The sequence below is a fragment of the Sphingomonas cannabina genome, assembly GCF_021391395.1.
Lineage (GTDB): Bacteria > Pseudomonadota > Alphaproteobacteria > Sphingomonadales > Sphingomonadaceae > Sphingomonas > Sphingomonas cannabina.
Genome location: NZ_CP090059.1, coordinates 169,077 through 224,476, shown reverse-complemented (window position 1 = coordinate 224,476; position 55,400 = coordinate 169,077). Strand labels below are relative to the sequence as shown.

Genomic DNA, 55,400 nt, shown 5'->3' with positions numbered 1-55,400 from the left:
CCGACACTTTTTCGGTCTGAACCGGGCGGAACGCTAATCCGCCAGCACCTCATCCACCCACGTCGGCACCAGCACGCCCGCCGGTCCCATCCGGCTCTCCGCGAAGTAGACGCTGCCTTCGGACGGCTCGAGGTTGAGCTCCAGCGTGTCGGCACCGTGATAGCGCGCCGTCCGGACAAAACCGGCCGCGGGGTAGACGGCGCCGGAGGTGCCGATCGACACGAACAGGTCGGCGCGGGCGAGCGCGCGGTCGATCGCCTCCATCTCATAGGGCATCTCGCCAAAGAAGACGATGTCGGGCCGCAGCGCCGACCGCCCGCAGGCGTCGCAATCCGTGCCCGGCGGCAGCGATCCGCGCCACGCCTGCCGCTCGCCGCAGGCCGCGCACAGCGCCGAATTGAGCTCGCCGTGCATGTGCAGCAGCCGCTTGGCGCCGGCGCGCTCGTGGAGGTCGTCGACGTTCTGCGTGACGATCAGCAGCTCGCCCGGCCATTCGGCATCGAGCCGCGCCAAGGCCTCGTGCGCGGCATTGGGCTCGACCCGTTCCAGCGCCTCGCGCCTGAGATCGTAGAAACGATGTACCAGTGCCGGATCGCGCGCCAGCGCCTCCGGCGTGCACACGTCCTCGACGCGATGCCCTTCCCACAGCCCGCCCGGCCCCCGGAAGGTGGCGAGGCCGCTTTCCGCCGAGATGCCGGCGCCGGTGAGCACGACGATGTTGCGAAGCTCGGACATGGCCGCGGGCTTAGCGCCTCGCCGCCGCGCCCGCCATCGGCTTCAGCGGGCGAGCACTCGGTCGAGCTTGTCGAAGCTGCCGCCCCAGCCCTGCTGCATCGAATCATGCTGGCCGGCGAAATAGGCCGCCTCCGCGTCACTGGCGTCGATCGGCCACCAGCGCAGCTCGAGCCGGGTCGCCGCGCCCTCGTCGTGGAACTCGACCACGGTCATCAGCCTGAGCGGCCAATCGCCGTCGAAGGGCATTCGCACTACATTGCCGTCGGCATCGCCCGCCGAATGCTCGTAGGCGAGCAGCGCCGGCGGCTCGACGTCGCGCCAGCCGAGCCGCGCGCGCAGGGTCATCTCGCCCATCTCCATCCGGATCAGCGTATGGCCGCCGGTGCGCAGGTCGTGATGCTCGACCGTCGCCGCGCAGCCCGCCGGACCCATCCACCGGGCGAGCATCGCCGGGTCGGTCCAGGCGCGCCATACCAGCTCGCGCGGCGCGGCGAACCGCCGGACGAGGACGAAGTCGCTATCGGCTTCGGGCGCCGGGCTAGTCACGGTCAGCATGGTCGTCTCCCTTCATCTGGTTCCTGAGGAGCGCGTCGAGCCGGTCGAGCCGCTCCTCCCACATCCGCCGCACGCCATCGGCCCAGGCGACGGTCTCGGCCAGCGCCTGGGCGTTGAGCCGGCGCGGACGCGCCTGCGCCGCCTGGCCGGTCGCGATCAGCCCCGCCTCCTCGAGCACCTTGAGATGCTTCGAGATCGCCGGCTGGCTGATCACGAAGGGGCGGCTGAGCTCCGCCACGGTCGCCTCGCCCAACGCCAGCCGCGACAGGATCGCGCGTCGGGTGGGATCGGCGAGCGCGGCGAAACGACGGTCGAGCGCGTCTGTTTCTATCATAGATAGGTTATATAACTAACAGGTTATCGGACCGTCAATCACAAATTCCGCTGTCCTACACGGGTCGAGCTGTGCCAGAGGCGGGGCCATGCGCAGGCCATGCGGGTCGCGTCCCGCCGGGCCGGGCGCGATCATCGGGTGAGTCAATCTAGTCAATTTTTCTGGTCAACTTTCACCGAAGGGAGGGGCGTACAGTGACCGCGATCGGCATCTACGGCAGCCTCGGCCGCATGGGCCAGGCGATCGCTGCGGAGCTCGCCGGGATGGGTGCGCGCCATGCCGGCGGCGCCGACGCCACCGACGATCCGGCGCTGGTCGCCGAGGCGGCGGACGTGCTGGTCGACTTCTCCAGTGCCCGCGCGGTGGAGGCGCATCTCGCCGCCGCCCGCGCCGCCGGCAAGCCGATCGTGATCGGCACCACCGGCCTCACCGAGACGCACCACGCCGCGATCGACGAGGCGGCGCGGGAGATCGCGGTGCTGCAGACCGGCAACACCTCGCTCGGCGTTACCCTGCTCGCGCGGCTGGTGCGGGAGGCGGCGGCGCGGCTGGGCGCGGCCGACTGGGACATCGAGATCGCCGAGATGCATCACCGCCACAAGGTCGACGCGCCGTCCGGCACCGGGCTGCTGCTCGGCGCCGCGGCGGCGGAAGGGCGTGGCACTACGCTCGCCGAGGCGGCGGTCTACGACCGCTCCGGCATCACGGGCGCACGAAGCGAGGGCACGATCGGCTTCGCCTCCCTTCGCGGCGGATCGGTAATCGGCGACCACAGCGTCGTCTTCGCCGGGGAGGGCGAGCGGATCGAGCTCGTCCACCGTGCCGACAGCCGGGCGATCTTCGCTCGCGGCGCGATCGCCGCCGCGCTGTGGCTCGCGAGGCAGCCTGCGGGCCGCTACACCATGGCCGAGGTGCTCGGGCTTTGAACAAGGCGGACGTCGTCGAGTTCTTCGCGCGCCTTGCCGCCGACAATCCGCACCCGGAGACCGAACTCGAATACACCAATCCCTTCACCTTGCTGGTGGCAGTGGTGCTGTCGGCACAGATGACCGACGCCGGCGTCAATAAAGCGACGCGGCGGCTGTTCGCCGAGGCCGACACGCCGGAGAAGATGGCCGCACTCGGTGTCGACACGCTGCGCGAGCGCATTCGCACGATCAACTTCTACAACACCAAGGCGAAGAACGTGATCGCGCTCAGCGAGGCGCTGATCCGTGACCACGGCGGGAAGGTCCCCGCCGACCGCGAGGCGCTGGAGCAGCTGCCCGGAGTCGGGCGCAAGACCGCCAACGTGGTCCTGAACTCGGCCTACGGGCAGGAGACCTTCGCGGTCGACACCCACATCTTCCGCGTGTGCAACCGTACCCGCCTAGCCCCCGGCAAGGACCCGCTCGCGGTCGAGCACAAGCTCGAGAAGACCGTGCCGCAGCCGTTCCGCATCCACGCTCATCACTGGTTAATCCTGCACGGCCGATACACGTGCAAGGCCAGGGTGCCCGAGTGCTGGCGCTGCATCGTCGCCGACCTCTGCCCCTACCAGCCCAAGACCCCGCCGCCGACGGCCCGCAAGACATCATCCGCCGCGGCTAAAGGAGAGCCGTGATGAGAAGCGCCGTGTTCGCGCTCGCCATCCTTGCCATCGCCGGCCCCGCGCTCGGCCGCGACAAGCCGGTCCCCGCGGCCAAGCCCATCGGCAAGCCGGTCGACTGCATCCGGGTGAACGACATCCGCGAGAGCCGCGTCCAGAGCGACGAGGTGATCGACTTCGTGACCCGGAGCAACAAGGTCTACCGCACCACGCTCGACGGCGCCTGCCCGCAGCTCGGCTTCGAGCGGCGCTTCAGCTACCGGGTGTCGACCTCACAGCTCTGCTCGACGGACATCATCACCGTCCTCACCGGCCCCGGCATCACGCGCGGAGCAAGCTGCGGGCTCGGCCAGTTTCAGCCCGTCGAGCTGGTCAAGGCGACCCGCTGAACGCGAGGGGCTGGCGTACCCCGCGGGCGCCTGCTAGGTGAGCCTCCGCCGGCACCCGTAGCTCAGCTGGATAGAGCGCTGCCCTCCGAAGGCTCGCGTCCAACGCGAGAGCAGCGATTTTATACAGTATTTACGAGGGTTTAGGAGGACGGAAGAAAGGACGGACGAAAAAACTCACCAAATTCTCACCGCGCTCGGACTGTCGGATTCGATCGCGGATTGACCTACCCCGGCGCAAATCTTACGGCTCCAAGCCATACGCACCCATAGCTCAGCTGGATAGAGCGTCGCCCTCCGAAGGCGAAGGCCAGAGGTTCGAATCCTCTTGGGTGCGCCAAAACTCCCAATGAAATCAGTGAGTTAAGACTGTCGCAGCAGCCTTGGTGCGCCGCCTCTCGAAGTCCAAAACTCACCACGCTGGCGGCGGCGCGACGCGAAGCCCCTGCATTTCCGCGGAAAACTTGTCGAACCGAACTCACCACGCCCTTTCGCGGCTGTGATGATCCGATGGGGGCGTCCTAATTCCGGGCTGGATGAAACGCATGGTCATCGGCAATCGAGACCCCGCGGATTGCGGCCGGCCAAGCGGACCATCGACGCCGGCTAAATGCTGTGTTGGCGAAGGGCAGAGAGGGCAGTAACGACCCCTTGTACGAATTCGCGTTACACAGCGAATCACCGACGCTAGATTCCCGAAAAGTTCTCCAACCCGAGGCCGGAACATTGAACTGACCTATGACAACCGCGCGCCACATCGTTGCACTGCTGCAAAGCCATATAGACGGGGATGAGGACCGCTTCCTCTCCGTGGCGACGCAACTAGCCGCGCACGAGGCGAGGCAGGGTCATGGGAAGCTCGCGCAGGAACTGCGCGAGTTGGTCGATGCCGCCAAGGGCAAAAGCGCGACGGTGGCGCGGCGCGGAGCCGGCCCCGTGCCGTTGGCGCAGCCGAAGGGCGAACTCGCAGGGCTTCTGGAAGCCCGCTATTCCGATGTCCGGCTGTCCAGCATGGTGCTCAAGCCCGAACTTGATGAGCGGCTTGCGCGCGTCCTTCGGGAACAGCGCCAGCAGGAGCGGCTCCGCGCGCGGGGGCTCGCCCCGCGCCGCAAGCTCTTGCTTGTCGGCCCTCCTGGCGCAGGCAAGACAATGACCGCCGCCGCCTTGGCCGGTGAGTTGAAGCTGCCCCTTTTCACGGTTCTTTACGATGGATTGATCGGCAAGCTCATGGGCGAGACCGCCACACGGCTTCGGCTTGTCTTCGACGCCGTTGCCATGCAGCGCGGTGTATACTTCTTCGACGAGTTCGACGCGATCGGCGCGCAACGGGCCGGGCCGAACGACGTTGGGGAAATTCGCCGGGTGCTCAATTCCTTCCTCCAGTTTCTCGAAAATGACGATGGCCCGAGCCTCATCGTTGCCGCGACCAATCACCCCGAATTGCTCGACAAGGCGCTCTATCGACGGTTCGACGATGTCATCAGCTACGATCTTCCTGATCCCTCGGTTGTGCAGGGCATCCTCGAAGCCCGGCTCGCGACCTTCGATCTCAAGCCGATCGAATGGGCGCCTGTTCTCGAATCCGCCGCCCATCTCTCCCAAGCCGAAGTCGCCAGAGCTGCCGACGAGGCGGCAAAAGTCGCGGTGCTGGATGGCCACGATGGCGTGACGACCGCGACGCTGCTGACCGCTCTGACGGAGCGGCGCGCGGCCATCCTCTAAGCAACGAGGCCCGATGGCTGTACCTCCCCGCGACCGCCCCCATTTCCACGTCGAAGGCGGCGGCCAAAGCGAGGCGTACACGTCACCCCGCCTGGTCATCAGCGGCCTCCCTCCGGCGCGGGCGCGTGCCGCGCACGCTGCACGGTTGGAACAGGCAATCGGAACGGCGCTCGCCGCCGGCCGCCAACGGCTCGCAGAGCGGGAAGACGGCGTCGCCGAGGGCAAGCCAGGCTTCTATCTGGAGTTCGATATCCCCGTAGCCGAGCGCGCCGCAGTCGAAGCCTTGGAGAATAAGCCCAAGGCTATCGAGCTGGTAGCGGTTCGACCTACGGCGGAGGGCGACGAGATGGTCTCGGCCACTGTATTCGTTCCGGAAGCTGCTGCCGATTTCTTCGTCAAGAAGATCGAAGCCTATCGCGATGAGGAGACGCGCACCGGCAAGCCCAAGAACGAGGCCCTGATCGCTCGGATCGACGACATCAGGGTCGCGGTCGCACGCTCGCTATTTACCGATGAAGCGCAGCACTTTCCCGCCGACGGCCGTCAGGTGTGGTGGGAAGTCTGGCTTCGGGATGGCGGTCTCGCGATCTTCCAGTCTGTCGCCGCCAAGCTCGATGTCGCGATCAAGGAGCACGTCATCAGCTTTCCCGAGCGCGATGTCGCGTTGGCGCTCGCCGATGAAGCGACGATGGATCGGCTGATACGCAATTCCGACGCCGTGGCTGAACTGCGTCTCGCCAAGGACACTCCATCCCTCTTTCTCGAAATGCGCACGGTCGATCAGGCCGCTTGGGCGAACGACTTGGCTGATCGGATCGCACCGCCGCCCCCCTTGGCACCGGCAGTCTGCATACTGGACAGCGGAGCGACCCAGGCCCACCCCCTGCTCGCGCCGGGCCTCGATCCTGCCGATCAGCATAGCTACGACGGTGACTGGGGCGTCGGCGACAGCGCCTTCTGGAATGGTCACGGCACGTCGATGGCTGGCGTCGCGCTTTATGGCGATCTCGAAGCGGCGCTTTCCCACGGCGAGCCGGTCGCACTTGGTCATCGCCTCGAAACGGTGAAGATCCTGCCGCCAACCGGGCAGAACGAGCCGCGACTTTACGGAGCGATCACGGCCACCGGTATCGCTCGTGCCGAAGACCATGCTCCCCGTCGCCGGCGCGTGTTCTGCATGGCCGTGACCAGCGACGTCGGCTTGCGCCGGGGCCGGCCGTCCTCCTGGTCCTCGTCAATGGATCAGCTCTGCTATGGCGGCGGTGACAGGCGACGCCTGATGGTCCTAGCGGCGGGCAATCTTCGCGGCGACATCAATCCGGCCGACTATCCTGACCGCAACGACCTCGAAGAGGTCGAAAGCCCGGCGCAGGCTTGGAATCCGCTCGTCGTCGGGGCCAGCACCGACAAGATCACGATCACCCATCCCGACTATGACGGATGGACGCCCGTCGCCCCGGCCGGCGACCTCTCGCCGGCAAGCCGAACGTCGGCCATCTGGGATCGGCAATGGCCGATCCGTCCGGATGTCGTGTTCGAAGGCGGCAACTTCGCGCATGACGGTGCCAACCCGGCCTCGGCGATCGACGACCTCCAACTCCTCACGACCCACTATCGTCCCAACATGCGCCTGTTCGAAGCGTTCGGCGACACTAGCGGCGCTGCCGCGCTCGGCGCGAACCTCGCCGCCGGCGTTATCGCAGCCCGTCCGACACTCTGGCCGGAAACGGTGCGCGCGCTCATTGTCCATTCCGCCGAATGGACGCCGGCGATGCGCCAGCGCTTCGACGCGGCCGGCTCGCAAGCTCAGAAGCTGGCCATGCTACGCCGCTACGGCTGGGGCGTGCCTGACCTTGGCCGGGCGCTGATGAGCGCGTCCAACGACGCGACTTTGATGGTCGAGGACGCCCTGTTGCCATTCCGCAAGGACGGCTCGACGATCAAAACACGCGATATGAATCTGCATCGACTGCCCTGGCCGCGCGCCGAACTGGCTGCGCTTGGCGATCTCGATGTGGAGCTGCGGATCACCCTGTCCTATTTCGTTGAGCCCAATCCCGGTGAACGGGGCTGGACGCGGCGCCACCGCTACGCTTCGCACAATCTCCGCTTTGCGGTGAAGCGGTCGCTCGAAGGCTTGGAAGCGTTCCGGCAGCGGATCAACAAGGCGGCTCAGGACGAAGAGGCTGGCGCTGTCGGCGCTGCCGCGGGCGGTGACTCCTGGGTTCTGGGTACGATCCGTGACCGCGGTTCGATCCATAGCGACATTTGGCGTGGCAGCGCGGCCGCCCTCGCCGAGCGCGACGCGATCGGAGTCTTCCCCGTCAGCGGATGGTGGAAGGAGAAGCCTTCGCTCCAGCGCTGGGATCGTTCCGCCCGCTACGCATTGTGTGTGTCGATCCGCGCGCCCGAGGCCGACATCGACCTCTATACCGCCATCGCCAATCAGATCGCGGTCCCGATCCCGGCGGCTTAGCGGTCAGTCGAGCCAAGCGGCATAAGCGCCCACGTCGATCATCGGGACGGTCGCGCTCGCCTGAAGGCGGGAGATGAGGTCGAGCAGGAACCGCGTCGCCGCTCGCACGCCGACCTGCGCCTGCGAGCAACCGTCCGTGTCGCAGCCGAACACTCCGTGCGCTGCGACGCATCCGATATCGAGGCGGTGCTGCCCATCGAGCGCTGCGAGCGCATCGGTCAGCGGCTGGCCGAGCGGTGGATTCCATTCGCTCTCGAACGTGAGCAGTCCGCCGATAATGGCCGGCAATGGTCGCGGATCGTAGATGCCGCCCGCGTGCGGTATCGGCAGGCTCGTCCGATGGAGTGCGCGAACGCTGGCCACCTTGTCCGCCGCATAGGCGACATGCTGCGCATTGATCGCCTGCTTGGTCTCGAACACAGCATAGACGCTCTCTGCCGGTACGATGAACTGATCTTTGAAATTGAAGATAAAGGGCGAATATTGGCGATCGAAGATGACGATATCGATCTGGTGGCTGAAGGCGCCCTTGCTGTCGACCACATGTGCGCCGGCAGCGCGATACCGTTCGGGCAAATAGCCCTGCAATAGCTCCAGCCACACAGCTTCGCTGGCGTCACCCTTCGTTCCGCCGTGACCGAAGCTGCCGCGCGCGATGCCCAGCTTCGCTTCGATCTCGTCGTGCAGGCTTTGCAGCAAAGTTTTGAGGGACCATTCGGTCATTGCACGAAGCCGCTCCAATTGCCGCCCAGCGCAGCTTCCGCCAACCGCCGCACCGCTTGCTTCTCCGTGCCGGTGAGATCATCCGATATGACATTGTTTCCATTGGCGGGATCGATCACCCGTGCTGCAGTGAACTTGTCCCTGAGATACTCCAGCACCGTCACGACATTCTCCGCCAAGTCAGGCGATGTCCTCCCGCTCAAGGCTGCGATCACGGTCAGCTCAAGATAGAAAGATGGGAATTCGAGCCGCTTCTGGTTGCGCCACAGTTTCAGGAGCCGCGACTCGCGCTGATGGCCCGCCATGACGACGGTGTTGATATGTGTCGTCACATTTGTCTTCGTCCAGGTATCGGCCGTGCGCCGGTAGAGGCTGTGATCCGTCGTCCAGGCGGACTGCCGCTTGCCGGGGACGAGATCGACATCGAAGCCGCCGATCGTCGCGTTGATCGACGCATTCTGCCGCTTTGGCACATAGCCGGCGCCTGCAATGGCGTTGAAGAGCGAGCCGTAAATATCCTTCAAAGTCTCGGGCGTGTCTTCGTGCAGCGAAATGAAAAGGTCGATGTCAGTGCCGCTTCGGTTGGCCGTGCCTTTGGCAAACGAGCCGCTCGGAGAAATCGACAGTAAGAAACGGTTTGCCCATTGCTGAAGCACAGGCGCGATTATTGTCTGGACCTGCCGAACAGGTGAGAACGCGCTGGTATCAACGGCCTCCCTAGCCAGAATCGCGTTTAAGTAGGCGCTGCTCATCACATATGCCTAGCGCTGCAATCTTTCTCCCGGAAGCACCGATGCAACGGCAAGAATAGGTATGGCGTCGCTTGACGGGGTCCGTCGCGGCCAATCGGCTGCAATCCCATGACGCGGGCCGCGTGCTCCTCGATTTTTCCGCCAGGATCGACTACATGGAGCCCGTATCCCCCGGTGGTCCCTGCTTTGCATACCGCCGGGGCACTTTATTTCTAGCCACAGCCTGAAGCCTTCGCAACGCGCTTCCAGCGTGCGGATCGTGCTGTTTCCGTCTTCATCCCAAACGGTTTGAGGGGGAAAGCCTTCCCCTACCGTCGAGTCCCTGACAGGTCTCGCCGGACCCCTTCGAGCGGGGACACCCCGCAACGCCCCAGATAGCACGCGGGGATCTAGGGAGCGCACACTGGCGGCTGAAGCCGCGCAGGGGTCGCGCGTTTTTATCTGCCCGCGTTTGCACACTTGCTCTGGCCGGAGGGCGCGGCGACGGCTGGCCCCCAGGCCCGCGCGCACGCCGCCGCGCCGGCCGTCCGCCGCAAGGGTGCGTCGTTTGTGGCGCCGCGAGCGGCGCGGAGCTTGGGACTCCGCCCCTGGCGCACTTCGGAACGTCTTCCGCCCAGCTTCCTCCGCTTCGCTCCGTGCAGCCGGTTCCCCGCGAAGCCGTCCCTCCGTTTGCACCCCCGGTCTCGCCGACGGGCAGGGTTTCAGCGCGGCGCTTCCGCTGCGCGGAAACCTAAGCCCAAGGAGTAAGGAAATGACCAATACCATCGAAACCGTGGCGACCGAGCAGAGCGCGCAAGACGGTCAGACCGTGTTCGTCCCCCTGAACAAGCTCAAGAAGTCCCCGAAGAACGTCCGCAAGGTGCCGCATACCGACGAGTTCATTGCAGCGCTCGCCGCGTCCGTCGCGGCCAAGGGGCTTTATCAGAACCTCGTCGTCGAGCCGGAGGTGAAGAACGGCAAGCCGACCGGCTGCTATCTCGTCACCGCTGGCGAAGGGCGCAGGCTCGCCTATCTGCTGCGCGCCAAGCGCAAGGAGATCAGGAAGAACCACCTTGTCCGCTGCTGGCTCGACACCGAGAACGATCCGGCCGAGGTGAGCTTGGATGAGAACTACAATCGGGAGCAGCTTCATCCGGCCGATCAGTTCGAGCGCTTCCACGAGCTTTCCCGCGACAAGGGATGGGGCGCGGAGGAAATCGGCGCGCGGTTCGGCGTGTCGCCCGAGATCGTCAAGCGGCGGCTGCGGCTCGGCGCGGTCAGCCCGAAGCTGATGGACGTCTATCGGCAGGACGGGTTGACGCTCGACCAGTTGGCGGCGTTCGTCATCACCGACGACCATGCCCGTCAGGAGCAGGTTTTCGATAACCTGTCGTGGAACAAGGAGCCGTGGATCATCCGGCGCGACCTCACCGCGAGCAACGTGCCCGCGAGCGACCGGCGGGCCGTGTTCATCGGCGCCGATGCCTACGCCGAGGCCGGGGGCAATGTCATTCGCGACCTGTTCACCGAGGATGACGGCGGTTTCTTCGAGTATGCGGGCTTGCTCGACACGCTTGCCGTGGAGCGGTTGCGCGAGATCGCCGGGGAGATATTGGCCGAGGGCTGGAAATGGGCCGAGGCGAGTATCGACTATCCGCACGGTCATGGGATGCGGCGCTACTATCCGCAACCTGTTGGCCTGTCCGACGAGGACGAGGCGCGGCTGTCCGAGGCGGCGGCGGCACACGACGCCCTGATCGAAGGCTATGACTCCTACGAGGACATGCCCGAGGACGTGGCGGTGAAGGCGCAGGCGTTGAGCAACGAGATCGACGCGATCAGCGCCAAGCGCTCGGCCTACGATCCCGCCATCATCGAGCGTGGCGGCGTGTTCGTCTCCCTCGGCTCCAATGGCGAGGTGAAGATCGAGCGCGGCTATGTCCGCGCCGAGGACGAGCCGCAGCCCGAGGTTGCCACCGAGGACGAGGGCGATGACATCGCGGAGGACGGCGAAGCCGTGGAGGACGACGAGGACGCCGACGAGGAAGAAGAGGTGGACGAGGCCGACGCGGGCAAGCCCATTTCGGACAGCCTCGTTCGTGACCTCACGGCCCACCGGACGCTCGGCCTCCGTCTCGCGTTGGGCGCGCAGCCCGACATGGCGATGGTGGCCCTCACCCACGCGCTGGTGCTGGACCTGTTCTATCATGGGTTCGGCAAGTCCTGCCTCGCCATCACCGCCAAGAGCGAAGACATCGCCAGCCATGCCGAGGGCATCGCGGACAGCGGCGCGGGCGAAGCGCTCGCGGCGCGGCACGATCAATGGGGCGCGCAGCTTCCCGACGATACGGCGGACCTGTGGCCGTTTCTCGCGGCGCTGGACGGCGACAGCCGCACCGAGCTTCTGGCGCATTGCGTGTCGCTCACCGTCAATGCGGTGAAGGTGCCTTGGGAGCGTTCCACCGCCCGCATCGAGGCGGCGGACGGACTGGCCAAGGCCGTTGACCTCGACATGACCGCGACGTGGACCGCGACCGCCCGCAGCTATTTCGGGCGCGTCACCAAGGCCCATATCGGGCAGGCCGTCAGCGAGGCCGTTTCGGTCGAGGCAGCCGAGCGCATCCTGCCGATGAAGAAGGCGGACATGGCCGACGCGGCGGAGCAGCTTGTCGCCGGGACGGGCTGGCTTCCCGTCCTGTTGCGCGCGCCGGAGGGTGAACCCGAGGCGGTGGAGGCGGAGGATTTCGCAGCGGACGCGCAGCCGTCCGAAGCGGAGGCCCCCGACACCGAAGCGCAGGACGGCGCGGACGCCGTGGCGCAGCCGACCGGGATCGAGGCGGACGCCATCGCGCCGGAACCGGAGGACGAGGGTCAGCCGCATTATGCGGTTGCGGCCGAATAGGTGACGGGCCGGGACCGCGCGAGCGGTTCCGGCCTTTCCCTTCGTGAAGGCCGGATAATTCGCGGCCGCGCTCTTGTCCGGGCGCGGCCGCTCTGGCGTTCAGGAAAAATGCGCTCGCCGGGCGTGGCCCGGCTCGCGATGCGTTGGCGGCTGGCCCCGCTTCCCGCTAATCATCCGGCATGGCGATAGCATCGGACAGCGCGCGAATCGACACGGCCTCACGCACGATCCTGGCTCCGCCGCGCGACATCTTCCGGGCCATGACCGACGCCGAATCGGTGGCGTCCTGGCGGCCGCCAAAGGGGATGCACGCGCGCATCGAGTCGTTCGACGCACGCGCTGGCGGCGGCTATCGCATGGCCTTCATCTATGACGATCCCGCGCCCGGCGTGGTCGGAAAGTCCTCCGAACGGGAGGACCGCTTCGCCGGCCAGTTCGTCGAGCTGCTCCCCTACGAGCGCATCGTGGAAGATGTGGTGTTCGCTTCCGACGATCCTGCCTTCGCCGGAACGATGCGGGTGACGACGACGCTGACGCCCGTTGCCGATGGCACCCGCGTCACCATCCTCTGCGCGAACGTGCCGCCGGGTATCAGCGCCGACGACCACCAGGCCGGAATGGCATCGACGCTGCGCAACCTCGCCGCCTTCATCGAATAGCGCTGGCCGAATGGGCCAGTCCGACGGTGGCTGATCGGATGCTCCAGACGCGCTTGGGCTTCGATCCGGCGAGCGCGACCGCGCCGTTCGTCGCCACGCTGGTCGATGTCACCGGGATCGTCATTTATTACTGCGTCGTCCTGCTCATTCTCCAAAGCACGCTTCTCTGATGTGATCGGTTCGCCTTGGCGCGACATGAGGTGGCGTCAGGGATGCCGCAACGTCGTCTTCCCCGCATCTGCTCTCGGCACGCCGCCACACGGCCTCTGAAAAGGCTTGTCTGGCCGAGGTCCGCCTGCCTCCCCGCAACGGCGTCGCACGGCTTTTTTCCGCCGCCGGCCCTGCCGGCTTTGCATCGCGAAGCAAAAAAGCCGTCCGCCACCGCCAGCCACTTCGTTCCGCCCTTCGGGTGCAGGTCAGTCGTCCCCCGTCCGGTCGACAGCCATCGAGGCCGCAATGGCGTGGTCCCGAGGCAAGAAAGGACTGACGATATGATCCGCGGCATCTTCACCACCACCAATCGCGGCTACACCGGCGAAATCCGCTTCTTCGGCACGCGCGAGCAGGTCGAGCTTCGCCCGATCGACGGCAAGGACAATGACAAGGCTCCCGACTTCCGCATCGTGGCGGCCGACGACGAGCGCATCGAGTTCGGCGCCGCCTGGAAGAAGACCAGCAAGGAGCAGCGCGATTACGTCTCGTTCAAGCTGACCCTTCCCGGCGGCACGCCGGTCTATCTCCGGCTGTTCGAGAACGAGACCACTGGCGACTACGAGCTGGTGTCCGACTGATCCCACCGGCGCCCCGCCACACGGCGGGGCGCACCTTCTCCAGCCTCCGAAAAAGCGACCGGGGGCCATGCGTGATCGTATAGCCCGGCCGGCTTCCGGCGGATGGCGCTGAGAACCTCGCAGTCGACGGCTGCCGCCGTTCATTCCTCGGCGCGACGTTGCGCGCTCGCGCCCCCGAACGCCGCGAGCCGCAGGCCCGTCATGCGTCGCCGGGGCGGCGCGGTTGCTTGGGGCTCTGCCCCCAGCGCCCTTCGGAGCGGCTTCCGCCCAGCTTCCTCCACGCTTCGCGTTCCGTGCAGCCGGTTCCCCGCGAAGCCGCCCACTCCGGTTGCACCCCCGGTCTCGCCGACGGGCAGGGTTTCAGCGCGGCGCTCCGCTGCGCGGAAACCCAAGCCCACGGAAGGAAAGACCATGAGCATCCACCACCTCGCCACCCGGTTCGGCCGCAACGCCCATCAGATCAGCGGGCGCGAGCCGCTCGACAACGAGGCGCTCTATCGCCACGTCCCATCCATCTTCGCCAACGAGGCGCACGACAGCCGTTCGGAGCGCTATGTCTATGTCCCGACCATCGACATCGTGGAGGGGCTGCGCCGAGAGGGATGGTTCCCGTTCTTCGCCGTCCAGTCGGTCCCGCGTGACGGCAGCCGCCACGGCCACGCCAAGCATATGCTGCGGCTGCGCCGGGACGGAGGCATCGGCAAGCCCGAGGCCGCCGAGGTCATCATCGTCAACAGCCATGACGGGACTAGCGCCTATCAGATGTTCGCCGGGATGCTGCGGTTTGTCTGCACCAACAGCATGATCGCGGGCGAGCGGTTCGAGGAAGTCCGCGTGCCGCATAAGGGCAATATCCAGCACGACATCATCGAAGGCGTTTACACCGTGGCGGAGGACTTCCCCCGGCTGATCGACGCCAGCGAGACGATGAAGGAGGTTCGGCTTTCCGAAGATGAGCAGCGCTTGCTTGGCGAGGTCAGCCTTGTCGCCCGCTATGGCGATGATGAAAGCCCGCTTACCCCCGAGCAGATCATCGAGCCGCGCCGTCACGAGGATCGGGACAGCAGCCTGTGGACCACCTTCAACGTGATACAGGAGAACATCATTCGGGGCGGGCTGCATGGCAGCAAGCGCAATGCCGAAGGCCATATCCGTCGCAGCCGTTCGCGACCGATCAACGGCATCGACCAGAATGTGACGCTCAACCGCGCGCTCTGGACGCTGGCCGAAGGGATGCAACGCCTCAAGACAGGTTGACGCCCATTGCCGCAGGGCTGGACCGTCCGGCCCTGCGGCTTCGCTTCCTGTCGCCGGCATAACGCCGCCGACTCGGATGCCCGTATCGGCAGCGGCCGCGCGGCCCGATGGTCCGCGCGGCCGCTGGAAAAGGCGCGCTCGCCGGACGTTCGCTCGGCTCGCGTTTGTCGGTTCCCCTTATACCAAGGCGACTATAATAGTCGTTTTCATGGCGCATAGGCCCGGCCTCGTGAACGTGATCGCGTATGATCACTTCCCGCCAGGTGCGGGCCGCTCGCGCGCTTCTCAATTGGACCCAGGAGATGCTTGCCGACGAGGCCCTTGTTGCGTTGACTGCGCTCAAACGTCTCGAATCCGAGAATAACCTGCCCGTGCGCGAAGATACCCGCCATCAGGTGGTCAAGGCGCTGGAGGACGCAGGCATCGTCTTCCTTGATTCGGAACGCGGCGAAGGCGTCATGCTGGTGCGCGGCGCGGCAGAGAAATCGAGGAAGTAATGGGCGTCGATGTTCGCTTTATTATGCTCTCAGCATCGTGCCGCCATAGCGAAGACAGTGTAATTGCTTCGGTCCATTATGGTGTATAGCCTGCCAATCTGCGGGCGCAGGGAGCAATTGCTGAAAGCGAAGCGAGGCAATGGCCATAACTGCTTTCGAGGACAGCGCGCCTGATGCGCCGCACGTCACCGAGTATGACGAACGCCATCACCGCACCTACTGGCGACTGTTAGACGCGGCAGCGGAAAAAGCCGATTGGCGCGAGGCCGTGCGGATCATTTTCGGGATTGACCCGGAGAGGGAACCCGAACGCGCCCAGTTGGTCTACGACTCCCATCTTGCGCGCGCGAGATGGATGTCTGAGACCGGATATCGCCATTATCTACGTCCATCTGGCTCATAACGACCATTCTGTCAGCATCGCAAAAGCGCAGAAATCAGGCCAAATCGCTGACTTGAATCGGCTATGCGCCCACCCATTCGGCAGGGCTTCTCCATGCCCCCGCGACTGAGAAAATCTTCCAACGCGCTCCGCAGAGGGCCATGCTTGGGAGGGTCTCGATGCCGCCTGAGAAGGACTGGCGCGCGCCCCCGGACGAGGCCGGGGACGACGCGCTGCAATATTCGGATATCGCCATCGGCTATCTCAGCCGCAACGTGCGCTATCGCTCCGACTACCGCCGTGCGCTCGGCCGCGTGAAACGCGGCACGATCTCCGCCGACAATGCGACCGCCAACCTCGTGCAGCGCTGGGGCATCAGCTACCACGCCGCCCCCGGCTCGGCCTTCGACCGCAAGCTGGCGGTCGCGCGCCCAGACCTGTCGCCGGCCAGCATCGTCCTCGCGCCCGCGCTTGCCGGAATCGGCGCGCAACCTCTCGACATGCGAGCGCTCGGCGACGTTCGCGCGCGGATCAGGATGGGCGACTTCCTTCATATCATCCTCGCCGATCCCGATGGCGACGAGCATCTTTGCATGTGCGGTCCGTGTCACGGACCGATGGCCGTGATGCTGCCGATCGGACCTAACCCCTTCGCACGCCTCGCGTCGGTCGAGCGCCTGTGCCGCCGCCTCAACGGCATGGCGGCCGGCCCGCCAGCGTGGCGCCCGCCGCCCTTCCGGCGCCTGCACCTCGTCACCTTGCTGCAAGTGCTCGACGGCCACCAGGCAGGCGCCACTCAACGCGAGCTGGCCGCCTCGCTGATCCATCGCAGGGTCCGCCGCTACAGCGCCGCCGAATGGGTTGAAAGCAAGGAGCGCAAGCGCGTCCGCCGCTGGCTGGCCGAAGCCGTCGAGCTGCGGGACGGCGGCTATCTCCGCCTGCTGCGCGGCGGCTGACAGGGGACATTGCCGCTCCCCTCGGCGCTGTCCCTTCTCCGCGCCGGGGTCATTTCGCCAGGATCACCTCCTGTCCGCCGGACCCCTTTTTCGGGGCCGGCCATCATCAGGAGGATCATCATGGCCGAGCCTGTCGCCGCCACAACGCCACGCTATCTCAAGACGCCCGACGCGGCGATCCATCTCGGTCTCTCGGCCCGCACGCTGGAGAAGCACCGCTGCTACGGCACCGGCCCGGTGTTCCGCAGGCTCGGCGGCCGGATCGTCTATGCGATCGACGACCTCGACTCCTGGGCCGCGCTCGGCACCCGCCGCTCGACCTCCGATCCGGGCAACGGCGTCGTCTATCCCGCCAAGCGCCTCCCCACCGATTGCGTGCGCCGCTGAGCGCCGATGCCCACTGCACGCTCCCTCTCCGGCCGGTCCAGCGCCGAGCGCACGCAGCTTGAGCTGTTCCGCTCGGTCCCCGGCGACCTTGCGGCCCGCGACGCGCAGGACTTGATGGCCTGGCCGTTCTTCAGCCTCGCCAAATCCCGCCGCACCGCGCCCATCGACTTCCGCATGGGCGCGACGTGGATCTCGGTCGAGGCCGTGCCCGAGCATGGCATGGCGACTATTTGGGACGCCGACGTGCTGATATGGGCGGCGAGCCAGCTCATCGAGGCGCGCGACGCCGGACGGCCGACCTCGCGCCTTATGGTGACGACGCCGCACGAGATACTGGCGTTCACCCGGCGCGGCACCGGCAAGGCGAGCTACGAGCGGCTGAAGGCCGCGCTCGACCGCCTGCAATCCACCACCGTCGCCACCTCGATCCGGCAGCAGCACCAGCGCCGCCGCCATCGTTTCTCGTGGATCAACGAATGGCGCGAGCTGGCGGACGGCAACGGCCGTGCGCTCGGGATCGAGCTGATCCTGCCCGATTGGTTCTATGCCGGCGTGCTCGACCGCGCGCTCGTGCTGACCATCGACCGCGCCTATTTCGACCTGACGGGCGGCCTCGAACGCTGGCTCTACCGCATCGTGCGCAAGCATGGCGGACGGCAGAGCGGCGGCTGGAGCTTCGACGTTCCGCACCTTTACCTCAAATCCGGCGTGCTCTCGCCGCTGCGCCGGTTCGCGTTCGAGCTGCGCGCCATCGTCGCGCGCCAGCCGCTCCCCGGCTACGTCCTCACGCTCGAACATGCGCTCGGCCGCGACCGGCTGAACTTCGCTCCCGTCCCCGTCGATCCGTTCGACGCCGCCATGCGCCGCGTCGGCCTCAAGCCTGTGGAGAACTGGCCATGAGGTTCGGACTATCGGGAACAGCCGGATTCGGACGATCAAGAACGCCGGACACGGACTTTCGAGAACGCGCGGGCCTCGCAAACCCGCAGAAATCCTCGCGGAATCGCACCACTTCTAACGGTGCTAATAGAAAAGAATCCTTCGGATTCTTGCTAACGGCGCGCGCGGCTGTGGACAGCGCGGCCTTGCTCGCCGGCTCGACGCTCGCGCAGCGGCCAGGTCGCCGCCCTCGCACCGCCCCCGTCGCGAGCCTCATCCCCGGAGACCTCCCATGATCGACGATCAGCCCCCCGCCGTGCGCGGCGGCGGCGCGTTCAGCGCGCTCGCCCGCGACGGCCTCACCCATGTCGAGCTGACCTGGATCGAGAAGAAGCTGGAGCACTGGATACGCTTCGGCCGCGTCGCCCAGGACCGCATCCTGACCCGCCGAACCCGCGTGGTCGGCTTCCGACCGGGCGCCGTCTTCGCCTTCGTCCGCTGGGCGTCGAACGACTTCGGCACGATCGTCTCGCGCATCGACGTGGTGCGCGCGGTCGCGGCCAACGAAGCCTACACGACGTTGCCGTTCGTGCGGCCGGGCGGGGACATCCTGCTCAAGATCGAAGGCTGGCCCAAGGTCCAACAAGTGCTCGCGGCGATCGACGCGGTGGAGGCGGCCGGCGTCGATCCCTGCGACGCGGCGGCCGACCATTGGCGCCACGTCCACAACCGCATCGCCGTCGGCCAGCCGTCGCGCCTCTACACGATCGAGCGCCATCACGCCTGGCTCAAGCGCCGGGAGATCGAGGGATGACACGCCGCCGCTACGTCATGGCGACGGCCATCGCCGCATCCGCCTTCGCCGCGGCGTTCGTCGCTATCGCCGTCGCCAATCCGCTCCCGCGCGCCATCTGGAACGCCAGCGCCAGCGCGCCCATCGGCCTCTACCGCATCCATCCCGACCGCGATCCCGCCATCGGCGCGCTGGTCGCCGTCGCGCCGCCCGAACGGCTGGCGCATTGGCTTTCGACGCGCGGCTATCTGCCCGAGGGTGTGCCGCTCTTGAAGCATGTCGCGGCTAAAGCCGGGCAGCGGACATGCCGGATCGGCGATGCGGTGAGCGTCGATGGCCGGCGCGTCGCCATCGCCCGCGCGCGTGATGGCCAGGGCCGTCCGCTTCCGGTCTGGCAGGGGTGCCGCACGCTGCGATCGGGCGAGCTGCTGCTGCTCAATCCCGCCCATCCCGACAGTCTGGACGGCCGCTACTTCGGCCCGCTGCCGGCTTCCGCCGTCATCGGACGCGCGACGCCGCTCTATCTGCGCGCGCCGTCCCCATCGCCTTCCACCCCCGAAGCCAAGGAGATCGGCCATGCAAACCAATATCTTTGAATCCACCGCCGACGGCTATGCCGGCCGCGTCCGACTATTCGGTATCAACGAGGCGATCGTGCTTGTCGCGCTCGATCCGAGCGACGCCGAAAATGCGCCCGACTACCGCGTCCACCTCGACGACGAGGATGGCCCCGAGGTCGGCGGCGCGTGGAAACGGGTCGGCGAACGTGCCGGCGACTATATCGCGTTGGAGATCGACAGCCCGCTGTTCCCGGCGGCGTTCCGGCCGGTGCTGTTCCGTGCCGATGATGATGGACGGACGTTCAGGCTGTCGTGGAAACGCCCCCGGCCCCGCGACGATCGGAGCTGATCAGTGCCTTCCCCGATCATCCCTCTGTTCGCGGAAAGACCGCCTCATCCCTCCGTCCCGCTCGGTCGCAGGCCGGCCGGCGCGCGCAGCGAAGGTCAAGGGCGGCCCTCGGCCGGCGCTTCGCGCGCACCCTTTACCGGAGCGAGCACGCTGGCAGGCTGGCGGCGGAGCCGGGGCGTGTCGGCCGCCTTGCTCGCGGTCCTGCTGCTGCTCGCACCGAGCGCTGCGCCCGTCGCCGCGCGGGCGCAGGACGCGCCCGCCGAGAGAGCGGCCGCGCGCCATCCCTATGCCGCCCATGTCGCCGACGCAGCAGGGCGCTTCGGAATCCCCGAACGCTGGATATGGGCGGTCATGCGCGTCGAGAGCAACGGCGATGTCCGCGCCGTTTCGTCGGCCGGAGCGATGGGCCTGATGCAGATCATGCCCGCGACATGGGCCAGCCTGCGCGCACGCTATGGGCTTGGGGCTGACCCCTACGACGTGCGCGACAACATCATGGCGGGCGCGGCCTATCTGCGCGCGATGCACGACCGCTACGGCAACGCGACGGCGATGCTGGCAGCCTATAACGCGGGGCCGGGCCGCTACGACGAATATCTGTCGCGCGGTCGTCCGCTGCCCGTCGAGACCCGCGCCTATCTCGCAAAGCTGGCGTCGATCACCGGTGGTTCGGACGACACTCGGCTTGCCGCCGCGCCGCTGCCCGATCCCTTCGCTTGGCGCCGCGCTGCGCTGTTCGCGGTGCGGCCGGGCGCGGTTTCGCCTGCGCCGCGATCCGCCGATCGCACGGTATCCCAGGTGCCGCCGGAAGGGCCGGCCGACGACCGCGCCGGGCTTGTCATGGCCGATGCCGCGTCTCCCTCCAACGGCCTGTTCGTCCCGCTTTCCGGGCGGCCTCCGCCGTGAGCGGCTTTCGCGCGCTCTGGCGGGTTTCGGCGCAGGCTTTCGCAGCGCCGGAAGGGAGCAGGGCTGTCTTTCTGAAGGGGGAAGGTCGAGGGCAAGATAAAGGGCGGCAATGTGCGGAGCCCCTGCGCCTCGGTTGTGGCCTTGATTCTCAAGGCTTTCGGGCATTGCTGCGCAATGTGTGCGGAAATCCCGCACTGTGCGGCGCTGGCTGGAAACCAGCAGCGCGCAGGGTTTGCCGCACATTGCGGCCTGTCCCGGCATGAGCCGCGACGACGATTTCCGCCTCCGGCCAGGCCGTATCCGCTCGCGCGGTAGCCAGCGGGCGCTGCCGATCATCGTCCAAGCGCTCGCCGCCGCGCAGCGGGCCGGCGGCCATGTCTCGCGCCGCGGCCAGATCGTCGCGCCGGGCCGCTCGACCTTCGGTCGGGGCCGCGTGGCGAGCGTCCGCGCGACCCATCGGCTCGGCCACCGATCGCGCCAGGTCATCGTCAAGGCGCGCGTGGTCCGGCATGGCGGCCGCGCCTCGCTCGCGGCTCATCTCAACTACCTGCAACGCGATGGCGTCACCCGCGACGGCGAGCGGGGCGTGCTGTTCGGCGCCGACGCAGACGGCCTCGACCGCAACGAGTTCGCCGCCCGCTGCGAGGACGACCGGCATCATTTCCGGTTCATCGTCTCGCCCGAGGATGCCGAGCAGATGCGCGACCTCAAGGGTTTCACCCGCGAGCTGATGACCCGCATGGAAAAGGATCTCGGCACCCGCCTGGACTGGCGGGCCGTCGAGCACTGGAACACCGACAATCCCCACATCCACATCATAGTGCGGGGCGTCGGCGAGGACGGGCAGAACCTCATCATCTCGCGCGACTATATCCGCGAAGGGATGCGGGCGCAGGCGCGCGAGATCGTCACCCAAGAACTCGGCCCGCGCACCGACCTTGAAATCCGGCAATCGCTGGAGCGGCAGATCGAAGCCGAGCGCTGGACCGAGATCGACCGCGACCTGTCGCGGACCATGCAGCGCAACGGCCTGATCGACATGGCGCCCGAGCCCAGCGTCCGGCCGGACGGCGACCATGTGCTGAGGATGGGACGGCTGCGCAAGCTGGAGCGGCTCGGCCTCGCCAGCGAGATCGCGCCCGGCCAGTGGACGTTGGCCGGCGATGCCCAGGCGGCGCTGCGCGAACTCGGCGAGCGCGACGACATCATCAAGCGAATGCACAAGGCGATGAGCGACCGCGGCATCGACCGGGGCGCCGGCAGCTATGTCCTCGACGCCGATCCCGCTCAGCCCGTTATCGGCCGGCTGGTCGATCGCGGCCTGCATGACGAGCTGACCGGCAAAGCCTATGCGATCGTGGACGGGATCGACGGCCGCACCCACCATGTCCAGCTTCCCGACATCGAGGCGACCGGCGATTGCCGGCCCGGCGCGATCGTCGAGCTGCGCCGCTTCGAGGACCGGAAAGGCCGGCAGCGGGTGGCGCTGGCCGTGCGCTCCGACATGGACCTTGAGGCGCAGGTCCGCGCGCCGGGTGCGACCTGGCTCGACCGGCGCAACCTGTCAGGCGACGGCCATGATCTCGGCGGCGGGTTCGGGACCGAAGTGCGCGCCGCGATGGAGGCCCGCGCCGAGCATCTCGCCGACGAGGGGCTCGCGCGGCGGCAGGGACAGCGGATCATCTTCGCGCGCAACCTGCTCGACACGCTCCGCCGCCGCGAGCTGGACGCGGCCGCCAAGGACTTGTCGGCCGAGATCGGCCAGCCGCACGCGCCGTCCAAGGCCGGGGAGTATGTCGCGGGCACGGTGCGCCAGCGGATCACGCTCGCCTCGGGGCGCTTCGCCATGATCGACAATGGCCTGAGCTTCCAGCTCGTGCCCTGGTCGCCCTCGCTCGACCGCCAGATCGGCAAGCACATCTCCGGCGTCATGCGTACGGGCGGCGGGGTAGATTGGTCGTTCGGGCGCGGCCGAGGGCTGGGCCTTTAGCGGAAGGGTTTGGGGCCGAGAGCGAGCTGAAGCAAAAGAAGGAGTCGCTCAGACGAGAAGAACGCGAAGGTCCGGAACCACCGGCGCAATCACTTGAGTGAAATCCCGGTCGGAGGTGACGACGACATAGTTTCGTTCAAGCGCTTGTGCCGCAATCCAGAGATCATTCTCATCGATCTGCAGAAGCTGGCCGCTCACACGATCGGTCCAGGCCTCGACCCAGCGTGGAATACGGCGCCTGATGTCGATCCGCGCCAGCGCGACGCTCGATTTAACGGTCGCGAAGGCATCTGCCGTGTGCCGTGTGACTTCGGCCAACGGGTGTGCCTCGGTGCTGACGAGGCACGCTTCAATGTGCGTGAGCGGCTGGCTTGCGGCGCGCGCGAGCGCTAACCCGAACCTGAGCTCGCCGACCGTTACTACCGATACGAGCTGCGCGGCTTGCGCCGGTAAGTCGGCGACTGCCTGGCGGACGGCGATATGATTGGGCCTCCGCGCGTCATAGAGCACGGACACAAGGTTCGTATCGAGCAGATAGGTGTCCATCCGCTACTGGACGTAGCGCCTGAGCCGCTCAACCTCGTGCTCCGGTGCCGGCGTGAAGACTTCGAGCGCCCAGGCGCCAGTGTTTTCGCGTAGCAGCGGGCCGACATATTCGTGCAGCGGGAGGTAGGCGGTAAAGTCCTCTGGGAACCAGCCCTTGAAGGTATGTGCGACACGCCGTTCAGCTTCATGTCCACGAAACGCTTCGAGCAATCGTCGCTCCAGACGAGGAGGCAGATCGAAGGCCTTCAAGAGCTGCGCGTCGATATCGATCAGCAACCCTTCCAACCGCTCGTCGATCTCGGGCGTGCGTAGCGCATGGGCTGCGGCGGCGCCAAGCGCGTCGCGGTAGCGCCACACTGCGGCGACCACGTCACCAAGCGCGCCCCGCTTTGGCAACGGCAGCTGCTTCATAACAACATTGGTGAGATGCTGGTTCGAGGCCCGCTCGAGGACGAAGGCGCTCGCCAGCGGGCTGTTGATCAGCGCTTCGATCGCTTCCACTGGCAGGTCTGATGTGGTCGGCCAGATGCCAAAGAACGCCTGCGACGGCACGAGCCCGCTCGCGTCTAGCGCGCCATCCAGCCGCCAGGGGCCACGCGACCGGCGCGCCACGTTGACCAGTATTTTGGGTTTGTCCCAGGCGCGCGTGAGTGGACCGAACCGATATGCGGATTCCTCGCGCATATCGACGAAGCCGGTCGTGGTGATACTAAATTGAAGAAGCGAGTCCGCGGGCTTGAAAATTCCTCTGGCAAAGCCCTCCCGAGGAACTGCGCTCCAGCCGGCAGACTGGCTGATCCACTGAAGGCCGCGATGAACTTCGGCTTGACCACCAAGCACGGGATAGTCCGCCAGATATTCCCAGACCTCGTCGAGCGCACCAATCCAAAGGTCCCCCGAACATACCAGCTTGGTGCGGCGGCGCTCGGTGGTGACCTTACCCGTCATGAGAAAATCCGGACGGCCTCGGTCGGTGACTTCGACGGAGCGCAACTGGCTCGGAAGATTCTTCGCATCAGCGTCGCGCTGGCCGGTGGCGATGATCACGGCCGCCTCCAGCCCGGCACGCTGAAAGATGCGGTCAGGAAGCGATGTCAGCTCGATCCGGTCATATGTGTCAGCGAGCAGCTGGCGCAGTTCGCCATATTGCTTCTGGCGGAGAAAGCCTTGCGGCAAAACGAAACCCAGCGCTTGGGGCTTGGCTTCGATGAGCGTCCGCAGCACCGCCATCGGCTTCGAGAACGACTTTGCCGCCATCTCGGGATAGCGCTGGCGCTCTTCGCTGTCGAAGTCCTCCCAGGGTGGGTTGCACAGGACGATGCGCTTGCCAGCGGCATCTGCTCGAAGCGCGTCTTTCTCGAACAAGTCCTTGGATGCGATTTTCCAGCCATTTGCGTTGGGGTAATCAGCAAGGATCAGCGATAGCGTCGCGACTTCACAGGCGAAGCTGTCGAGTTCCGCACCGCTGATCCGCTTGACGAGAAAAGCGTGCCGCTCCTCGCCGGTGAGCGTATCGGGAAGCTGATCGCGCAGGTGCCGCAGTGCCGCGACGAGGAACATACCCGCGCCAGCGAACGGCTCGTAGATCGTTATGTCCTCAAGATCGAAGCGGCCGAGATCGAGTTGGCCAACGACATATTCAGCCACTTGTCTGGGGGTAGAGTGCGTGCCGAAGCGTTTGCGCGTGTCAGCCGTCACCAGCGTGTTTTCGTAAACGAATGCCAAACTGTCCGACGAAATGTTCCGGAAGGTGATGGCGCCGCGAAGCGTCGTCCATGCAGTCTCCACGGCCGACGACGGAAGGGCATCGACCGCGGGCCGCAGCATATGATCGAGATGATAATAGGTCTCGATGCCGGCGAGCACATCGCGCACCGGCGCATGGGTCCATGATGTCGCGTCAGGATGCTGGCGATCGATCAGGATTTTGGCGGCAAGGAGCCTGAAGGTGGTGCGGAAAACCGCTTCTTCGCGTTGCGGATCGTCGATCCCGGACAGCAGTTGGGCAATGACTTCGCCGAGCAGCCGATCGAGCTTCACTTCGATCTCATGTTCGATCGCCGGCATCAGTCCCAGATCGACGAAGTCGAGCTGATAGGCCGTCTGGGTCTGGGCCAGCGACTTGGCGCGGTGAACCGCGTGTGGGTTCCAATTGTCGGCATTGCGCTCGAACAGCGCGTCCAGCTGGTCGAGCGGAACCCGTTCGCTCAGACGTGGCTTGCCTTCCGCGCCGACCCGCCAGACCCCGACATCTTCAGGGCTGATCGAGAACAAGATCGGCGCACCGAGCGCCCGGCGGCGTAGCACGGCGTCCGCATCGTGCGTGCCGGTAATCACGCCAAAGGCGGCCGAGCGATAGGATTCGGGAACTTGTGTGAACGCGGCAAGTGCGACGCACTGTTCCTCGCCCGCCTCCGACAGCACATCGGCGAAGCTATAGTCGTGGATGAGCGATTCCGGTCGATAGCCGATCGCACGCAGTCCCGCTTCGATTCTGGCGAGCGCGGTCACGCCGCGTCACCTTCGGCAGTGCGCAGCATGATGCCGCCCTCTGCGTCAGCCGGCGCTTCGCTTCGGCGCAATCCCACCGCCGGAAAGAGAGGGAGTTGCGCGATCGGCTCGGAGACGCCGAAGCCCTGCGACAGCGCCTCAAGATGGGCGTTGAGCCGAAGCAGGATTGCATCCTGGTCGGCCGGCAACGGATCGCTACCACCGAGCAGCGCACAGCTATCGAGTCCAAAGATAACGAGCCGGTGGTTCCACAGGCCCGGAAAGGACCGGCCGTTCAATAGCTCGCGTGCGCGAAGCAGCAGGTCGCGATGGACTTGGAGTTCGACATGGAACCGGCTGCGCATAACGACGGCGAGCCGGAGCAACAGCACTGTCTGCCAGCCGAATTGAGCCTGCTGACCCTGGCGTGATGCCGGGACGTCCGGATGAATGAGCCTGCGCCGCACGGTCCATTCGCGCAGCTGATCAGCCGAAAGCCCGGTCAGCTTCAGGACATCCCGCGATCCGATTAGACGCACCATTTTTCTCCGGTTCGGGTATGATGCCCGAACTTGGATCGGGTATCATACCCATTCTGGTTGGTAAAGCACCTTGTTCTCGATCTGTCCGCTCTGATAGCGCGCGACATACGGGACCGTTCAATCGATCACCGTCGAAAACATAGCAGACTAAACTACGCTACTCCCTGTATTTCTACGCTAGACTTCCCTCAACAATAACAGTGACTTGATTTGATGTCCGGTACGCATCGACCTCGGTGCCATGTCGGCAACCAAAATCCTTTGGGGTCAGGTCTTCACGGTCTTCCTGATCGTGCTCGCAGCCATTTGGGCCGCGACGCAATGGACGGCCGCAGCGCTCGCCTATCAGCCCCAGCTTGGGGCGCCCTGGTTCATGCTCGGCGACTGGCCGATCTATCCGCCGCCGGCCTTCTTCTGGTGGTGGTTTTCGTTTGACGCCTACGCGCCGGAGATATTCCAGACCGGCGCGTTCATCGCTGTGTCGGGCGGGTTCGCCGCGATCGTCGTCGCCATCGGCATGTCGGTCTGGCGTGCGCGCGAGCTGAAGAACGCCGAGACCTATGGCTCGGCGCGCTGGGCGACGCGCGGGGAGATCGCCGCCGCTGGGCTGCTGGGCGACAGCGGCGTCATGCTCGGTCGGCTCGGGCGCGACTACCTGCGCCACGACGGCCCCGAGCATGTGCTGTGCTTCGCGCCGACCCGGAGCGGCAAGGGCGTCGGCCTGGTCGTGCCGACGCTGCTCACCTGGCCGGGCTCGGCGATCGTGCATGACATCAAGGGCGAGAATTGGCAGCTCACCGCCGGCTTTCGCGCCCGGCACGCGCGGGTGCTGCTGTTCGATCCGACCAACGGCGCGTCGGCCGCCTACAACCCCCTGCTCGAAATCCGCAAGGGCGCCTGGGAAGTGCGCGACGTGCAGAACGTCGCCGACGTGCTGGTGGACCCGGAAGGTTCGCTGGAGAAGCGCAACCACTGGGAGAAGACCTCCCATGCCCTACTGGTCGGCACGATCCTCCATGTCCTCTACGCCGAGGCCGACAAGACGCTGGCGGGCGTCGCCGCCTTCCTGTCCGATCCCCGCCGCCCGATCGAGAGCACGCTATGGGCGATGATGACGACGCCGCATTTGGGGGAGGCCGGCGTCCATCCCGTCGTCGCCTCGGCCGCGCGCGAGCTGCTCAACAAATCGGCCAACGAGCGATCGGGCGTGCTCTCGACCGCCATGTCGTTCCTCGGCCTCTATCGCGATCCCGTCGTCGCGCAGGTCACGCGCACCTGCGAATGGCGCATCAAGGATCTGGTCGAGGGCGAGCTGCCGGTCACGCTCTACCTCGTCGTGCCGCCCAGCGACATCTCACGCACCAAGCCGCTCATTCGCCTCATCCTCAACCAGATCGGGCGCCGGCTCACTGAGGACCTGAAGGCGCGGCAATCGCGCCACCGGCTGCTGTTGATGCTCGACGAGTTTCCGGCGCTCGGCCGACTCGACTTCTTCGAGAGCGCGCTGGCGTTCATGGCCGGCTACGGCATCCAGAGCTTCCTCATCGCCCAGAGCCTCAACCAGATCGAGAAGGCTTACGGGCCGAACAACGCGATCCTCGACAATTGCCATGTGCGCGTGAGCTTCGCCACCAACGACGAGCGCACCGCCAAGCGCATCTCGGACGCGCTCGGCACCGCGACCGAGATGCGGGCGATGAAGAACTACGCCGGCCACCGGCTTTCGCCCTGGCTCGGGCATTTGATGGTGTCGCGCTCTGAGACCGCCCGCCAACTCCTCACCCCCGGCGAGATCATGCAGCTACCGCCCGACGACGAGATCGTCATGGTCGCGGGCATCCCGCCGATCCGGGCAAAGAAGGCCCGCTACTTCAAGGACCGGCGGTTCACGCAGCGGGTGATGTCGCCGCCTGACATGAATGTCGGAGGCGGCCCGCCGCGCCCCGACGACTGGAGCGGCCTGGCGCCGATCGAGGCGCCGCCGATGCCCGAGCCGATCGAGCATGAATCGCCCAAGAAGCCGATGAAGAAAAAGGCCGCCAAGAAGGCGGGTGCTGAGGACGATGCCGCGAACGGGGACCTGCGCCGCGAGCCGGCGCTGGAGCCCCACATCGACATCGCGCCGACGCCCCGGCCCGCGCCCGCCAACGAGTTCGAGCTGGACGAGCCGGACCCCGATAGCGATGCGGCGCGGCAGGCGACGGTGCGCCGCCAGATGCAGCGCGTGGCCCGGCAGGCGTCGCTCGATCCCGAGGACGGCATCGAGCTATGAGCACCAAGACGCCGCTGTCGGTCTATCTTGACCCCGAGCTGATGCGCGCGCTCGCCGCCTATGCCGACCGCAGGGACAAGTCCCGGTCGCTGATCGCCGAGGCGGCCATCGCATCCTTCCTGTCGCCCGACGCCGACGAGCAGCGCGAGGCCGCCATCGCCAAGCGTCTCGACAAGCTGGACCGCCGCATCACCCGGCTGGAGCGCGACACGGGGATCGGTGTCGAGATGATCGCGCTGTTCGTGCGCTTCTGGCTGTCGAACACTCCGCCGCCGCCCGAGAGCGAGCGGGCCGCGATGCGTCGCCAGGGCGGCGACCGCTACGACGCCTTCATGGATGCGCTCGGCCGCCGACTCGCGAAGGGTTCGAAGGTCAGGCAAGAAATTGGCGAGGACTTTCCGCTCCAAGAAGAATGAGCTGACTACGCCAGTTCTTGTATCTCTACGCCAGACTACGACGACCACATTTACTTATTGAAGCACGGTCTTTTCTGCCTCTCTTGATGTGCCCCTGACGCCGGGCGGCGGCTCGCCCGGCCCTCATCAGGGGCTTTTTTTTGACCGTCCATCCGATCCGTTCCGAGGCGAAGACACGCGGCGCGCGGATGCTGCGCACGGCGCTCGGCCCGTCGATCGCGGCCTGGCTCGACGATGCCGCCGTCATCGAGGTGATGCTGAACCCGGACGGCCGGCTGTGGGTCGATCGGCTCGGCGAAGGCATCAGCGACACCGGCATGAAGCTGGCCGCCGCGGACGGCGAGCGCATCGTTCGCTTGGTCGCGCACCATGTCGGCGTCGAGGTTCATGCCCGGTCCCCGCGCGTCTCGGCCGAGCTGCCCGAAGGAGGGGAGCGGTTCGAGGGGTTGCTGCCCCCCGTCGTCGTCGCGCCCGCCTTCGCGATCCGCAAGCCCGCCGTCGCCGTCTTCACGCTCGATGAATACGCGGCGGCCGGGATCATGTCGCCGGCCGAGGCCGCGGCGCTGCGTGATGGCGTCGCCGCCCGCGCCAACATCCTCGTGGCAGGCGGGACCGGCAGCGGCAAGACCACGCTGGTCAATGCGCTCCTGGCCGAAGTCGCCAAGACCACCGACCGCATCGTCCTGATCGAAGACACGCGCGAGCTTCAGTGCGCCGCGCCGAACCTCGTCGCCATGCGGACCAAGGATGGCGTCGTCACGCTGTCCGATCTCGTGCGGTCCAGCCTGCGGCTGCGCCCCGACCGCATCCCCATCGGCGAGGTGCGCGGCGCCGAGGCGCTCGACCTCCTCAAAGCCTGGGGCACTGGCCACCCCGGCGGCATCGGCACCATCCACGCCGGGACCGCGCTCGGGGCGCTGCGCCGCATGGAGCAGCTCATTCAGGAGGCCGTCGTCACGGTTCCCCGCGCGCTGCTCGCCGAGACCATCGACCTGATCGCCGTGCTGGTTCGCGACGGGCACGGTCGCCGCCTCGCCGAGCTGGCTCGCGTCGAGGGGATCGACGCCGAGACCGGCGATTACCGCCTGACCCCCCTCGCACCCCCCAACCTCGGAGACGCACCATGATCCATGCCCTTCGGCATGGCGCACGCCGCGCCATGCTCGCCGCCACCGCCAGCGTCATCGCGCTCACCATCTCGGCGCCCGCCCACGCGGGCGGGTCGTCGATGCCGTGGGAAGCCCCGCTGCAATCCATCCTCGAAAGCATCGAGGGGCCGGTCGCGAAGATCATCGCGGTCATCATCATCATCGTGACCGGCCTCACCTTGGCCTTCGGCGACACCTCGGGCGGCTTTCGCCGGCTGATCCAGATCGTCTTCGGCCTGTCGATCGCCTTCGCCGCGTCGAGCTTCTTTTTGTCGTTCTTCTCGTTCGGCGGCGGGGCGCTGATCGCATGACGGGCGCGGCCGATCCCGTCGAGCCGATCGCCGGCTTCTATGCGCCGGTCCATCGGGCGCTGACCGAGCCGATCCTGCTCGGCGGCGCCCCGCGCTCGCTCGCCATCGTCAACGGCACGCTCGCCGGCGCGATCGGCCTCGGCCTTCGCCTCTGGATCGCCGGGCTGGCGATTTGGGCAATCGGTCATGCGTTGTCGGTTTGGGCCGCGCGCCGTGATCCGCAGTTCGTGGACGTGGCCCGGCGGCACCTCCGCTATCCGGCGTGGATGCGGCCATGATGGGCCTGCGCGAATACAGGAATCGCGCCGCCCACCTGGCCGACTTCCTGCCCTGGGCCGCGCTGGTCGGCGAGGGCGTCGTTCTCAACAAGGACGGCAGCTTTCAGCGCACGGCGCGTTTCCGTGGCCCCGATCTCGACAGCGCCACACCCGCCGAGCTGGTCGCCACCACCGCGCGGCTCAACAACGCGCTCCGGCGTCTCGGCTCGGGCTGGGCGATCTTTGTCGAGGCGCAGCGCAGTCCCGCGCTCGACTACCCCGATTCCGATTTTCCCGATTCGGTCTCGGCGCTCGTGGACATGGAGCGCCGCGAACAGTTCCGCGAGGAAGGCGCGCATTTCGAGAGCGCCTATTATCTCACCCTGCTGTGGATGCCGCCGGCCGAGGAAGCGGCGCGCGCGGAAGGGTGGCTCTACGAGGGCCGGTCCACCAGCGGCGTCGATCCGTGGGAACTGCTCAAGGGCTTCGCCGACCGCAGCGACCGCGTTCTCAATCTGGTCGAGGGCTTCGTGCCCGAGGTCCGCTGGCTCGATGACGGCGAGACGCTGACCTACCTGCACAGCACCACCTCAACCCGCCGCCAGCGCGTGCGCGTGCCGGAAACTCCGATGCACCTCGACGCGCTACTCGCCGACGAGCCGCTGACCGGCGGGCTCGAACCGAAGCTCGGCGAGCACCATCTGCGCACGCTCACCATCGTCGGCTTCCCGAGCGTGACCTTCCCCGGCCTGCTCGACGAGCTGAACCGGCTCGCCTTCGAGTATCGCTGGTCCACCCGCGCGCTGATGCTCGACAAGACCGACGCGACCAAGCTGCTGACCAGGATCAGGCGGCAATGGTTCGCCAAGCGCAAATCGGTCGCGGCCATCCTCAAGGAAGTCATGACCAACGAGGCGTCCACGCTGCTCGACAGCGACGCCTCGAACAAGGCCGCCGACGCCGACACCGCCTTGCAAGAGCTGGGCTCCGACTATGCCGGCATGGCCTATGTCACCGCGACGGTGACGGTGTGGGACGGCGATCCCGCCATTGCGGCCGAGAAGCTGCGGCTGGTCGAGAAGGTCATCCAGGGCCGCGACTTCACCGTGATCCCCGAGGGGATGAACGCGATCGAGGCATGGCTGGGGAGCCTGCCCGGCCACACCTACGCCAACGTCCGGCAACCGCCGATCTCCACCATCAATCTCGCCCATCTGATCCCCCTGTCAGCAGTATGGGCGGGGCCGGAACGGGACGAGCACTTCGGACAACCCCCCTTGCTCTATGGCAGGACCGAAGGCTCGACCCCGTTCCGGTTTTCCCTTCACCCCGATGGCAGCGATGTCGGCCACACGCTGATCGTCGGCCCGACCGGCGCGGGCAAGTCGGTGCTGCTCGCGCTAATGGCGATGCAGTTCCGCCGCTACGAGAACGCCCAGGTCTTCGCGTTCGACTTCGGTGGCTCGATCCGCGCCGCCACGCTGGCGGCGGGCGGAGACTGGCAGGATCTCGGGCTGTCCGACGACGGCGACGGCAGCGTCCAGCTACAGCCGCTCGCCCGTATCGACGATCCGGCCGAGCGCGCATGGGCGGCCGAATGGCTGGCGGCGATCCTCGCCAGCGAAGGCGTCCCCGTCGATCCGCAGGCCAAGGAGCATCTGTGGTCGGCGCTCGGCTCCCTTGCCAGTGCGCCCGTGCCGGAACGCACGCTGACCGGGCTCGCGGTTCTGCTCCAGAGCCAGCAGCTCAAGCAGGCGCTCGCCCCCTATTGCCTTGGTGGACCGTGGGGCCGGCTGCTCGATGCCGAGGTCGAACGGCTCGGCGAAGCGTCGGTGCAGGCGTTCGAGACGGAGGGCCTGGTTGGCGGCGGATCAGCCGCCTCCGTCCTGTCCTACCTGTTCCACCGGATCGAAGGCCGGCTGGACGGCTCGCCGACGCTCATCATCATCGACGAGGGCTGGCTGGTTCTCGACACCCCCGACTTCGCAGCCCAGCTCCGCGAATGGCTTAAGACCTTGCGGAAGAAGAACGCCAGCGTCGTTTTCGCCACGCAGAGCCTGGCCGACATCGAAACCTCTAACATCGCGCCGGCCATCATCGAGAGCTGCCCGACGCGCATCTTCCTGCCGAACGAGCGCGCCGCCGAGCCGCAGATCGCCGCCATCTACGAACGGTTCGGCCTCAACGCTCGCCAGATCGAAATCCTCAGCCGGGCCACGCCCAAGCGCGACTATTACTGCCAGTCGCGGCGCGGCAACCGGCTGTTCGAGCTGGGGCTAGGCGAGGTCGCGTTGGCCTTCGCCGCCGCGTCTTCCAAGACCGATCAGCTCCGCATCGCCGAACTGGTCGAGACCCACGGCCGCGAGCGCTTCGCCGCCGAATGGCTGCGCCATCGCGGCCTGGCCTGGGCGGTCGATCTTCTTCCCGAACCCCAACTCGATCCGCTGGCCGGTCGCCGGGAAGATGCCGGCCAGCTCCCCCTTGCCTTGAAGGACACGACCCCATGAAACCCAATATCCTGCGCCGCGCCATGCTGGCCGGCGCCATCGCCACATCGAGCATGATCGGCATCACCGCCGCCACGCCGGCGCACGCTCAGTTCGGCGGGATCGTCTATGACCCGACCAATTATGCGCAGAACGTGCTGACGGCCGCGCGGTCGCTCCAGCAGGTCAACAACCAGATTCAGCAAATCCAGCAGCAGGCGACCAGTCTCGTCAACGAGGCGCGCAACCTGGCTTCGCTGCCGTTCAGCTCGCTCCAGCAGTTGCAGCAGCAGGTGCAGCGCACCCAGCAGCTTCTCGGCGAGGCGCAGCGCATCGCTTATGACGTGCAGAACGTCCAGCAGGTGTTCAACGGCCGCTACAAGGGCGCGGCGCTCACCGGCACCCACGCGCAGATGGTCGCCAACGCCAATGCCCGCTGGGAGGATAGCGTCGGCGCCTTTCAGGATGCCTTGCAGGTGCAGGCCGGCGTCGTCGGCAACATCGAAGGCGCCCGCACGACGATGTACAGCCTGGTCTCGGCCAGCCAGTCGGCGACCGGCGCGCTCCAGGCGACGCAGGCGGGCAACGAGCTCCTCGCGCTGCAATCGCAGCAGCTCGCCGACCTCACCGCCGCGGTCGCGGCGCAGGGCCGGGCGCAGGCGCTGCAATCCGCCCGCCAGGCGGCCGAGGAGGCCGAAGGGCGCGAGCGGTTCCGCCGCTTCATGGGCAACTGAGACGCCCGATGTCGCGCACGGCGAAGATCGCAGGGGTGGCGGCGCTGGCCGGGCTGATGATGACGGTGGCGATCGTCGCCGCCGTCCAGCCCGATGAGCCTGCGCCCGCGCCCCCGCTCTTCCTGCCGGCGGACGAAGGCCAGGCCAGGCTCGCCCGCGAGCTGGATCGCTGCGCCTCGCTCACCAAGCCGGATAGTGGCTGCGAGGCGGCCTGGGCCGTCAACCGCCGCCGCTTCTTCCGCCAGGACGAGCCCCCGCCCGAGATCGAGCGCGGCAGCGACACGGCGCCGGATGAAGGCACCCGGCCATGAACGACACCGGCGTTATCGACAATTTCCTCAACATCTTCACCGGCTACATCGACTCAGGCTTCGGCCTGCTCGGCGGCGAGGTCGCGTTCCTCTCGACCACGCTGATCGCCATCGACGTAACGCTCGCCGGCCTGTTCTGGGCCTGGGGCGCGGACGAGGACGTGCTTCAGCGCCTCGTCAAGAAGACGCTCTACATCGGCACCTTCGCTTTCATCATCGGCAATTTCTCGCTGCTCGCGACCATCGTGTTCGAGAGCTTCGCCGGGCTCGGCCTCCAGGCCAGCGGCGGGGCGATGACGATCGACGAGTTCATGAAGCCCGGCACGATCGCGGCGAAGGGGCTCGAAGCCGCCAAGCCGCTGCTCGATGCGGCGGGCCAGTTCTCCAGCCTTTGGGCCGTGTTCTCCAACCTCGCGCTGATCCTCGTGCTGCTGCTCGCCTGGGTGATCGTGGTGCTCGCCTTCTTCATCATCGCCGTGCAGGTCTTCATCACGCTGATCGAGTTCAAGCTGGTGACGCTGGCCGGCTTCGTCCTGCTGCCCTTCGCCTTCTTCAACAAGACCGCCTTCATGGCCGAGAAGGTGCTGGGCCATGTCGTCTCGACCGGCATCAAGGTGCTGGTGCTCGCCGTCATCACCGGCATCGGCACCACCTTGTTCAGCCAGTTCACCGGCGCTGCCCTCGGCCCCGCGCCCGACATCAATCAGGTCATGGCCATCGCGCTTGCCGCGCTGTCGCTGCTGGGCCTGTCGATCTTCGGCCCCAGCATTGCGAACGGCATCGTCTCGGGCGGCCCGCAGCTCGGCGCGGGTACGGCGGCCGGGACCGCGCTGGCGGCAGGCGGCGCGCTGATCGGAGGCGCCGCCGCCGCACGCCTTGGCGTGGGCGCGGCCGGGTCCGCAGTCGGTGCGGCCGGCCGGATGACCGGCGCCGCCGCGCGTGGTGGCGCTCAGATGGCAGGCGGTGCCACCAGCGCCTACAGCCTCGGCTCGTTCGGCAAGAGCGGTGCAGGCGCTGTTGCGGGCGGCATGGCCGCTGTCGGCCAAGCGGCGGCGGGAAGCGCGGCGAACGCCGTCCTTTCGCCCTTGCGCAAGGCGGCCGCCAAGGGCGGCGAGGCGATCAAGTCCAATTTCCGCTCCGGCGCCCGTGCCGGATTCACCGCAACCGGCGGCACGATCACCGGCGGGCCGGCATCCGCCGCCCCGGCGGCTGCAACCGCTGGCGGTTCCGCGTCGGCCGGCGCATCCGCCCAGCCTGAATGGGCCGCCGCGATGAAACGCCGCCAGGCCGTCAGCCACGGCGCGACCGTCCTCGCCCACACCATGAAGGCTGGCGACAGCCACGGCGGCGGCGCCGGTCCCGACATCAAAGAGAAGGACTGACCTCCCATGTTCCGACGCCCCACCATCCGCTACGGCCAGACGCCCGAACCCACGACACCCTATCAGCGCGCAGCCCAGCAATGGGACGACCGCATCGGCTCCGCGCGCGTGCAGGCGAAGAACTGGCGCCTCGCCTTCTTCGGCGCGCTGGCGCTCTCGGGCGGCCTTTCCGCCGGTCTCGTCTGGCAATCGGCGCGTGGGCATATCGTGCCCTGGGTGGTGCAGGTCGATCGGCTCGGCGAGGCCCAGGCCGTCGCCCCCGCCGAGGCGGGCTATCGCCCGACCGATCCGCAAATTGCGTTCCATCTCGCCCGCTTCATCGAGCAGGTCAGGGCGATCCCGGCCGATCCGGTGATCGTCCGCCAGAACTGGCTGCGCGCCTACGACTTCACGACCGATCGGGGCGCGGTGGCGCTCAACGACTACGCCCGCGCCAACGACCCCTTCGCCAATGTCGGCCGGGTGCAGGTCGCGGTGGACGTGTCGAGCGTGATCCGGGCATCGCCCGACAGCTTCCGCGTCGCCTGGACCGAGCGCCGCTATCAGGACGGCAGCCTTGCCGCCACCGAACGCTGGTCGGCGATCCTCACCATCGTCGTGCAGCCGCCGCGCACCCCCGACGCCCTGCGCAAGAATCCGCTCGGCGTCTTCGTCAACGCTTTGAATTGGTCAAGGGAGCTGTCGCAATGACGCACACGCCATTTCGCCGTTCCGCCTCGGCGGTCCTGCTTGTCTCCGCCACCGCGCTCGCCGGCTGCGCCACCACATCGGCGAAGCCGCCCGCGATTCGCTATGATGATCCGCCGCGCGAGATCGCGGCGACGCCGGCCGCGGAACCGCTCCGCGCCGTCGAGGTGGTGACGATCCCCGAACCCCTGCCGCTCCCCGGCCAATTGAAGCCGGTCGCGGCCGGGGCAGCGACTTCCGAGCCCGCCGATCCGCGCCGCCGTGTCGGGGCCGCCAACGCGGCCGCCCGCGTGCAGCCGGTGCGCGACGGTTTCCTCAACGCCATCCAGCAATATCCCTGGACGGACGGCGCGCTCTATCAGGTCTATGCCGCGCCCGGCCAGGTGACGGACATCGCGCTTCAGGAAGGCGAGCAGCTCGTGGGGCCCGGGCCGGTCGCGGCCGGCGACACCGTGCGCTGGATCATCGGCGACACGGTGAGCGGCAGCGGCGCGACGGCGCGCGTGCATATCCTGGCGAAGCCAACACGCCCCGACATTTCCACGAACCTCGTCATCAATACCGACCGGCGCACCTATCACATCGAATTGCGCGCGACCGCATCGACATACATGGCCTCGGTCTCATGGACCTATCCGCAGGACCAGCTCATCGCGCTGCGCGGCGCCAATGCCGCCGCTGCCCCCGTCGCGACCGGCCTCGACCTCGCGGCGCTCAACTTCCGCTACCGGATCGAGGGCGACCGCGTGCCGTGGAAGCCGGTTCGCGCCTTCGATGATGCAGCCCAAGTGTTCATCGAGTTTCCGGCCGGGATCTCGCAGGGCGAGATGCCGCCGCTGTTCGTGACCGGCGCGGCCGGCGATGCCGAGTTAGTTAATTACCGCGTGCAGGGCCGCTACATGGTGGTGGACCGGCTGTTCGCCGCCGCCGAGCTGCGCCTGGGCGACCGGCGCGGCGAGCAGCGCGTCCGCATCGTGCGCGACAATGGGCGCAGGGGGCGGCCGTGACCGATCCCGCCGACAATTCCCCGCCCGAGGCGGCCGCACCGCAAGCGCCGCGCCCCGATCCGCAAGCCTTCCAGCTTCGCGGCAACCCGCCGCGCGTCATGCGCCTGTCGCGCAAGGCGCTGGCCGCCCTCGGCGTCGTCGCCGGCCTCGGGATCGGCGGCTCACTGATCTATGCGCTCAAGCCGGCCGGCGAGAAGGAGGCCAAGGAGCTTTACAACACCGACAGCCGCGCCACGTCCGAGACCATCACGTCGGGACCGCGCGACTATAGCCAAGCGCCGAAACTCGGCCCGCCGCTTCCCGGCGACCTCGGCGGCCCGATCGTCTCGGCCCAGCAGCGCGGGGAGAATGTCCAGGTCCCGCCGGTCGGCGCCCAGCCCGATCCGCGCGCGCAGGCTGAGGAAGCCGCCCGCCAGCGCGCGCAGCAGGAGCGCGACGCCGCCCGCATGAGCGGCGTGTTCTTGGGTGGCAGCAGCGCCGGGGCCGCTGCGATGCCGTCTTTGCCGAACCTCGCGACGGCAGCGCCTGGTGCTCCTGCCTCACCGCAACCTGCCGAGACGGCGCAGGGCGACCAGGCCGCCAAGCGAGCCTTCTTGGCGCAGGCGTCTAATCAGCGGACGGTCAGCGTCGAACGCCTCGTGGCGCCGGCCTCGCCCAACATCGTGCAGGCCGGCAGCATCATCCCTGCCGCGCTCATCACCGGCATCCGTTCGGACCTTCCCGGCCAGATCACCGCCCAGGTAACGGCAAACGTCTATGACAGCCCTACGGGCCGCATCCTGCTCATCCCGCAGGGCACGCGGCTGATCGGCGAATATGACAGCGAGATCGCCGCCGGGCAGGCGCGCGTGCTGCTGGCATGGGATCGGCTGATATTGCCGGACGGCCGCTCGATCGTTCTCGAGCGCCAGCCCGGCGCTGATGCGGCCGGATATGCTGGCCTACAGGATCGCGTAAACCAGCATTGGGGCAATCTGCTGAAAGCCGCCGCCGTTTCGACACTGCTCGGCGTCGGCGCCGAATTGGGCGCGGATAGCGAGGACGAACTTACTCGCGCACTGCGTCGCGGCTCGCAGGACACCATCAACCAGACCGGCCAGCAGATCGTGCGTCGGCAGCTCAATGTGCAGCCGACGCTCACCATCCGGCCGGGGCATCCGTTGCGCGTGGTCATCACGCGCGACCTGGTGCTTGAACCGATCGGAGCGACACGATGACGAAATTGAAGTTGGGGCCGCTGGCCGACGATCGGCCGGTCAAGCTCTCCGTGGAGCTGCCCGCCGCCGTGCATCGCGATCTCGTCGCCTATGCCGCCGCGCTCGCAGCCGAGACCGGGGGAGCGCCGGTCCCGCCCGACAAGCTGGTCGCGCCGATGCTCGCCCGGTTCATGGAAACCGACCGCGCCTTTCGCCGGCACCGCGCGCAGGGGAAGTGAGAGCGCGCCGCCTGCCGTCAGTTGCCCATGAACTTCTTGAAGCGGTCGCGGCCTTCCGCCTCGATCACGGCCTGCTCGGCATTGGCGCACTCGCTGCCCCGCACCGAGCCTTCCGCGCATTGCCCCACGATCTCCCGTGCTTCATCGAGATGCGCCGCGAAATACTGCGTCCCGCGCGGTTCGGCCGGCTCCGGTGCGGCGGGGGCCGGACTCGCGAGGGCCGGCGCACGCTCGACGGGCATGATCACCGGGCGCAGCACGAAGCCCACGCCGAATCCGATGACCAGCGCGACCAGCACGATGAAGAGTGTCTTGCTTCGTGTCATGGCTATTTCTTTTCCGGTTGGTGATGTGATGGCTGCGGCATCAGAATGGGCGGCAGCGAATAGCGACCGGCCACGAGATCAAGGAAGCGCAGCAAGACGGGGTTGTCATTGTCTTCACGCCAATAGCCCGAGAAGCCGATCCGCATATGTCCATGACTGTCGTGGATTTCGCTGAACGTTACGCCTGGCACTTGGATACCCAAGGCGGATTCGGCGACAATCGAGAGACGCCCACCGAGCGCAATGGCGCTCAACATTGTCTCGCGTCCGATATCCTGCATGTCGATCTCTGGCATGCAACCGGGGACCCCAAGTTTGCCCATGAGGATGTTTCGGGTCTCTGGGCCGGGATCTCGTTCGGTCAGCAAAAAGTGTTCGCCGGTCAGGTCGGGCCAATGGATGCGTTCGCATTGGGTGAGTGGATGGCCTGCCGGCATTGCTACAAATATGCGCTCACTCCAGAAAGAACGGCTCATCAGACCCCGATAGGAGGCCTCCCCAATCATGATCGCGATATCGAGCAGGCCATTCTCGATCCCGGCCAACAGCATATCCCGATCGCGTTCAAAGCCGGATACTTTGACCTCGGGGTGGCGTTCGCCGAACTCGCTGAGCGTTGCCCGCAAGTTGCCGGCGGAGAAGGACGTATAGAAGCCTACGGCCAGCTTGCCGACGTGGCCGTTGTTCGTGGCGCGGACCCAGTTGTTCAGTTCCTCGAACTCCTTCACGATGCGCTGTGCCGTTCGCAGATAGGTTCTGCCATTCGGAGTCAGAGTGGCACCGCGGGTCTTGCGGTCGAACAGCGCCATGCCTAGCCGCTTCTCGATTTCGAGGACGTGTCGGCTGAGCGTTGCTTGCTTGATATTTATGCTGCGCGCCGCGCGACTGAAGCTACCGGCCTCGGCCGCCGCAATCAGGTAGCGGAGCTGGCGCAGCTCAATCACCGGGCTAACGGATCATCAGGCGGTGTCGTGAACTCCGTCCAGCCGCCACCCAGCGCCTTGTAGAGATTGATGAGATTACTGAGCCGCACCAGCTTGGAGCGGACCAAGGCTTGCTGTGACCCGTAAAGCGTGCGCTGCGCGTCGAGCAGGGCGAGGTTGTCATCCTCGCCTGAGTTGAGCCGCTGTTCCGCGAGCCTGTAGGCATTGCGGCTGGCATCGACCCGCTGCGTTTCCGATCGGATTTGGGCGTCCAAGGTTCCTTTGCCGGCGAGCCCGTCAGCCACGTCGCGGAAGGCGGATTGGATCGCCTTCTCATAGTTGGCGATTTCGATCCGTTTCTGCACGTCCGCGCGATCGAGGTTGGCTCTCAGCGCGCTGCCGCCGAAGATTGGAAGCGGCAGGGTGATGCGCGGCATGAAGCTCCATGCGCCCGACCCCGATGAGAACAGATCGTCGAGGCTCGCGCTCGCCGTTCCCGCCGAGCCGGTCAGACTGATCGTCGGGAAGAACGCTGAGCGGGCAGCGCCGATATTCGCGTTGGCGGCGCGCAGCGTATGTTCGACCGCGCGGATGTCGGGTCGGCGCGCCAGAAGGTCCGAGGGCACGCGATCGACCCGGCCGCCGACCGGCGCCGTGACCTGCGTAAAGGAAAGGTCGAGCCGTGCGGCGGCTACGGCCGCGCTACCGGCCTGCACCTGTGCGCGTGCGGCGTTCCGCTGCGCCAGCGCGTCGTCATAAGTCTTGCGCGAGATTGCGCCGGTCGCGACGAGTTGTTCCGAGCGGGTGAAATTGCTTTCGGCGAGCGTTGCGGAGGCTTGCGCCTGACGAAGCTGCGCCTGCGCCTGATCGAGCGCGACCTGGAATGGTCGCGGATCAATGCGGAACAGAAGCTGCCCCTTCCTGACGAGCACGCCTTCGGGGACATGGACGGAGACGATTGCGCCGCTGACGCGGGGCCGCAACTCGACGCTCTGGGGCGCCGATAGCGAACCGTTGAACTCGGCCGAGGGGGCAAGCTCGCGCACGACAACTTGCGCTACTGGCACTTGCGGCGCTGCCGCCGCTTGTGCGCCCTGATCGCCGCCCGATTTGCTACAAGCTGACGTAAGGCCGCCAATAGCCAAGGCTATGGAAGCCAGGAGAAGTGCGCTTTTTGTCGGCATGATATTGCCTTTCAACTGTGCCGCGCCTTGTTCATCCGTTCCGCGGCGTCTGATCGATTCCTGTTCGCTTTGCGGCTTCCAGCGTTGGCAAGGTCAAGGATTATTTTCAACAATCATTCATATGAATATAGATAAATATGAAAGGATAGGCGATAGGTCGAAGGGGCACGCCGGCATGGCGCGTCGAGCGTCGCAATGCCATCCTTGGTGCGCATCGCGACGAGATTAGGCGCGGCGCATTGAAGCTCGCGCGTGTCCTCAATGATGACGACGCGGTCGGGACCCTTGGCGACTTCGGCTAGAAGCGCCGCTTGGTCGGCGGCCATGGTGCCCGACTGCACATAGTCATCGAGCAACGTACCGGCGGCGTAGGTCCGACGTGAGCCCGAAGTGATTCATCCCTTGACCTTCCAAACGTTGGAAGAAGCATCGGTCTGCGGCAACAAACGAATCAATGCGGAAAGTCAGGAATTCCCGGATTCCTGAAGCCGTCCCTCAACCGCCGACGCCGTCATCGGCTTCTCCGAGCGCAAAAATGACGCTGCCATTTGCTCGTCATCGCCACGGCCAGCTCATGGTGGTGCTTGACTGCATCGAGTTGACATCAAACAAATGAACACATATTCATGTGCACATCTTATGGCTCCGTTTGAGATCGACATGCCCCATTCCCACAGCCACCACGATCACGATCACGCAAGACGGGAGCATGCCCATTTTCGCGATCTCGCGGGAGGACGTGCGATGCCTAGCAAGTCACCTATGTTTCGGAACCAGCCACGATGATGGCGCTCGTGCGGGTCGCGCTAACGCGACCGCTGACCTTCATCGTGATGGCCGTGCTGATCTTTGGCCTCGGCATCCTGTCCGTTCTGAGGATGCCGGTCGACATCTTCCCGCGCATCGGCGTGCCGGTGATCGCGACCGCCTGGACCTATAATGGGCTGTCGCCCGAGGACATGGCCGGACGGATCATCAATCCGTTCGAACGCGTGCTGACCACGACCGTCAACGACATCGACCGGATCGAGAGCCAGTCGATGAACGGCGTTGGCGTCGTGCGGATTTACTTCCAGCCAGGCGCGGACATTCGCACCGCGACCGCGCAGGTCACGTCGATCTCGCAGGCCATTTTGCGTCAGCTTCCGCCGGGCATCTCTCCGCCGTTCATCGTCAACTATGACGCCTCGACCGTGCCGATCGTCCAGCTCGCCCTCTCCGGCGAAGGGCTGAGCGAACAGCAGCTCTACGATCTCGGCGTCAATCAAATCCGCCCGCAGCTCATCACCGTGCCGGGCGTCGCCATGCCCTTCCCATTCGGCGGCAAGCAGCGTCAGATACAGATCGACATCGACCCTGAGGCGCTGCGCGCTCGCGGCCTGTCCGCCGGCGACGTCGCGGCGGCGATTGCCGCGCAAACCCAAATCATCCCGGCGGGCTTCGCCAAGGTCGGCGGCCTGCAATACACCGTCAGGCTCAACAATGCGCCGGGCTCGGTCGAGCAGTTGAACAATCTGCCAGTTCGCGTGGTCGACGGCGCGACGATCACCATGCGCGACATCGCCCAAGTCCGCGACGGCGCGCCGCCGCAAATGAACATCGTCCAAGTCGAAGGCCAGCGGTCAGTCCTGATGACCGTGCTCAAGAGCGGTGCGGCCTCAACCATCGATATCGTCAATACGGTTCGCGAGCGTATCCCACAGATCACCGAGGGCCTCCCGGAAACGCTGCGCGTCCAGCTTATCGGCGACCAGTCGGTGCTGGTGAAGGCGGCCGTCTCCACCGTGGCCTATGAGGGTGTGTTGGCCGCCGTGCTGACCTCGCTGATGATCCTGCTGTTTCTGGGATCGTGGCGATCGACGATCATCATCGTGACCACGATACCCTTGGCGATCCTCGCCGCGTTGTTGGCGCTGAGCGCGACCGGCCAGACGATCAACATCATGACGCTGAGCGGCTTGGCTCTGGCCATCGGCATATTGGTCGACGACGCGATGGTCACGATCGAGAACATCAACTGGCACCTTGAGAAAGGGAAGCCGGTTCTACGCTCGATCATGGACGGCGCGGCGCAGATCGTGACGCCCGCCTTCGTGATCGTGACGTGCATCTGCATCGTCTTCGTGCCGATGTTCTTCCTGCCGGGCGTCGCAGGCTATCTGTTCGTGCCGCTGGCACTGGCGGTGATCTTCTCGATGATCGCCTCGTTCATCCTGTCGCGCACGCTCATCCCGACGATGGCGATGTATCTGCTACGCCCGCATCGGGAGGGCGAAGAGGCCGAGCGCGCCCGCTCGCGCAATCCACTCGTCCGGTTCCAGCATCGCTTTTCGACCGGGTTCGACAGGCAGAAGGACCGCTTCGGGCGGGTGCTTTCCCGCGTGATGTCCGCACGGCGCATCTTCATCCCGGCGTTCCTCGGCGCGATGGTGGCGTCGCTGCTGCTCATTCCCACACTTGGCCGCGACTTCTTTCCCACTGTGGATGCTGGGCAAATCACCCTGCATGTGCGCGCGCCGGCAGGCACGCGCATCGAGGACAGCACGGCGCTGATCTCGCGGGTGCAGACGCGGGTGCGCGAATTGATCCCCGCCGAGCAGGTTGAATCGGTCGTCGCCAATGTCGGAATGTCCTCCGCGCTGCTCAACGTCATCTACAACAATACGGGGACGGTGGGACTGAACGAGGGCGATATCCTCATCTCGCTCGGGCGGAACCGAACCGCGACGGACACGCATGTCGCCACTTTGCGGCGCGAGCTGCCCGTGAGCTTTCCGGGCGTTGATTTCTCCTTCCTGCCTGCCGACATCACCAGCCAAATCCTGAACTTCGGCTCGCCAGCGCCGATCGATATCCAGGTGCGCGGCCGGAATCTCGCGGCGAACGAAGCTTATGCGCAAGCGATCCTCAAACGCGTTCGGACCGTGCCCGGCCTCGCCGACGCCCGACTCCAGCAATCCTCGCGCGCGCCGCAGCTCAACATCGACATCGATCGCTCGCGGATCGCGCAATACGGGCTCAACCAGCGTGACGTAACCACCAGCGTCGCGACCGCCCTAGCCGGCACGCAGCAGTCTGCGCCGGTTTACTGGCTCAATCCCGAAAACGGGGTGTCCTATCCTGTCGTGGCGCAAGTCCCCGAACTGGAGGTCGACACGATCGCTGCGCTGGAAGCGCTGCCGGTTTCGGCGACGGGCGCCGGGGAGGCCCAGACGCTGGGCGGTCTTGGCGCCGTGACTCGCAATACGACCATCAACGTAGCGAGCCGAGCAGACATCCAGCCGGTCATCAACATCTATGCCACGCCGCAGGCTCGCGACCTGGGCGCCGTGGCCGGCGACATTCATCGCATCATTGCCGAGATGGATGCCGAGCGCCCGGCCGGCGTAACCGTCACGCTGGCGGGACAATATGAGACGATGAACCACGCCTTCTCCGGTCTCGCTTTCGGGCTGATCGGCGCGATTATCCTCATCTACCTCGTGATCGTCGTGACCTTCCAGAGCTGGATCGACCCGCTGGTCATCATCGGCGCGCTGCCGGCCGCCTTCGCCGGCATCGTCTGGATGCTGTTCGTGACCGGCACGACCATCTCCGTGCCCGCGCTCACCGGCGCGATCATGTGCATGGGCGTCGCCACCGCCAACTCCATCCTGGTGGTCAGCTTCGCACGCGAACGCCTAGCCGAGACCGGCGACGCCACCCGCGCCGCGATCGAGGCGGCGGTGGTCCGTTTCCGCCCCGTGCTGATGACCGCGCTCGCGATCATCATCGGCATGACCCCCATCGCGCTCGGTATCGGCGAGGGCGCCGAGCAGAACGCTCCGCTCGGCCGCGCGGTGATCGGCGGCTTGATCTTCGCAACCGTGGCGACACTGCTGCTCGTGCCGGCGCTGTTCAGCATCGCCCATCGCAAGGGCGCGCCTTCCTCACCCGCAAGGGAGCTTGAACTCCAGCATGTCTGATCCAACCCCAAAGAAGCGCGCCGGCCTTTATCTCGGCGCGGCCGGTCTCGTGATTGCCGCACTGGTCGGAGGCGGCCTCGTTTCGCGCGGCATGGCCGAAAGCGAACAGGCAGCCATCGCGGCCGAGAACGCGCTGCCCACCGTCAGCCTGGTTCAGCCCCGCGTGTCCGAGGGAGGCGAGATCGTGCTGCCGGGCAGTCTCGATCCCTATAATCGCGCCGCGATCAACGCGCGGGTGAGCGGCTATGTGCGCGAATGGCGCGCGGACATCGGGGACCGGGTGCGGCGCGGGCAAACGCTCGCCATCCTCGATGCGCCCGAGATCGACCAGCAGCTCGCGCAGGCCCAGGCGGCCTATCAGACCGCGGCCGCTGATCGCGGGCTGGCCGAAACCACGGCGGCGCGCTGGAACAATCTGCTCGAAAAGGACGCCGTGTCCCGGCAGGAAGCCGATGAGCGGCAGGGGCAGTTTGCCGCTGCCGATGCGCGCGCACGGGCCGCTCAGGCGGACGTCGGCCGGCTGAGGGCGCTGACCGGATTTACGCGGCTGACGGCGCCGTTCGATGGCGTCGTCACCAGCCGCTCGGCCCAGCTCGGCGCCTTGGTCCAGACGGGCGCGCCGGGGGTGGAACCCTTGTTCACCGTTGCCGACGTCAGCCGCCTGCGCCTCTATGTGCGCGTACCGCAAGCTTTTTCGGGAAGGCTGGTGCGCGGCACGCAAGCGATGTTCACCGTGCCTGACAGACCGGGCGAGGTGTTCGAGGCCACACTGTCCCGTCTCTCCGAGGCGGTGGACCGCCAATCCGGCGCAATGCTGGTGGAATTTCTGGTCGATAACGGCGCTCGACGCCTGAGACCCGGCAGCTACGCGGAGGTGCGGGTGTCCGTGCCTGGCGGCGCCGAAACGGTCCAGGTGCCGGCGAGCGCCCTGATCCTCGGTTCCGACGGCGCGCGGGTCGCCGTGGTCGATGGCCAGGGTCAGGTCGCGCTTCGGGAGGTTGCGGTGGGTCGCGACCAGGGCGCGACCATCGAGATTATCTCGGGGCTACGTCCAACCGACCGCATCGTTCAGACCCCTCCCGACGCGCTGGCCACCGGCGACAAGGTCCGGGTAGTTCCCGCACGGCAACCGGCGGCTCCGAATGCGCAGCGCTAGGATAGCATTCGTCGCCGCGATCGGCCTCGGCGGCTGCGCCACCCTGCCGCCGATGCAAACGCCGGCAATCGAGACCCCGGCAAGCTTCCGCCATGTGGAAGGATGGACGACGGCCGCGCCCGGCGATCATCTAGACCGTGGCGAGTGGTGGCGCGGATTCGCGGACCCGGTGCTCGACGAGCTGATGGCGCGGCTGGACGAGCGGACCCCGACGCTCGCGGCCGCGCTTGCCCGTTACGACCGGGCGTTGGCGGCGGCACGGCTCGACCGCTCCAACCAGTTGCCGAATGTCGATCTGACCGGCGGGGCTTCGCGCGAGCGGCTTTCAGCCGGACGATCGATCGGAGCTGGCGAGCCCGTAATCGCGAACCAGATCCTCTTCGGTGTTGGTCTCGATTATGAGTTGGACCTTTGGGGCCGGGTCCGCAACAGCGTGCGCGCCGCTACGGCGGATGCCGAAGCGCAGGAGGCCGCCTTGCGCTCGGCGCGGCTCAGCCTTCAGGCTTCGGTCGCCGATCTCTATGTCCAACTTCGCGCCGTCGATGCCGAGCAGGTCCTGCTGACCAGGACCGTGGCCGCCTATGCGCGCGCCGATGATTTGATCCGCACCCGCCACGAAGGCGGCATTGCCTCTGGCGTGGACCGTAGCCGATCGACGGCCCAGCTCGCCGATGCCCGCGCCCGTCTGGAGGCGCTACGGGCGCAGCGCGCGGGGATCGAGAACCGGATCGCGGCGCTGGTTGGCGAGAGCGCCTCTGTTTTCGCCATCGATCCCGCGCAACGAAGCCTTGCGCTGCCTGACCTGCCGCCGTCCCTGCCCTCCGAACTTCTTCAGCGCCGTCCCGACATCGCCGAGGCGCAGCGCCGCCTGGTCGCCGCCAATGCGCGGATCGGCGTCGCGCGGGCCGCCTTCTATCCGCGCATCAGCCTCGGGCTCGGCGCGGGGTATCAGGCGGTCGAGGCGCCGATCGTCAGCGCGGATACTGGTTTCTGGGCGCTCGGGCCGATCACCACGATCTTCAATCTGTTCGACGGTGGCGGACGGCGAGCGCGGCTGGCCATCAGCCGGACGGACTATGAAGAACTCGCCGCGGGCTACCGCCAGACCGTGCTGGATGCGTTCCGGGAGGTGGAGGATGCCCTGTCTCGCATGGATGCCTTGACGGGTCAGGATCGCGAGCAGCGCATAGCCGCCCAAGCGGCGGCGCGGGCTGAGAGCCTGGCGCTTGATCGCTATCGCGACGGCGCGGCCGACTATCTGGAGGTGACGACGGCCCAAACCGCCGCGCTCGCCGCGCAACGCGCCAGCATCACGGTCGAATATGATCGCGCCCGAACGGCAATCGCCTTGATCCGGGCGCTGGGAGGCGCGACCCCGGACGACACATGACGGAGAAGCGCCGCCCTTCACGACGAGACCTACTGCAAATCGGCGGGGTGGTCGCCATAGGTTATGGCGTCAGCGTTTTTCTGAAGGCGACCGCACCACTCGGGATCAACGCGTCCGCTTGTTGTCGGACTTGTTGACCACGGCTTAGCGGGAGCGGCGCCGCATCGTGGAGCGGTGTCGAATATCTGATTCGTTTACGGTCGGTGCCGAAGGCGGCCCGTTGCCGCCGGCACGGATGCTGGCGCGGCGCCGGGTTCCTCCAGATCGGCAAGGATCGGGCAGTCAGGCCGATCATCGCCCGCGCAGCAATCCACCAGCGTTCCGAGCGTCGCGGCCATCTGGTTCAGATTTTCGATCCGCTCCTGAAGCTGGGCGATATGGGCCTGCGCGATCCGCTTCACATCGGCGCTCTGGCGGGCCTTGTCCCGCCAGAGGCTCAGAAGATCGTTGATCTCCGCGACCGAGAAACCGAGATCACGCGCCCGCCGGATGAACCGCAGCATATGAACATCCGATGGCGAGTAATCGCGATAGCCGGAGTCCTTGCGATCGGCTTTCGGAATGAGGCCGGTCTGCTCGTAATAGCGGATCATCTTGGCGGAGACGCCCGACGCCTTGGAGGCTTGTCCGATGTTCATGCCGTTCCTCCTGTCTCGCGTGGCTGAAAACCGCGCAGGCGCAACGAATTACCCAAGACGAAGATGCTCGACATCGCCATAGCACCCGCCGCGAACACCGGCGAGAACAGGATGCCCAGGCTCGGATAGAGCACGCCTGCCGCGACCGGGATCAGCGCCGTGTTGTAGGCGAACGCCCAGAACAGGTTCTGGCGGATATTGCCAATCGTCGCGCGCGACAGGGCGATGGCCGTCGCCACACCGTTCAGATGGCCCGACATCAGCACGACATCGGCCGCCTCGATCGCGATATCCGTGCCGGTGCCGACCGCTAGGCCGATATCGGCAGCCGCCAGCGCGGGCGCATCGTTGATGCCATCCCCGACGAAGGCGACGCGGCCATGCTCGGCCTTGAGCCGGGCTATCGCCTCCACCTTCCCTTCGGGCAGGACTTCGGCGACCACTTCGTCGATACCGAGCTGGCGGGCGATAGCCTCGGCCGTCATGCGGTTGTCGCCGGTCAGCATCGCAACCTTGAGGCCGAGCGCGTGCAGCGCCGCGATGGCTGCCGGCGTGGTCGCCTTGATCGGATCGGCCACCGCGATGATCGCGGCAAGCCGCCCGCCAATGGCGGCATAGAGCGGCGACTTGCCTTCCTGCCCCAACCGCTGTGCTGTCTCCGCAAAGGCGGCCACGTCCAGCCCAAGCTCGCGCATGTAGCGATCGGCACCGATCTGGACCAGCTCGCCACCCGCCACCGCCTTGACACCGAAGCCGGTGATAGAGTCGAAGTCGGTAATCGCGGGCAGCGCAATACCTTCCGCCTTGGCCGCGTCGACGATTGCGCGGGCGATCGGATGCTCCGACTTGTCCTCGACAGCGGCGACCAGACCCAGCACCGCCGCCCGGTCGAAGCCGTCCGTCACTTGCAGGTCGGTGAGCGCGGGACGACCTTCGGTCAGCGTGCCGGTCTTGTCGACCGCGACAACCCTGGCGTCCTTCAGCAGTTGCAGCGCCTCGCCCTTGCGGAACAAGATACCCAGTTCCGCTCCGCGCCCGGTGCCGACCATGATGGCGGTCGGCGTCGCCAGCCCCATAGCGCAGGGGCAGGCGATGATGAGCACGGCGACCGCATTCACCAGTGCAAAGGTCAGTGCGGGCGACGGGCCGAACCACAGCCAGGCTGCGAAAGTCAGCGCCGCCACACCGAACACGGCGGGGACGAACCACATCGTCACCTTGTCGACCAGCGCCTGAATCGGCAGCTTCGATCCCTGCGCCTGCTCGACCATGCGGATGATCTGCGCCAGCATCGTCGCGCCGCCAACGGCGGTGGCGCGGAACGCCAGCGCGCCCTGCTGATTGACGGTGCCGCCGACCAGCGTGGCGCCCTCAGCCTTGGCGACCGGGATGGGTTCGCCGGTGATCATCGACTCGTCGACATAGCTCTCGCCCTCGGTCACTTCGCCATCGACGGGGATGCGCTCGCCGGGACGCACTTCGATAATGTCGCCGGTGATGACCTCGCTAATGGAAACCTCGAACACCGCGCTGTCGCGGCGCACGCGGGCGGTCTTGGCCTGCAATCCCACCAGCCGCTTGATCGCTTCGGAGGTGCGGCCCTTTGCACGGGCTTCGAGGTAACGGCCCAACAGGATCAGCGCAACGATGACCGCCGCCGCTTCATAATAGACGTTGACCGTCCCGGCGGGCAGCAGACCGGGCGCGAAAGTCGCGACCAGCGAATAGCCGTAGGCGGCCAGCGTGCCGACGGCAACCAGCGAGTTCATGTCCGGCGCCAGCCGCGCCAGCGCGGGCAGGCCCGCCTTGTAGAAACGGATGCCGGGGAAGGCGAGCACCAGCGTCGTCAGGACGAACTGGAGATACCAGCTTGCCTGCATGCCGATCGTGCGGTCGATCAAGCCATGGACGCCGGGAATGACGTGGCTGCCCATTTCGAGCAGGAACACCGGCAGCGCCAGTACGGTCGCAAGGGTGAGATCGCGCTTCAGCGCCCGGCGCTCGGCGTCCTTCCGCTCGGCCGCTTCCTCGTCGCCAGAAACGCTGGCCTCAATTGGGCGCGCTGTATAGCCCGCGCCCGCGATCGCTGCGATGAGCGCCTCAACATCGGCCGCGCCGCGCACGCTCGCGCGTTCGGTCGCTAGGTTGACTATCGCCTCGGTGACGCCGGGGACAGCTTTGAGCGCCCGCTCCACGCGACCGACGCAGGATGCGCAGGTCATTCCCTCCACCGCCAGTTCGATGCCGGCGACAGATGGCACGCTGTAGCCGGCGGCCTCGACGGCCCGCACCAGCGCCTTTCGGTCGACGGCGGCGTTTGCTCGAATGTCGGCGTTTGCTCGAATGTCGGCGCGTTCGGTCGCCAGATTGACGCTGACGGACTGTACGCCCTCGACCTTGCTCAGCGACCGTTCGATGCGGGCCACACAGGACGCGCAGGTCATGCCCTCAATCGGCAAGCTGATCGCCGAATCGATGGATTCGTCCGAATCTCTCAGGGTTTCTGCGGCTATCATGGCTCGATACTCCACACTTCACGATTGGAATTTGTCGCAAGATGCAGGTTCCAATGATGGGAAGGTCAAGGGCAAAATATATCCTGACCTGATGAGAGCAAGCCGCCCTCGCAAGCACATGGCTCAACGGTAGGGCCGTGATCTCCTTTCCGATAGCGACCGCGAAAAACGGCCTTGACCCTCCAACGATGGGAAAGATTAGCTTGTGATCCGTTGTCAGGAACAATGGAGATTTCCCATGCAATTCCACGTCGAAAACATGAGCTGCGGTTCATGCATCAAGCACATCGCGCAAGCGATCACCGCGATCGACGCCAATGCGAAGGTCGAGGTGAGTATCGCGGACAAGAAGGTCACGGTCGATACCGTGGCTAGCGCGCAAGCTATCGAAGTCGCGCTCGCCGAGGACGGCTATCCCGCGCGCGCTATTGAAGTGGCATAGGGAGGCGTAGCCATACCACCAGGTCCGACCGGGCGGATGACGGCTGTCGTCCGTCCGGCATTTCCGGCCCTTGTTCCCGTTTCCGAAAATCGGGCACCTGCAGGACATAGAGACATGACACCATTCATTGAGCGCAGGTCGTTTTTACGAGCGGGAGCCATCGGCATAGCCGGACTCGGCATCACGGGGCTTGTTCCCGCCTGGGCCAGAACCGGCTCGACCGGGCTTGTACCGACCCTGCCCACACTCTCGGGCGAGGATATTCACCTCAGGATTGCCAATACGCCTTTCACCGTAGGCGGGCGGACCGGTCACGCCGTGACTATGAATGGTGTATTGCCCGCGCCGCTGATCCGGCTGCGCGAGGGGCAGAATGTGCGGTTGCACGTCGAGAACACGCTCGACGAGGACAGCTCGATCCACTGGCACGGGCTGCTCGTGCCATTCCAGATGGACGGCGTGCCCGGCCTCAGCTTTCCGGGGATCAAGCCGCGTTCGACCTTCGTCTATGACTTTCCGTTGCTGCAAAGCGGCACCTATTGGTATCACAGCCATAGCGGCCTTCAGGAACAACAGGGCCATTATGGTCCGATCGTGATCGATCCCGCCGAGCCCGATCCGATCGCTTATGATCGCGAGCATGTGATCGTGCTGAGCGACTGGACGTTCCTGCATCCGCACGCTCTCATCACCAAGCTCAAGGCGGAAGGCGGCTACTTCAATCGCCAGAAACAGACATTGTTCGGCATGATGAAGGGCGGCCCCGAGGAGGAAATGTCGGCATCGGACCGCGCCATGTGGGCGCAGATGCGGATGGACCCCACCGACATTTCCGACGTGACGGCCGTCACCTACACCTATCTCATCAACGGTCATGGCCCGCAGGAGAACTGGACCGGCCTGTTCCGTCCCGGCGAGCGGGTGCGGCTGCGCTTCATCAATGCCGCCACCATGACGATCTTCAATATCCGTATCCCCGGCCTGCCGATGACGGTGGTCAGCGCCGATGGCCAGAATGTCCGACCCGTAACGGTCGACGAGTTCCAGATCGGCAATGCCGAAACTTATGACGCCATCATCGAACCCGCCGAGGACAAGGCGTTCACGCTGGTGGCGGAATCGATCGATCGTTCCGGCATGGCGAGCGCCACGCTCGCATCCCGTATGGGGATGACGGCGCCGATTCCGCCGCTGCGCCCGCGTCCCACGCTCACCATGAAGGACATGGGCATGGGCGGCATGGACCACGGATCAATGGCGGGAATGGACCATAGTGCCATGGGCCATGGCGCGATGGCGGCCGGGGCAGACGCGGTGACAGCAGACCATGGCGGGATGGATCACAGCGGCATGGATCATGGCGGTTCCCATTCGATGGGCGGCATGAACATGCGTGACAAGTCTTTGGTTCCCGACAGCGTCAAGGTCGGTGTGGGCGTGGACGCCATCGCCATGGCGCCGGTCGATCGCACCGGCGATCCGGGGCTGGGCCTCGAAGATGTCGGCCATAAGGTGCTGACCTATCGCGATCTGATGTCCTTGACGCCCAATCCCGACACGCGCCCGCCGCAGCGCACGGTCGAGGTCCACCTCACCGGCAACATGGAACGGTTCATGTGGTCGTTCGATGGCGAGAAGTTCAGCGAGGGCGTGGAACCGATCCGCTTCGAGCGCAATGAACGCGCCCGCGTTACCCTCATCAACGACACGATGATGACCCATCCCATCCACCTGCACGGCCATTTCTTCGAACTGGTGAACGGTCATACCGGCAGCTATCCGCGCAAGCACACCGTCAATGTGCTGCCGGGCGGCAAGGTCAGCTTCGACCTGACCGCCGATGCGCCCGGCGACTGGGCGTTTCACTGCCATCTGCTGCTCCACATGCACGCCGGGATGTTTCGCGTCGTCACCGTCCGTCCGCTCGACGGAGACGCGGCATGATGCGGCTCGTGGGCATCGCTCTCCTCGCCGTCGCGACTCCCGCTTGAGCGCAACACGATCACCGGAGTCATGCTGGCGCCTCACAGCAGGACCCGGCCGATTCCCATGCGGGGCATCGTATGGACGGTGCCGAAGGCAATCCCCATGCGGGGCACGACATGCCGCCGGAACCCTCCGCAGCGCCCGATCCTCATGCCGGCCACGCCATGCCTTCAGCCGCGCCGATGGAAGCGCACCAGGCCCATGCAGGCCATGAACCGGGCATTCCCGACCCGCCGGTGCGCGGGCCATCGGCGGCGGCCATGGGCGGCCCCGATCACGCCGCCGATGCCATATTCGGCGCGGCGGCCATGGCTCCGGCGCGCGAAATCGTGCGCCGCGAACATGGCGATATCAAAAGCCACAATATCCTGATCGATCAGCTCGAAGCCGTGATCGGCAAGGGCAAGGACGGCTATGCCTGGGACGTGCAGGGCTGGTATGGCGGCGATATCGACAAGCTCTGGCTCAAGACCGAAGGCGAAAGCCACTTCGACGACAGCCCGGAAAGTGTCGAGGCGCAGGCGCTCTGGAGCCACGCGCTCGATCCGTGGTGGAACCTCCAGGCCGGCATACGCCACGATTTTCGGTCCGGACCGGACCGCACCTACGCTGTCATCGGCGTTCAGGGCCTTGCCCCTTACTGGTTCGAGATCGACAGTGCGCTGTTCCTGTCCGACAAGGGTGACGTCACCGCGCGAATCGAAGCGGAATATGACCAGCGCCTGACCCAGAAGCTGATCCTCCAGCCAACCGCCGAACTGAACTTCTCCGCGCAGGACGTTCCCGAGCTGGGCATCGGTTCCGGGCTGTCCACCGCCGAGTTGGGGTTGCGTCTGCGCTACCAGTTCGTGCCGGAGTTCGCGCCCTATATCGGCGTGAAATATGAACGCGCCTTTGGCGACACGGCGGATTTTCGCCGCGCCCGCGCTGAAAGCAGAGGTGGGTGGAATTTCCTGATCGGAATCCGGTCCTGGTTCTGAGGGATATGGTTATCGGACCGGCGGGCCTGATCGAGGTGCGCCGGTCCTCCTGTCTTTCTGTGAACAAATATTACTGGGCGCGATCATTCGTCGTCGTGATCCTCATCCATATGGCTGGCCATGTCGATGAGCATGGTGCTCACATGGGCATCCGCCACTTCATAGAATATCTGCTTGCCGTGTCGCTCGCTACGGACGAGGCGCGCGCCGCGCAGGAGGCGCAGATGGTGGCTGACCAGCGTTTGCGACAGATCGAGGCTTTCGGCGATGTCGCCCACCGATCGCGGCGTTTGCAGGCAATAGAGCAGAATACGCAGGCGGGAGGGATCGCCCAGCAAGCGGAAAGTTTCGGCCAGGATCGTTACGTCGTGGCTCGACAGTCCCTGAGAATGCTTAGGATTGCCATGATCGTCAGAGTTGGTGGTGTCGGACATCAGGAGCCTCTTATACGTGAATATATGACGATGTGTAGATTTATGATCCTTCTAGGGCCAGCCTTGACCACCCGCTAGCCAACCAATTGCCGGTTTTCCTCGATCATCCCCTTGCACTTGTGGAACCGGCTTGCCGGAGCAGCAGCGGAATGAGGCTCGTCGCGATTACCGGGAAAATCAGCCAATTGATCGCCATCCAACCCGAGCTGTGCAAGATCGTGCCGGCAAGAAAGGAAACAGCCGCTGTGGTCGCGAAGGCCGAGTCCGAACAGGCTGACGGGGAAGGTAACCCAGGCGGGATCGGGCGAGAGTTGCTGACCGACCAGCCCGCCGAGCGACATCACGATCGGCGGGCTGGCGCCGCCCAAGGCTTGCGCGGCAGTGAGAACAGCGATGTTCCTGCGGGCGTTTGGTTCCCGTTCATTGCCAAGAGCCACCTTCAGGCACCGGGAGGCAGTCTGACAGAGCATTTCAGATAGGCTGCACCAACGTCCGCCTATCAGTGGGAGCAAGCGTGTTTCACGCCGCCGTGGCTGTGGCTGGGATGGTCGTGCCCAGGTCCGCGTCCCTCATCCCGCTTGCTGCCGGGAGCGAGGCTGCACGTCTCGCCTTCCTCGTTCCAATCCACCGCTACAGTGGCGTGCTCGATCTCGAAATGGCTCTCCAACTCGCGTTCCACTGCACGCACCACTACGCGGGCCTCGGTGTCGTTCGCCGGTCGGACGTGCATCGTCGCCAGCGTGCGGCCCGACGTGATCGACCAGACATGGATATGGCCGACCGCAGCCACGCCCGGCACATGCTCCAGAATATGGCGCTCGATCTTCTCCGGCGCCGCGCCGTCGGGCGCGCCTTCGAGCAGGATGTGCAGCGACTTG

Annotated in this window: 55 protein-coding genes, 1 tRNA gene and 1 pseudogene (1 of these 57 only partly in view); 40 read left to right on the top strand and 17 right to left on the bottom strand. The window is 66.3% G+C overall.

Going from position 1 to position 55,400, the window contains the following annotated elements; all coding sequences use genetic code 11:
- Positions 1-33: 33 nt before the first annotated feature.
- Genes LZK98_RS01115 through LZK98_RS01105 form a run of 3 tightly spaced genes read right to left on the bottom strand, consistent with a single transcriptional unit; the run spans position 34 to position 1,624 of the window.
- Positions 34-735 (bottom strand): NAD-dependent deacylase, encoded by a 702-nt coding sequence (locus LZK98_RS01115; RefSeq protein WP_233784516.1) that lies wholly within the window; start codon positions 733-735, stop codon positions 34-36.
- A gap of 42 nt (positions 736-777) precedes the next feature.
- Complete coding sequence (locus tag LZK98_RS01110; protein ID WP_233784515.1) at positions 778-1,290, bottom strand: SRPBCC family protein; 513 nt, start codon at positions 1,288-1,290, stop codon at positions 778-780.
- Entirely contained in the window at positions 1,274-1,624 is a 351-nt protein-coding gene (locus LZK98_RS01105; RefSeq protein ID WP_233784514.1) for an ArsR/SmtB family transcription factor, read from the bottom strand. The genes LZK98_RS01110 and LZK98_RS01105 overlap by 17 nt, the downstream gene beginning before the upstream one ends.
- A 194-nt stretch (positions 1,625-1,818) precedes the next feature.
- On the opposite strand from LZK98_RS01105, the gene dapB reads away from it, so the two are divergent.
- From dapB to LZK98_RS01075, 6 genes are all read left to right on the top strand, one after another.
- Positions 1,819-2,550, top strand: a complete 732-nt coding sequence (gene dapB / locus LZK98_RS01100) for a 4-hydroxy-tetrahydrodipicolinate reductase (protein WP_233784513.1) — start codon at positions 1,819-1,821, stop codon at positions 2,548-2,550.
- The gene (gene nth, locus LZK98_RS01095; RefSeq protein ID WP_233784512.1) at positions 2,547-3,227 is read left to right on the top strand and encodes an endonuclease III; all 681 of its coding nucleotides are present in this window, start codon (positions 2,547-2,549) and stop codon (positions 3,225-3,227) included. The genes dapB and nth overlap by 4 nt, the downstream gene beginning before the upstream one ends.
- A complete protein-coding gene (locus LZK98_RS01090; protein WP_233784511.1) occupies positions 3,227-3,601 on the top strand; it encodes a hypothetical protein in 375 nt (124 codons plus the stop codon). The genes nth and LZK98_RS01090 overlap by 1 nt, the downstream gene beginning before the upstream one ends.
- 260 nt (positions 3,602-3,861) lie before the next feature.
- Positions 3,862-3,938: transfer RNA gene (locus LZK98_RS01085), tRNA-Arg, on the top strand.
- A gap of 398 nt (positions 3,939-4,336) precedes the next feature.
- The gene (locus tag LZK98_RS01080) at positions 4,337-5,320 is read left to right on the top strand and encodes an AAA family ATPase (protein WP_017500486.1); all 984 of its coding nucleotides are present in this window, start codon (positions 4,337-4,339) and stop codon (positions 5,318-5,320) included.
- Between the two features lie 13 nt (positions 5,321-5,333).
- Positions 5,334-7,796, top strand: coding sequence for a S8 family peptidase (locus tag LZK98_RS01075; protein WP_026109029.1), 2,463 nt, complete (start codon positions 5,334-5,336; stop codon positions 7,794-7,796).
- 3 nt (positions 7,797-7,799) lie between these two features.
- On the opposite strand, the gene LZK98_RS01070 is transcribed toward LZK98_RS01075, so the two are convergent.
- Both LZK98_RS01070 and LZK98_RS01065 read right to left on the bottom strand, forming a co-directional pair.
- Positions 7,800-8,519 carry a DUF6602 domain-containing protein gene (locus LZK98_RS01070; RefSeq protein WP_017500488.1) on the bottom strand — a complete coding sequence of 240 codons (720 nt, stop codon included), beginning with the start codon at positions 8,517-8,519 and terminating at the stop codon, positions 7,800-7,802.
- On the bottom strand, positions 8,516-9,271 hold the full coding sequence (locus LZK98_RS01065) for a nucleotidyltransferase domain-containing protein (protein ID WP_026109030.1): 756 nt from the start codon (positions 9,269-9,271) through the stop codon (positions 8,516-8,518). Before LZK98_RS01065 ends, LZK98_RS01070 begins: the two co-directional genes overlap by 4 nt.
- A gap of 751 nt (positions 9,272-10,022) precedes the next feature.
- Between LZK98_RS01065 and LZK98_RS01060 the strand changes: the two genes are divergently transcribed.
- The 15 genes from LZK98_RS01060 to LZK98_RS00990 all read left to right on the top strand — a co-directional run bounded on the left by LZK98_RS01060 (position 10,023) and on the right by LZK98_RS00990 (position 22,558).
- Entirely contained in the window at positions 10,023-12,152 is a 2,130-nt protein-coding gene (locus tag LZK98_RS01060; protein WP_233784510.1) for a ParB/RepB/Spo0J family partition protein, read from the top strand.
- Between the two features lie 179 nt (positions 12,153-12,331).
- Complete coding sequence (locus LZK98_RS01055; RefSeq protein ID WP_017502723.1) at positions 12,332-12,811, top strand: SRPBCC family protein; 480 nt, start codon at positions 12,332-12,334, stop codon at positions 12,809-12,811.
- A gap of 38 nt (positions 12,812-12,849) precedes the next feature.
- Positions 12,850-12,981 carry a magnesium transporter gene (locus LZK98_RS01050; protein ID WP_017502722.1) on the top strand — a complete coding sequence of 44 codons (132 nt, stop codon included), beginning with the start codon at positions 12,850-12,852 and terminating at the stop codon, positions 12,979-12,981.
- A 321-nt stretch (positions 12,982-13,302) separates the two neighbouring features.
- Entirely contained in the window at positions 13,303-13,602 is a 300-nt protein-coding gene (locus tag LZK98_RS01045; RefSeq protein ID WP_017502721.1) for a DUF736 domain-containing protein, read from the top strand.
- Between the two features lie 411 nt (positions 13,603-14,013).
- Positions 14,014-14,859 (top strand): DUF932 domain-containing protein, encoded by an 846-nt coding sequence (locus LZK98_RS01040; protein WP_017502719.1) that lies wholly within the window; start codon positions 14,014-14,016, stop codon positions 14,857-14,859.
- A gap of 245 nt (positions 14,860-15,104) precedes the next feature.
- Entirely contained in the window at positions 15,105-15,356 is a 252-nt protein-coding gene (locus LZK98_RS01035; RefSeq protein WP_017502718.1) for a helix-turn-helix domain-containing protein, read from the top strand.
- Positions 15,357-15,495: 139 nt separating this feature from the next.
- Entirely contained in the window at positions 15,496-15,759 is a 264-nt protein-coding gene (locus LZK98_RS01030; protein WP_017502717.1) for a hypothetical protein, read from the top strand.
- 158 nt (positions 15,760-15,917) lie between these two features.
- On the top strand, positions 15,918-16,694 hold the full coding sequence (locus LZK98_RS01025) for a DUF2285 domain-containing protein (protein WP_017502716.1): 777 nt from the start codon (positions 15,918-15,920) through the stop codon (positions 16,692-16,694).
- 120 nt (positions 16,695-16,814) lie between these two features.
- Entirely contained in the window at positions 16,815-17,081 is a 267-nt protein-coding gene (locus tag LZK98_RS01020; RefSeq protein WP_017502715.1) for a helix-turn-helix transcriptional regulator, read from the top strand.
- A 6-nt stretch (positions 17,082-17,087) separates the two neighbouring features.
- Positions 17,088-17,981: a replication initiator protein A gene (locus tag LZK98_RS01015; RefSeq protein ID WP_017502714.1), complete on the top strand. Its 894-nt coding sequence runs from the start codon at positions 17,088-17,090 to the stop codon at positions 17,979-17,981.
- A gap of 271 nt (positions 17,982-18,252) precedes the next feature.
- Positions 18,253-18,774, top strand: coding sequence for a DUF2840 domain-containing protein (locus LZK98_RS01010; RefSeq protein ID WP_017502713.1), 522 nt, complete (start codon positions 18,253-18,255; stop codon positions 18,772-18,774).
- Positions 18,771-19,349, top strand: a complete 579-nt coding sequence (locus LZK98_RS01005; protein ID WP_017502712.1) for a S26 family signal peptidase — start codon at positions 18,771-18,773, stop codon at positions 19,347-19,349. Before LZK98_RS01010 ends, LZK98_RS01005 begins: the two co-directional genes overlap by 4 nt.
- Positions 19,330-19,662 (top strand): DUF736 domain-containing protein, encoded by a 333-nt coding sequence (locus LZK98_RS01000; protein ID WP_017502711.1) that lies wholly within the window; start codon positions 19,330-19,332, stop codon positions 19,660-19,662. Before LZK98_RS01005 ends, LZK98_RS01000 begins: the two co-directional genes overlap by 20 nt.
- Before the next feature lie 3 nt (positions 19,663-19,665).
- Positions 19,666-20,568: a lytic transglycosylase domain-containing protein gene (locus LZK98_RS00995; RefSeq protein ID WP_026109513.1), complete on the top strand. Its 903-nt coding sequence runs from the start codon at positions 19,666-19,668 to the stop codon at positions 20,566-20,568.
- A 259-nt stretch (positions 20,569-20,827) separates the two neighbouring features.
- On the top strand, positions 20,828-22,558 hold the full coding sequence (locus tag LZK98_RS00990; RefSeq protein WP_026109512.1) for a relaxase/mobilization nuclease domain-containing protein: 1,731 nt from the start codon (positions 20,828-20,830) through the stop codon (positions 22,556-22,558).
- A gap of 48 nt (positions 22,559-22,606) precedes the next feature.
- Here LZK98_RS00990 and LZK98_RS00985 read toward each other — a convergent pair whose 3' ends face one another.
- From LZK98_RS00985 to LZK98_RS00975, 3 genes are read right to left on the bottom strand one after another with little or no spacing between them, the layout of a single operon-like run.
- A complete protein-coding gene (locus LZK98_RS00985) occupies positions 22,607-23,104 on the bottom strand; it encodes a PIN domain-containing protein (protein ID WP_017502708.1) in 498 nt (165 codons plus the stop codon).
- Between the two features lie 3 nt (positions 23,105-23,107).
- A complete protein-coding gene (locus LZK98_RS00980) occupies positions 23,108-25,615 on the bottom strand; it encodes an HsdM family class I SAM-dependent methyltransferase (RefSeq protein WP_017502707.1) in 2,508 nt (835 codons plus the stop codon).
- Positions 25,612-26,136 carry a MerR family transcriptional regulator gene (locus LZK98_RS00975; protein ID WP_017502706.1) on the bottom strand — a complete coding sequence of 175 codons (525 nt, stop codon included), beginning with the start codon at positions 26,134-26,136 and terminating at the stop codon, positions 25,612-25,614. The genes LZK98_RS00980 and LZK98_RS00975 overlap by 4 nt, the downstream gene beginning before the upstream one ends.
- 241 nt (positions 26,137-26,377) lie before the next feature.
- Here LZK98_RS00975 and LZK98_RS00970 point away from each other — a divergent pair, with 241 nt between their 5' ends.
- From LZK98_RS00970 to LZK98_RS00910, 13 genes are all read left to right on the top strand, one after another.
- On the top strand, positions 26,378-28,408 hold the full coding sequence (locus LZK98_RS00970; protein ID WP_017502705.1) for a conjugal transfer protein TraG: 2,031 nt from the start codon (positions 26,378-26,380) through the stop codon (positions 28,406-28,408).
- Positions 28,405-28,824: a CopG family ribbon-helix-helix protein gene (locus LZK98_RS00965; RefSeq protein ID WP_017502704.1), complete on the top strand. Its 420-nt coding sequence runs from the start codon at positions 28,405-28,407 to the stop codon at positions 28,822-28,824. The genes LZK98_RS00970 and LZK98_RS00965 overlap by 4 nt, the downstream gene beginning before the upstream one ends.
- A gap of 140 nt (positions 28,825-28,964) precedes the next feature.
- The gene (trbB, locus tag LZK98_RS00960; protein WP_048938180.1) at positions 28,965-29,951 is read left to right on the top strand and encodes a P-type conjugative transfer ATPase TrbB; all 987 of its coding nucleotides are present in this window, start codon (positions 28,965-28,967) and stop codon (positions 29,949-29,951) included.
- Entirely contained in the window at positions 29,948-30,283 is a 336-nt protein-coding gene (locus tag LZK98_RS00955; protein ID WP_007406001.1) for a TrbC/VirB2 family protein, read from the top strand. The genes trbB and LZK98_RS00955 overlap by 4 nt, the downstream gene beginning before the upstream one ends.
- Positions 30,280-30,561, top strand: coding sequence for a VirB3 family type IV secretion system protein (locus LZK98_RS00950; protein ID WP_017503596.1), 282 nt, complete (start codon positions 30,280-30,282; stop codon positions 30,559-30,561). The genes LZK98_RS00955 and LZK98_RS00950 overlap by 4 nt, the downstream gene beginning before the upstream one ends.
- Positions 30,558-33,047, top strand: coding sequence for a conjugal transfer protein TrbE (gene trbE / locus LZK98_RS00945; protein ID WP_026109713.1), 2,490 nt, complete (start codon positions 30,558-30,560; stop codon positions 33,045-33,047). The genes LZK98_RS00950 and trbE overlap by 4 nt, the downstream gene beginning before the upstream one ends.
- Positions 33,044-33,760: a P-type conjugative transfer protein TrbJ gene (gene trbJ / locus LZK98_RS00940; protein WP_017503598.1), complete on the top strand. Its 717-nt coding sequence runs from the start codon at positions 33,044-33,046 to the stop codon at positions 33,758-33,760. The genes trbE and trbJ overlap by 4 nt, the downstream gene beginning before the upstream one ends.
- Positions 33,761-33,768: 8 nt before the next feature.
- The gene (gene trbK-alt / locus LZK98_RS00935; protein WP_017503599.1) at positions 33,769-34,071 is read left to right on the top strand and encodes a putative entry exclusion protein TrbK-alt; all 303 of its coding nucleotides are present in this window, start codon (positions 33,769-33,771) and stop codon (positions 34,069-34,071) included.
- The gene (trbL, locus tag LZK98_RS00930; RefSeq protein WP_048938181.1) at positions 34,068-35,453 is read left to right on the top strand and encodes a P-type conjugative transfer protein TrbL; all 1,386 of its coding nucleotides are present in this window, start codon (positions 34,068-34,070) and stop codon (positions 35,451-35,453) included. The genes trbK-alt and trbL overlap by 4 nt, the downstream gene beginning before the upstream one ends.
- A 6-nt stretch (positions 35,454-35,459) precedes the next feature.
- Positions 35,460-36,143 (top strand): conjugal transfer protein TrbF, encoded by a 684-nt coding sequence (gene trbF, locus LZK98_RS00925; RefSeq protein ID WP_012049883.1) that lies wholly within the window; start codon positions 35,460-35,462, stop codon positions 36,141-36,143.
- Positions 36,140-37,147, top strand: a complete 1,008-nt coding sequence (trbG, locus tag LZK98_RS00920; RefSeq protein ID WP_017502077.1) for a P-type conjugative transfer protein TrbG — start codon at positions 36,140-36,142, stop codon at positions 37,145-37,147. The genes trbF and trbG overlap by 4 nt, the downstream gene beginning before the upstream one ends.
- The gene (locus LZK98_RS00915; RefSeq protein ID WP_017502076.1) at positions 37,144-38,364 is read left to right on the top strand and encodes a TrbI/VirB10 family protein; all 1,221 of its coding nucleotides are present in this window, start codon (positions 37,144-37,146) and stop codon (positions 38,362-38,364) included. Before trbG ends, LZK98_RS00915 begins: the two co-directional genes overlap by 4 nt.
- Positions 38,361-38,582, top strand: a complete 222-nt coding sequence (locus tag LZK98_RS00910; RefSeq protein WP_017502075.1) for a DUF2274 domain-containing protein — start codon at positions 38,361-38,363, stop codon at positions 38,580-38,582. The genes LZK98_RS00915 and LZK98_RS00910 overlap by 4 nt, the downstream gene beginning before the upstream one ends.
- Positions 38,583-38,599: 17 nt before the next feature.
- On the opposite strand, the gene LZK98_RS00905 is transcribed toward LZK98_RS00910, so the two are convergent.
- From LZK98_RS00905 to LZK98_RS00890, 4 genes and pseudogenes are all read right to left on the bottom strand, one after another.
- Complete coding sequence (locus tag LZK98_RS00905; RefSeq protein WP_017502074.1) at positions 38,600-38,908, bottom strand: hypothetical protein; 309 nt, start codon at positions 38,906-38,908, stop codon at positions 38,600-38,602.
- Between the two features lie 2 nt (positions 38,909-38,910).
- Complete coding sequence (locus tag LZK98_RS00900; RefSeq protein ID WP_017502073.1) at positions 38,911-39,852, bottom strand: LysR family transcriptional regulator; 942 nt, start codon at positions 39,850-39,852, stop codon at positions 38,911-38,913.
- On the bottom strand, positions 39,849-41,030 hold the full coding sequence (locus tag LZK98_RS00895; protein ID WP_081600934.1) for an efflux RND transporter periplasmic adaptor subunit: 1,182 nt from the start codon (positions 41,028-41,030) through the stop codon (positions 39,849-39,851). The genes LZK98_RS00900 and LZK98_RS00895 overlap by 4 nt, the downstream gene beginning before the upstream one ends.
- A 170-nt stretch (positions 41,031-41,200) precedes the next feature.
- Positions 41,201-41,395 (bottom strand): annotated as a pseudogene (locus LZK98_RS00890) (P-type conjugative transfer ATPase TrbB); the annotation flags it as partial.
- 402 nt (positions 41,396-41,797) lie between these two features.
- On the opposite strand from LZK98_RS00890, the gene LZK98_RS00885 reads away from it, so the two are divergent.
- Genes LZK98_RS00885 through LZK98_RS00875 form a run of 3 tightly spaced genes read left to right on the top strand, consistent with a single transcriptional unit; the run spans position 41,798 to position 47,526 of the window.
- Complete coding sequence (locus LZK98_RS00885) at positions 41,798-44,980, top strand: efflux RND transporter permease subunit (RefSeq protein WP_017502070.1); 3,183 nt, start codon at positions 41,798-41,800, stop codon at positions 44,978-44,980.
- On the top strand, positions 44,973-46,136 hold the full coding sequence (locus tag LZK98_RS00880) for an efflux RND transporter periplasmic adaptor subunit (RefSeq protein WP_017502069.1): 1,164 nt from the start codon (positions 44,973-44,975) through the stop codon (positions 46,134-46,136). Before LZK98_RS00885 ends, LZK98_RS00880 begins: the two co-directional genes overlap by 8 nt.
- A complete protein-coding gene (locus tag LZK98_RS00875; protein WP_017502068.1) occupies positions 46,123-47,526 on the top strand; it encodes an efflux transporter outer membrane subunit in 1,404 nt (467 codons plus the stop codon). The genes LZK98_RS00880 and LZK98_RS00875 overlap by 14 nt, the downstream gene beginning before the upstream one ends.
- Positions 47,527-47,720: 194 nt before the next feature.
- Here LZK98_RS00875 and cueR read toward each other — a convergent pair whose 3' ends face one another.
- Positions 47,721-48,164: a Cu(I)-responsive transcriptional regulator gene (gene cueR, locus LZK98_RS00870; RefSeq protein WP_017502067.1), complete on the bottom strand. Its 444-nt coding sequence runs from the start codon at positions 48,162-48,164 to the stop codon at positions 47,721-47,723.
- Positions 48,161-50,680, bottom strand: coding sequence for a heavy metal translocating P-type ATPase (locus LZK98_RS00865; RefSeq protein WP_017502066.1), 2,520 nt, complete (start codon positions 50,678-50,680; stop codon positions 48,161-48,163). The genes cueR and LZK98_RS00865 overlap by 4 nt, the downstream gene beginning before the upstream one ends.
- A gap of 238 nt (positions 50,681-50,918) precedes the next feature.
- Between LZK98_RS00865 and LZK98_RS00860 the strand changes: the two genes are divergently transcribed.
- From LZK98_RS00860 to LZK98_RS00850, 3 genes are all read left to right on the top strand, one after another.
- On the top strand, positions 50,919-51,122 hold the full coding sequence (locus LZK98_RS00860; RefSeq protein WP_017502065.1) for a heavy-metal-associated domain-containing protein: 204 nt from the start codon (positions 50,919-50,921) through the stop codon (positions 51,120-51,122).
- Positions 51,123-51,236: 114 nt separating this feature from the next.
- Complete coding sequence (locus LZK98_RS00855) at positions 51,237-53,066, top strand: copper resistance system multicopper oxidase (protein ID WP_026109362.1); 1,830 nt, start codon at positions 51,237-51,239, stop codon at positions 53,064-53,066.
- 119 nt (positions 53,067-53,185) lie between these two features.
- Entirely contained in the window at positions 53,186-54,088 is a 903-nt protein-coding gene (locus LZK98_RS00850) for a copper resistance protein B (RefSeq protein WP_017502063.1), read from the top strand.
- Positions 54,089-54,171: 83 nt separating this feature from the next.
- Here the strand turns inward: LZK98_RS00850 and LZK98_RS00845 are convergent, their stop codons facing one another.
- The 3 genes from LZK98_RS00845 to LZK98_RS00835 all read right to left on the bottom strand — a co-directional run.
- Entirely contained in the window at positions 54,172-54,522 is a 351-nt protein-coding gene (locus LZK98_RS00845) for an ArsR/SmtB family transcription factor (protein WP_017502062.1), read from the bottom strand.
- A 74-nt stretch (positions 54,523-54,596) separates the two neighbouring features.
- Positions 54,597-54,959 carry a hypothetical protein gene (locus LZK98_RS00840; RefSeq protein WP_228220262.1) on the bottom strand — a complete coding sequence of 121 codons (363 nt, stop codon included), beginning with the start codon at positions 54,957-54,959 and terminating at the stop codon, positions 54,597-54,599.
- A 62-nt stretch (positions 54,960-55,021) separates the two neighbouring features.
- A protein-coding gene (locus LZK98_RS00835; RefSeq protein ID WP_017502060.1) for a cation diffusion facilitator family transporter crosses the window boundary here: on the bottom strand, positions 55,022-55,400 show its 3' end. 647 nt of this gene lie beyond the right edge of the window; the window shows 379 of its 1,026 coding nt (coding positions 648-1,026); the start codon falls outside the window, past its right edge; the stop codon is at positions 55,022-55,024.

Excerpts from the sequence above, each read along its gene's own strand:
- LZK98_RS01115 (WP_233784516.1), bottom strand. The coding sequence starts at position 735 with ATGTCCGAGCTTCGCAACATCGTCGTGCTCACCGGCGCCGGCATCTCG.
- LZK98_RS01110 (WP_233784515.1), bottom strand. The coding sequence starts at position 1,290 with ATGCTGACCGTGACTAGCCCGGCGCCCGAAGCCGATAGCGACTTCGTC.
- LZK98_RS01105 (WP_233784514.1), bottom strand. The coding sequence starts at position 1,624 with ATGATAGAAACAGACGCGCTCGACCGTCGTTTCGCCGCGCTCGCCGAT.
- LZK98_RS01090 (WP_233784511.1), top strand. The coding sequence starts at position 3,227 with ATGAGAAGCGCCGTGTTCGCGCTCGCCATCCTTGCCATCGCCGGCCCC.
- LZK98_RS01080 (WP_017500486.1), top strand. The coding sequence starts at position 4,337 with ATGACAACCGCGCGCCACATCGTTGCACTGCTGCAAAGCCATATAGAC.
- LZK98_RS01075 (WP_026109029.1), top strand. The coding sequence starts at position 5,334 with ATGGCTGTACCTCCCCGCGACCGCCCCCATTTCCACGTCGAAGGCGGC.
- LZK98_RS01070 (WP_017500488.1), bottom strand. The coding sequence starts at position 8,519 with ATGACCGAATGGTCCCTCAAAACTTTGCTGCAAAGCCTGCACGACGAG.
- LZK98_RS01065 (WP_026109030.1), bottom strand. The coding sequence starts at position 9,271 with ATGAGCAGCGCCTACTTAAACGCGATTCTGGCTAGGGAGGCCGTTGAT.
- LZK98_RS01060 (WP_233784510.1), top strand. The coding sequence starts at position 10,023 with ATGACCAATACCATCGAAACCGTGGCGACCGAGCAGAGCGCGCAAGAC.
- LZK98_RS01055 (WP_017502723.1), top strand. The coding sequence starts at position 12,332 with ATGGCGATAGCATCGGACAGCGCGCGAATCGACACGGCCTCACGCACG.
- LZK98_RS01050 (WP_017502722.1), top strand. The coding sequence starts at position 12,850 with ATGCTCCAGACGCGCTTGGGCTTCGATCCGGCGAGCGCGACCGCGCCG.
- LZK98_RS01045 (WP_017502721.1), top strand. The coding sequence starts at position 13,303 with ATGATCCGCGGCATCTTCACCACCACCAATCGCGGCTACACCGGCGAA.
- LZK98_RS01040 (WP_017502719.1), top strand. The coding sequence starts at position 14,014 with ATGAGCATCCACCACCTCGCCACCCGGTTCGGCCGCAACGCCCATCAG.
- LZK98_RS01035 (WP_017502718.1), top strand. The coding sequence starts at position 15,105 with ATGATCACTTCCCGCCAGGTGCGGGCCGCTCGCGCGCTTCTCAATTGG.
- LZK98_RS01030 (WP_017502717.1), top strand. The coding sequence starts at position 15,496 with ATGGCCATAACTGCTTTCGAGGACAGCGCGCCTGATGCGCCGCACGTC.
- LZK98_RS01025 (WP_017502716.1), top strand. The coding sequence starts at position 15,918 with ATGCCGCCTGAGAAGGACTGGCGCGCGCCCCCGGACGAGGCCGGGGAC.
- LZK98_RS01020 (WP_017502715.1), top strand. The coding sequence starts at position 16,815 with ATGGCCGAGCCTGTCGCCGCCACAACGCCACGCTATCTCAAGACGCCC.
- LZK98_RS01015 (WP_017502714.1), top strand. The coding sequence starts at position 17,088 with ATGCCCACTGCACGCTCCCTCTCCGGCCGGTCCAGCGCCGAGCGCACG.
- LZK98_RS01010 (WP_017502713.1), top strand. The coding sequence starts at position 18,253 with ATGATCGACGATCAGCCCCCCGCCGTGCGCGGCGGCGGCGCGTTCAGC.
- LZK98_RS01005 (WP_017502712.1), top strand. The coding sequence starts at position 18,771 with ATGACACGCCGCCGCTACGTCATGGCGACGGCCATCGCCGCATCCGCC.
- LZK98_RS01000 (WP_017502711.1), top strand. The coding sequence starts at position 19,330 with ATGCAAACCAATATCTTTGAATCCACCGCCGACGGCTATGCCGGCCGC.
- LZK98_RS00990 (WP_026109512.1), top strand. The coding sequence starts at position 20,828 with ATGAGCCGCGACGACGATTTCCGCCTCCGGCCAGGCCGTATCCGCTCG.
- LZK98_RS00985 (WP_017502708.1), bottom strand. The coding sequence starts at position 23,104 with ATGGACACCTATCTGCTCGATACGAACCTTGTGTCCGTGCTCTATGAC.
- LZK98_RS00975 (WP_017502706.1), bottom strand. The coding sequence starts at position 26,136 with ATGGTGCGTCTAATCGGATCGCGGGATGTCCTGAAGCTGACCGGGCTT.
- LZK98_RS00970 (WP_017502705.1), top strand. The coding sequence starts at position 26,378 with ATGTCGGCAACCAAAATCCTTTGGGGTCAGGTCTTCACGGTCTTCCTG.
- LZK98_RS00965 (WP_017502704.1), top strand. The coding sequence starts at position 28,405 with ATGAGCACCAAGACGCCGCTGTCGGTCTATCTTGACCCCGAGCTGATG.
- LZK98_RS00955 (WP_007406001.1), top strand. The coding sequence starts at position 29,948 with ATGATCCATGCCCTTCGGCATGGCGCACGCCGCGCCATGCTCGCCGCC.
- LZK98_RS00950 (WP_017503596.1), top strand. The coding sequence starts at position 30,280 with ATGACGGGCGCGGCCGATCCCGTCGAGCCGATCGCCGGCTTCTATGCG.
- trbE (WP_026109713.1), top strand. The coding sequence starts at position 30,558 with ATGATGGGCCTGCGCGAATACAGGAATCGCGCCGCCCACCTGGCCGAC.
- trbJ (WP_017503598.1), top strand. The coding sequence starts at position 33,044 with ATGAAACCCAATATCCTGCGCCGCGCCATGCTGGCCGGCGCCATCGCC.
- trbK-alt (WP_017503599.1), top strand. The coding sequence starts at position 33,769 with ATGTCGCGCACGGCGAAGATCGCAGGGGTGGCGGCGCTGGCCGGGCTG.
- trbL (WP_048938181.1), top strand. The coding sequence starts at position 34,068 with ATGAACGACACCGGCGTTATCGACAATTTCCTCAACATCTTCACCGGC.
- trbF (WP_012049883.1), top strand. The coding sequence starts at position 35,460 with ATGTTCCGACGCCCCACCATCCGCTACGGCCAGACGCCCGAACCCACG.
- trbG (WP_017502077.1), top strand. The coding sequence starts at position 36,140 with ATGACGCACACGCCATTTCGCCGTTCCGCCTCGGCGGTCCTGCTTGTC.
- LZK98_RS00910 (WP_017502075.1), top strand. The coding sequence starts at position 38,361 with ATGACGAAATTGAAGTTGGGGCCGCTGGCCGACGATCGGCCGGTCAAG.
- LZK98_RS00905 (WP_017502074.1), bottom strand. The coding sequence starts at position 38,908 with ATGACACGAAGCAAGACACTCTTCATCGTGCTGGTCGCGCTGGTCATC.
- LZK98_RS00885 (WP_017502070.1), top strand. The coding sequence starts at position 41,798 with ATGATGGCGCTCGTGCGGGTCGCGCTAACGCGACCGCTGACCTTCATC.
- LZK98_RS00880 (WP_017502069.1), top strand. The coding sequence starts at position 44,973 with ATGTCTGATCCAACCCCAAAGAAGCGCGCCGGCCTTTATCTCGGCGCG.
- LZK98_RS00875 (WP_017502068.1), top strand. The coding sequence starts at position 46,123 with ATGCGCAGCGCTAGGATAGCATTCGTCGCCGCGATCGGCCTCGGCGGC.
- cueR (WP_017502067.1), bottom strand. The coding sequence starts at position 48,164 with ATGAACATCGGACAAGCCTCCAAGGCGTCGGGCGTCTCCGCCAAGATG.
- LZK98_RS00865 (WP_017502066.1), bottom strand. The coding sequence starts at position 50,680 with ATGATAGCCGCAGAAACCCTGAGAGATTCGGACGAATCCATCGATTCG.
- LZK98_RS00860 (WP_017502065.1), top strand. The coding sequence starts at position 50,919 with ATGCAATTCCACGTCGAAAACATGAGCTGCGGTTCATGCATCAAGCAC.
- LZK98_RS00855 (WP_026109362.1), top strand. The coding sequence starts at position 51,237 with ATGACACCATTCATTGAGCGCAGGTCGTTTTTACGAGCGGGAGCCATC.
- LZK98_RS00850 (WP_017502063.1), top strand. The coding sequence starts at position 53,186 with ATGGACGGTGCCGAAGGCAATCCCCATGCGGGGCACGACATGCCGCCG.
- LZK98_RS00845 (WP_017502062.1), bottom strand. The coding sequence starts at position 54,522 with ATGTCCGACACCACCAACTCTGACGATCATGGCAATCCTAAGCATTCT.